The 57671-nt window shown below is 48.1% G+C and carries 60 protein-coding genes and 1 tRNA gene (2 of these 61 cut by a window edge); 15 read left to right on the forward strand and 46 right to left on the reverse strand.

Annotated elements, in window-relative coordinates; all coding sequences use genetic code 11:
• From OGX98_RS16340 to yejF, 5 genes are all read left to right on the forward strand, one after another.
• Positions 1–65, forward strand: partial view of a cyclic di-GMP phosphodiesterase gene (locus OGX98_RS16340; RefSeq protein ID WP_048221026.1) — the final stretch only. 1492 nt of this gene lie to the left of the window's left edge; the window shows 65 of its 1557 coding nt (coding positions 1493–1557); its start codon lies beyond the left edge, outside the window; it ends in the stop codon at positions 63–65.
• Positions 66–177: 112 nt separating this feature from the next.
• Positions 178–1992 carry an extracellular solute-binding protein gene (locus tag OGX98_RS16345; RefSeq protein ID WP_286595575.1) on the forward strand — a complete coding sequence of 605 codons (1815 nt, stop codon included), beginning with the start codon at positions 178–180 and terminating at the stop codon, positions 1990–1992.
• The gene (locus tag OGX98_RS16350) at positions 1993–3087 is read left to right on the forward strand and encodes a microcin C ABC transporter permease YejB (protein ID WP_045445111.1); all 1095 of its coding nucleotides are present in this window, start codon (positions 1993–1995) and stop codon (positions 3085–3087) included.
• Positions 3087–4112 carry an ABC transporter permease gene (locus tag OGX98_RS16355; RefSeq protein WP_045445114.1) on the forward strand — a complete coding sequence of 342 codons (1026 nt, stop codon included), beginning with the start codon at positions 3087–3089 and terminating at the stop codon, positions 4110–4112. The genes OGX98_RS16350 and OGX98_RS16355 overlap by 1 nt, the downstream gene beginning before the upstream one ends.
• 1 nt (position 4113) lies before the next feature.
• Positions 4114–5703: a microcin C ABC transporter ATP-binding protein YejF gene (yejF, locus tag OGX98_RS16360; protein WP_286595576.1), complete on the forward strand. Its 1590-nt coding sequence runs from the start codon at positions 4114–4116 to the stop codon at positions 5701–5703.
• A 3-nt stretch (positions 5704–5706) separates the two neighbouring features.
• On the opposite strand, the gene OGX98_RS16365 is transcribed toward yejF, so the two are convergent.
• The 3 genes from OGX98_RS16365 to rsuA all read right to left on the reverse strand — a co-directional run bounded on the left by OGX98_RS16365 (position 5707) and on the right by rsuA (position 8299).
• Positions 5707–6051 (reverse strand): YejG family protein, encoded by a 345-nt coding sequence (locus OGX98_RS16365; RefSeq protein ID WP_045445119.1) that lies wholly within the window; start codon positions 6049–6051, stop codon positions 5707–5709.
• Between the two features lie 328 nt (positions 6052–6379).
• Complete coding sequence (locus OGX98_RS16370; protein ID WP_045445122.1) at positions 6380–7576, reverse strand: Bcr/CflA family multidrug efflux MFS transporter; 1197 nt, start codon at positions 7574–7576, stop codon at positions 6380–6382.
• Positions 7577–7591: 15 nt separating this feature from the next.
• Positions 7592–8299, reverse strand: a complete 708-nt coding sequence (gene rsuA / locus OGX98_RS16375; protein ID WP_045445126.1) for a 16S rRNA pseudouridine(516) synthase RsuA — start codon at positions 8297–8299, stop codon at positions 7592–7594.
• 152 nt (positions 8300–8451) lie between these two features.
• On the opposite strand from rsuA, the gene radD reads away from it, so the two are divergent.
• Together radD and rplY are read left to right on the forward strand one after the other, a co-directional pair.
• Complete coding sequence (gene radD / locus OGX98_RS16380) at positions 8452–10212, forward strand: DNA repair helicase RadD (protein ID WP_286595577.1); 1761 nt, start codon at positions 8452–8454, stop codon at positions 10210–10212.
• 124 nt (positions 10213–10336) lie between these two features.
• Positions 10337–10621 carry a 50S ribosomal protein L25 gene (gene rplY / locus OGX98_RS16385; RefSeq protein WP_045445132.1) on the forward strand — a complete coding sequence of 95 codons (285 nt, stop codon included), beginning with the start codon at positions 10337–10339 and terminating at the stop codon, positions 10619–10621.
• A gap of 117 nt (positions 10622–10738) precedes the next feature.
• On the opposite strand, the gene OGX98_RS16390 is transcribed toward rplY, so the two are convergent.
• From OGX98_RS16390 to yejK, 5 genes are all read right to left on the reverse strand, one after another.
• Positions 10739–12478: a SmdA family multidrug ABC transporter permease/ATP-binding protein gene (locus OGX98_RS16390; protein WP_286595578.1), complete on the reverse strand. Its 1740-nt coding sequence runs from the start codon at positions 12476–12478 to the stop codon at positions 10739–10741.
• Positions 12479–12598: 120 nt separating this feature from the next.
• Positions 12599–13009 carry a cytochrome c3 family protein gene (locus OGX98_RS16395; RefSeq protein WP_286595580.1) on the reverse strand — a complete coding sequence of 137 codons (411 nt, stop codon included), beginning with the start codon at positions 13007–13009 and terminating at the stop codon, positions 12599–12601.
• Positions 13006–14646 carry an FAD-dependent oxidoreductase gene (locus OGX98_RS16400; RefSeq protein ID WP_286595581.1) on the reverse strand — a complete coding sequence of 547 codons (1641 nt, stop codon included), beginning with the start codon at positions 14644–14646 and terminating at the stop codon, positions 13006–13008. Before OGX98_RS16400 ends, OGX98_RS16395 begins: the two co-directional genes overlap by 4 nt.
• A 115-nt stretch (positions 14647–14761) precedes the next feature.
• Positions 14762–15343 carry a NapC/NirT family cytochrome c gene (locus OGX98_RS16405; protein ID WP_286595583.1) on the reverse strand — a complete coding sequence of 194 codons (582 nt, stop codon included), beginning with the start codon at positions 15341–15343 and terminating at the stop codon, positions 14762–14764.
• Positions 15344–15764: 421 nt separating this feature from the next.
• Positions 15765–16772 (reverse strand): nucleoid-associated protein YejK, encoded by a 1008-nt coding sequence (yejK, locus tag OGX98_RS16410; RefSeq protein ID WP_286595585.1) that lies wholly within the window; start codon positions 16770–16772, stop codon positions 15765–15767.
• A gap of 134 nt (positions 16773–16906) precedes the next feature.
• Between yejK and OGX98_RS16415 the strand changes: the two genes are divergently transcribed.
• The 3 genes from OGX98_RS16415 (at position 16907) to OGX98_RS16425 (ending at position 19077) form a co-directional block, all read left to right on the forward strand.
• Complete coding sequence (locus OGX98_RS16415) at positions 16907–17134, forward strand: YejL family protein (RefSeq protein WP_003027506.1); 228 nt, start codon at positions 16907–16909, stop codon at positions 17132–17134.
• Between the two features lie 31 nt (positions 17135–17165).
• Entirely contained in the window at positions 17166–18926 is a 1761-nt protein-coding gene (gene yejM, locus OGX98_RS16420; protein WP_045445137.1) for an LPS biosynthesis-modulating metalloenzyme YejM, read from the forward strand.
• Between the two features lie 74 nt (positions 18927–19000).
• Positions 19001–19077 (forward strand) — tRNA-Pro (locus tag OGX98_RS16425).
• A gap of 271 nt (positions 19078–19348) precedes the next feature.
• On the opposite strand, the gene OGX98_RS16430 is transcribed toward OGX98_RS16425, so the two are convergent.
• The 20 genes from OGX98_RS16430 to OGX98_RS16525 all read right to left on the reverse strand — a co-directional run bounded on the left by OGX98_RS16430 (position 19349) and on the right by OGX98_RS16525 (position 37037).
• The gene (locus tag OGX98_RS16430; protein WP_200010131.1) at positions 19349–19996 is read right to left on the reverse strand and encodes a helix-turn-helix domain-containing protein; all 648 of its coding nucleotides are present in this window, start codon (positions 19994–19996) and stop codon (positions 19349–19351) included.
• A gap of 489 nt (positions 19997–20485) precedes the next feature.
• Positions 20486–21118: an HAD family hydrolase gene (locus tag OGX98_RS16435; RefSeq protein ID WP_225761184.1), complete on the reverse strand. Its 633-nt coding sequence runs from the start codon at positions 21116–21118 to the stop codon at positions 20486–20488.
• The gene (locus tag OGX98_RS16440; protein ID WP_286595587.1) at positions 21115–21747 is read right to left on the reverse strand and encodes a PI-PLC domain-containing protein; all 633 of its coding nucleotides are present in this window, start codon (positions 21745–21747) and stop codon (positions 21115–21117) included. Before OGX98_RS16440 ends, OGX98_RS16435 begins: the two co-directional genes overlap by 4 nt.
• 19 nt (positions 21748–21766) lie before the next feature.
• Positions 21767–22480, reverse strand: a complete 714-nt coding sequence (locus OGX98_RS16445; RefSeq protein WP_200010136.1) for an ABC transporter ATP-binding protein — start codon at positions 22478–22480, stop codon at positions 21767–21769.
• Positions 22477–23304 carry an ABC transporter permease gene (locus OGX98_RS16450; protein WP_286595588.1) on the reverse strand — a complete coding sequence of 276 codons (828 nt, stop codon included), beginning with the start codon at positions 23302–23304 and terminating at the stop codon, positions 22477–22479. The genes OGX98_RS16445 and OGX98_RS16450 overlap by 4 nt, the downstream gene beginning before the upstream one ends.
• Entirely contained in the window at positions 23305–24321 is a 1017-nt protein-coding gene (locus OGX98_RS16455; RefSeq protein ID WP_286595590.1) for a WavE lipopolysaccharide synthesis family protein, read from the reverse strand. It abuts the gene before it with no gap.
• Positions 24321–24803: a hypothetical protein gene (locus tag OGX98_RS16460; RefSeq protein ID WP_045445312.1), complete on the reverse strand. Its 483-nt coding sequence runs from the start codon at positions 24801–24803 to the stop codon at positions 24321–24323. The genes OGX98_RS16455 and OGX98_RS16460 overlap by 1 nt, the downstream gene beginning before the upstream one ends.
• On the reverse strand, positions 24800–26509 hold the full coding sequence (locus OGX98_RS16465) for a hypothetical protein (RefSeq protein ID WP_286595591.1): 1710 nt from the start codon (positions 26507–26509) through the stop codon (positions 24800–24802). The genes OGX98_RS16460 and OGX98_RS16465 overlap by 4 nt, the downstream gene beginning before the upstream one ends.
• Positions 26506–27303: a glycosyltransferase family 2 protein gene (locus OGX98_RS16470; RefSeq protein WP_223307005.1), complete on the reverse strand. Its 798-nt coding sequence runs from the start codon at positions 27301–27303 to the stop codon at positions 26506–26508. The genes OGX98_RS16465 and OGX98_RS16470 overlap by 4 nt, the downstream gene beginning before the upstream one ends.
• Positions 27281–27640, reverse strand: coding sequence for a cupin domain-containing protein (locus tag OGX98_RS16475; RefSeq protein WP_286595592.1), 360 nt, complete (start codon positions 27638–27640; stop codon positions 27281–27283). The genes OGX98_RS16470 and OGX98_RS16475 overlap by 23 nt, the downstream gene beginning before the upstream one ends.
• Positions 27640–29301, reverse strand: a complete 1662-nt coding sequence (locus OGX98_RS16480; RefSeq protein ID WP_286595593.1) for an O-antigen ligase family protein — start codon at positions 29299–29301, stop codon at positions 27640–27642. The genes OGX98_RS16475 and OGX98_RS16480 overlap by 1 nt, the downstream gene beginning before the upstream one ends.
• Before the next feature lie 252 nt (positions 29302–29553).
• Positions 29554–30393: an MrpH family fimbial adhesin gene (locus OGX98_RS16485; protein WP_048221018.1), complete on the reverse strand. Its 840-nt coding sequence runs from the start codon at positions 30391–30393 to the stop codon at positions 29554–29556.
• A 20-nt stretch (positions 30394–30413) separates the two neighbouring features.
• Positions 30414–30938 (reverse strand): fimbrial protein, encoded by a 525-nt coding sequence (locus tag OGX98_RS16490; RefSeq protein ID WP_200010145.1) that lies wholly within the window; start codon positions 30936–30938, stop codon positions 30414–30416.
• Positions 30939–30945: 7 nt separating this feature from the next.
• Complete coding sequence (locus OGX98_RS16495; RefSeq protein WP_286595595.1) at positions 30946–31434, reverse strand: fimbrial protein; 489 nt, start codon at positions 31432–31434, stop codon at positions 30946–30948.
• The gene (locus OGX98_RS16500; RefSeq protein WP_231593074.1) at positions 31431–31862 is read right to left on the reverse strand and encodes a fimbrial protein; all 432 of its coding nucleotides are present in this window, start codon (positions 31860–31862) and stop codon (positions 31431–31433) included. Before OGX98_RS16500 ends, OGX98_RS16495 begins: the two co-directional genes overlap by 4 nt.
• A 155-nt stretch (positions 31863–32017) precedes the next feature.
• The gene (locus OGX98_RS16505; protein ID WP_048221015.1) at positions 32018–32512 is read right to left on the reverse strand and encodes a fimbrial protein; all 495 of its coding nucleotides are present in this window, start codon (positions 32510–32512) and stop codon (positions 32018–32020) included.
• Between the two features lie 18 nt (positions 32513–32530).
• Positions 32531–33265, reverse strand: coding sequence for a fimbria/pilus periplasmic chaperone (locus OGX98_RS16510; protein ID WP_136345343.1), 735 nt, complete (start codon positions 33263–33265; stop codon positions 32531–32533).
• Positions 33266–33325: 60 nt separating this feature from the next.
• Positions 33326–35830: an outer membrane usher protein gene (locus tag OGX98_RS16515; protein ID WP_286595597.1), complete on the reverse strand. Its 2505-nt coding sequence runs from the start codon at positions 35828–35830 to the stop codon at positions 33326–33328.
• Positions 35831–35877: 47 nt separating this feature from the next.
• On the reverse strand, positions 35878–36429 hold the full coding sequence (locus OGX98_RS16520; protein ID WP_286595598.1) for a fimbrial protein: 552 nt from the start codon (positions 36427–36429) through the stop codon (positions 35878–35880).
• Positions 36430–36506: 77 nt separating this feature from the next.
• Positions 36507–37037 carry a fimbrial protein gene (locus OGX98_RS16525; RefSeq protein WP_048221012.1) on the reverse strand — a complete coding sequence of 177 codons (531 nt, stop codon included), beginning with the start codon at positions 37035–37037 and terminating at the stop codon, positions 36507–36509.
• A 527-nt stretch (positions 37038–37564) separates the two neighbouring features.
• On the opposite strand from OGX98_RS16525, the gene OGX98_RS16530 reads away from it, so the two are divergent.
• On the forward strand, positions 37565–38461 hold the full coding sequence (locus tag OGX98_RS16530; RefSeq protein WP_071828996.1) for a helix-turn-helix domain-containing protein: 897 nt from the start codon (positions 37565–37567) through the stop codon (positions 38459–38461).
• A gap of 266 nt (positions 38462–38727) precedes the next feature.
• Positions 38728–39375 carry a nitrate/nitrite response regulator protein NarP gene (gene narP / locus OGX98_RS16535; RefSeq protein WP_045445346.1) on the forward strand — a complete coding sequence of 216 codons (648 nt, stop codon included), beginning with the start codon at positions 38728–38730 and terminating at the stop codon, positions 39373–39375.
• An 88-nt stretch (positions 39376–39463) separates the two neighbouring features.
• On the opposite strand, the gene OGX98_RS16540 is transcribed toward narP, so the two are convergent.
• From OGX98_RS16540 to napF, 15 genes are all read right to left on the reverse strand, one after another.
• Entirely contained in the window at positions 39464–40513 is a 1050-nt protein-coding gene (locus OGX98_RS16540) for a cytochrome c-type biogenesis protein CcmH (protein ID WP_045445349.1), read from the reverse strand.
• Positions 40510–41067 (reverse strand): thiol:disulfide interchange protein DsbE, encoded by a 558-nt coding sequence (gene dsbE / locus OGX98_RS16545; RefSeq protein ID WP_045445352.1) that lies wholly within the window; start codon positions 41065–41067, stop codon positions 40510–40512. The genes OGX98_RS16540 and dsbE overlap by 4 nt, the downstream gene beginning before the upstream one ends.
• Positions 41064–43019: a heme lyase CcmF/NrfE family subunit gene (locus OGX98_RS16550; protein ID WP_048221011.1), complete on the reverse strand. Its 1956-nt coding sequence runs from the start codon at positions 43017–43019 to the stop codon at positions 41064–41066. The genes dsbE and OGX98_RS16550 overlap by 4 nt, the downstream gene beginning before the upstream one ends.
• Positions 43016–43495, reverse strand: a complete 480-nt coding sequence (gene ccmE, locus OGX98_RS16555) for a cytochrome c maturation protein CcmE (protein WP_045445358.1) — start codon at positions 43493–43495, stop codon at positions 43016–43018. Before ccmE ends, OGX98_RS16550 begins: the two co-directional genes overlap by 4 nt.
• Entirely contained in the window at positions 43492–43704 is a 213-nt protein-coding gene (ccmD, locus tag OGX98_RS16560; protein WP_045445361.1) for a heme exporter protein CcmD, read from the reverse strand. Before ccmD ends, ccmE begins: the two co-directional genes overlap by 4 nt.
• Positions 43701–44438, reverse strand: coding sequence for a heme ABC transporter permease (locus OGX98_RS16565; protein ID WP_045445364.1), 738 nt, complete (start codon positions 44436–44438; stop codon positions 43701–43703). Before OGX98_RS16565 ends, ccmD begins: the two co-directional genes overlap by 4 nt.
• Positions 44439–44533: 95 nt before the next feature.
• On the reverse strand, positions 44534–45193 hold the full coding sequence (ccmB, locus tag OGX98_RS16570; protein WP_045445367.1) for a heme exporter protein CcmB: 660 nt from the start codon (positions 45191–45193) through the stop codon (positions 44534–44536).
• Entirely contained in the window at positions 45190–45816 is a 627-nt protein-coding gene (gene ccmA, locus OGX98_RS16575; protein WP_223307006.1) for a cytochrome c biogenesis heme-transporting ATPase CcmA, read from the reverse strand. Before ccmA ends, ccmB begins: the two co-directional genes overlap by 4 nt.
• A gap of 14 nt (positions 45817–45830) precedes the next feature.
• Positions 45831–46433 carry a cytochrome c-type protein NapC gene (napC, locus tag OGX98_RS16580; protein ID WP_045445373.1) on the reverse strand — a complete coding sequence of 201 codons (603 nt, stop codon included), beginning with the start codon at positions 46431–46433 and terminating at the stop codon, positions 45831–45833.
• A 9-nt stretch (positions 46434–46442) separates the two neighbouring features.
• Positions 46443–46892 (reverse strand): nitrate reductase cytochrome c-type subunit, encoded by a 450-nt coding sequence (gene napB / locus OGX98_RS16585; protein WP_045445376.1) that lies wholly within the window; start codon positions 46890–46892, stop codon positions 46443–46445.
• Positions 46889–47752 (reverse strand): quinol dehydrogenase ferredoxin subunit NapH, encoded by an 864-nt coding sequence (napH, locus tag OGX98_RS16590; protein ID WP_225761197.1) that lies wholly within the window; start codon positions 47750–47752, stop codon positions 46889–46891. Before napH ends, napB begins: the two co-directional genes overlap by 4 nt.
• On the reverse strand, positions 47739–48434 hold the full coding sequence (gene napG, locus OGX98_RS16595) for a ferredoxin-type protein NapG (protein ID WP_045445382.1): 696 nt from the start codon (positions 48432–48434) through the stop codon (positions 47739–47741). The genes napH and napG overlap by 14 nt, the downstream gene beginning before the upstream one ends.
• A 6-nt stretch (positions 48435–48440) precedes the next feature.
• Positions 48441–50927 carry a nitrate reductase catalytic subunit NapA gene (napA, locus tag OGX98_RS16600; protein WP_045445385.1) on the reverse strand — a complete coding sequence of 829 codons (2487 nt, stop codon included), beginning with the start codon at positions 50925–50927 and terminating at the stop codon, positions 48441–48443.
• A complete protein-coding gene (gene napD, locus OGX98_RS16605) occupies positions 50924–51187 on the reverse strand; it encodes a chaperone NapD (protein ID WP_045445389.1) in 264 nt (87 codons plus the stop codon). The genes napA and napD overlap by 4 nt, the downstream gene beginning before the upstream one ends.
• The gene (napF, locus tag OGX98_RS16610; RefSeq protein ID WP_045445392.1) at positions 51177–51668 is read right to left on the reverse strand and encodes a ferredoxin-type protein NapF; all 492 of its coding nucleotides are present in this window, start codon (positions 51666–51668) and stop codon (positions 51177–51179) included. The genes napD and napF overlap by 11 nt, the downstream gene beginning before the upstream one ends.
• Positions 51669–51780: 112 nt before the next feature.
• Here napF and yojO point away from each other — a divergent pair, with 112 nt between their 5' ends.
• Together yojO and eco are read left to right on the forward strand one after the other, a co-directional pair.
• On the forward strand, positions 51781–51927 hold the full coding sequence (yojO, locus tag OGX98_RS24100; protein ID WP_502873565.1) for a protein YojO: 147 nt from the start codon (positions 51781–51783) through the stop codon (positions 51925–51927).
• Between the two features lie 154 nt (positions 51928–52081).
• Complete coding sequence (eco, locus tag OGX98_RS16615; protein ID WP_200010369.1) at positions 52082–52579, forward strand: serine protease inhibitor ecotin; 498 nt, start codon at positions 52082–52084, stop codon at positions 52577–52579.
• Positions 52580–52671: 92 nt separating this feature from the next.
• Here eco and mqo read toward each other — a convergent pair whose 3' ends face one another.
• Complete coding sequence (gene mqo, locus OGX98_RS16620) at positions 52672–54333, reverse strand: malate dehydrogenase (quinone) (protein WP_048221009.1); 1662 nt, start codon at positions 54331–54333, stop codon at positions 52672–52674.
• A 278-nt stretch (positions 54334–54611) separates the two neighbouring features.
• Between mqo and OGX98_RS16625 the strand changes: the two genes are divergently transcribed.
• The gene (locus OGX98_RS16625; protein WP_200010157.1) at positions 54612–55859 is read left to right on the forward strand and encodes a SulP family inorganic anion transporter; all 1248 of its coding nucleotides are present in this window, start codon (positions 54612–54614) and stop codon (positions 55857–55859) included.
• Here the strand turns inward: OGX98_RS16625 and mgtE are convergent.
• Together mgtE and OGX98_RS16635 are read right to left on the reverse strand one after the other, a co-directional pair.
• A complete protein-coding gene (mgtE, locus tag OGX98_RS16630) occupies positions 55822–57258 on the reverse strand; it encodes a magnesium transporter (protein WP_045445397.1) in 1437 nt (478 codons plus the stop codon). The genes OGX98_RS16625 and mgtE overlap by 38 nt on opposite strands.
• A gap of 105 nt (positions 57259–57363) precedes the next feature.
• Positions 57364–57671, reverse strand: the 3' portion of a protein-coding gene (locus tag OGX98_RS16635; RefSeq protein ID WP_286595600.1) for a multidrug ABC transporter permease/ATP-binding protein. It continues 1375 nt past the right edge of the window; 308 of the gene's 1683 nt are visible here — the last part of the coding sequence; its start codon lies off the right edge, out of view; its stop codon occupies positions 57364–57366.

Below are 57671 nucleotides of genomic sequence, written 5' to 3' on the forward strand. Positions count from 1 at the left end.
GCCGTCCGCTGACTCTTGATAATTTCGTACGCTGGATGGCTAAACCCGATATGCCAAAATGGTGATGGCGTCATGTAATGTGTACAAACACGATACAATAGCCGACGAATCCCTTATTGTTCAGGCATGATATCTGTTGGATAGCGACAGGTGACTGGAAAAGGAAACCATCTTCATATGATCCGACGCGTATTATTACTTTTCATCGCCCTGATTGGTTTTAGCGTACAGGCCCAAACCATCAAAGAAAGCTATGCGTTTGCTGTGCTGGGCGAACCAAAATACGCGTTCAATTTTAATCACTTCGATTATGTTAATCCTGCAGCCCCCAAAGGGGGACAGATCACCCTCTCAGCCATTGGTACATTCGACAACTTTAACCGCTATTCAGTGCGTGGCAATCCCGGTGCGCGCACCGAAACGCTCTATGACACCTTATTTACCACGTCTGACGATGAACCAGGCAGTTACTACCCGCTCATCGCCGATAGCGCACGCTATGCTGACAACTACTCATGGGTAGAAATCACGATTAATCCACGCGCGCGATTTCACGATGGTTCACCCATCACCGCCGCAGACGTCGCATTCACCTTCCAGAAATTTATGACAGAAGGCGTGCCGCAGTTTCGTCTGGTCTACAAAGGCACGACCGTCAAAGCAATCGCCCCGTTAACCGTACGGATTGAATTAGCCAAGCCAGGCAAAGAAGACATGCTCAGCCTGTTTTCATTACCCGTTATGCCAGAGAAGTACTGGAAAGATCACAAGCTCAGCGACCCTTTGCCCTCCCCTCCACTCGCCAGCGGTCCTTACCGCATCACCCAGTGGAAAATGGGACAGTATATAGTCTATTCGCGCGTCAAAGATTATTGGGCCGCTGACCTGCCGGTCAATCGCGGGCGCTGGAACTTTAATACCATTCGATACGATTACTATCTTGATGACAACGTCGCCTTTGAGGCGTTTAAAGCCGGGGCTTTTGACCTGCGCCTTGAGAGCGATGCTAAAAACTGGGCAACACGCTATACCGGTAAAAATTTTGCTAATCACCACATCGTCAAAGATGAACAAAAAAACGAATCCGCACAGGATACTCGCTGGTTAGCCTTTAATATCAAACGTCCGGTATTCAATGACCGGCGTGTACGTGAAGCCATTACGCTGGCTTTTGATTTTGAATGGATGAATAAAGCTCTGTTTTATAATGCCTGGAGCCGAACAAACAGCTATTTTCAGAATACGGAGTATGCCGCGAGAAATTACCCTGACGCGGATGAACTGGTCATACTCGCACCAATGAAGAAAGATCTGCCAACCGAGGTTTTCAATCAAATCTATCAGCCCCCGGTATCTCAAGGCGATGGTTACGATCGTGAGAATTTGTTGAAAGCTAGTGCGTTACTGGATCAGGCTGGATGGGTGTTGAAGGGCCAGCGGAGGATTAACAGCACCAACGGCAAACCACTGGCATTCGAACTGTTACTCCCGGCAGGCAGTAACAGTCAGTGGGTATTACCGTTTCAACACAACCTGCAACGGCTAGGCATTACCATGAATATCCGCCAGGTTGATAACTCGCAAATCACTAACCGTTTGCGCAGTCGCGACTATGACATGATGCCGAGGTTATATCGCGCGACGCCATGGCCAAGTTCTGATCTGCAAATCCTTTGGGCCTCAGAATATATCGATTCCAGCTATAACGCCCCTGGCGTGCAAAGCCCGGTCATTGATAAGTTGATTAACCAAATCATTGCGGCACAGGGTGATAAAGCAAAGCTGATCCCTTTGGGACGCGCGCTGGACAGGGTATTAACCTGGAACTATTACATGCTGCCGATGTGGTTTATGGCAGAGGATCGCCTGGCCTGGTGGGACAAATTTTCACATCCGGCCATCCGCCCCATTTATACCATTGGTCTGGATACCTGGTGGTATGACGTTAACAAAGCGGCAAAACTTCCCGCAGCCAGACGACAGGGAGAATAAATGGGCGCTTATCTGATACGACGTCTGCTGCTGGTGATCCCGACACTTTGGGCCATCATTACTATCAACTTTTTTATCGTGCAGATTGCACCTGGCGGCCCAGTCGAGCAGGCAGTTGCCGCCATTGAATTCGGTCAGTCCGGGGCATTGCCAGGCGCGGGTAGTGAAGGAGTTCGCGCCAGTCATGCGCAAACTGGCGTCGGGAATATCAGTGACAGTAATTATCGAGGCGGACGCGGCCTTGATCCGGAAGTGATCGCCGAAATTACCCGCCGTTACGGATTCGATAAGCCCATTCACGAGCGTTATTTCAAAATGCTCTGGGACTATGTTCGTTTCGACTTTGGCGATAGCCTGTTTCGTAGTGCCTCGGTAATCACGTTGATTAAAGACAGCCTGCCAGTTTCAGTTACTCTGGGGTTATGGAGTACGCTCATCATCTACCTGGTGTCGATTCCACTCGGGATCCGTAAAGCGGTGTATAACGGTAGCCGCTTTGACGTGTGGAGCAGCGCATTCATTATTATCGGCTATGCGATCCCCGCCTTCCTGTTTGCTATTGTATTGATCGTTTTCTTTGCTGGCGGCAGTTACTACGACCTCTTTCCCTTACGGGGCCTGGTTTCCGCTAATTTTGACACACTGCCCTGGTATCAGAAGGTAACCGACTATCTCTGGCACATCACCTTACCGGTGCTGGCAACGGTGGTTGGCGGATTTGCCGCGCTGACCATGCTGACCAAAAACTCATTTCTGGATGAGGTTCGTAAGCAGTATGTTGTCACCGCACGAGCCAAAGGCGTTAGCGAAAAGAATATTCTGTGGAAACACGTTTTCCGTAACGCCATGCTGTTAGTGATAGCAGGCTTCCCAGCTACCTTTATCAGCATGTTTTTCACCGGTTCGCTGCTTATTGAAGTGATGTTTTCGCTTAATGGCCTGGGATTACTGGGTTATGAATCTACCGTGTCACGCGACTACCCGGTGATGTTTGGCACACTCTACATCTTCACCCTGATCGGCCTGCTGCTCAATATCCTGAGTGATATCAGCTATACACTGGTCGATCCTCGTATAGATTTTGAGGGACGCTAATGCCGCGATTAAGCCCCGTCAATCAGGCCCGCTGGGCACGTTTTCGCCATAATCGTCGCGGTTACTGGTCGCTATGGATTTTTCTGGTGCTGTTTGGGCTCAGCTTGTGCTCCGAACTGATTGCGAACGATAAGCCATTGCTGGTGCGCTATGAAGGCGGCTGGTATTTCCCTCTCGTCAAAAACTACAGCGAAAGCGACTTCGGCGGACCGTTGGCAACCAAAGCCGATTATCAGGATCCGTGGCTACAGCAGCGTCTGGAAAGTCAGGGATGGATCCTGTGGGCTCCCGTACGCTTTGGAGCCACCAGCATTAACTTTGCCACCGACAAGCCCTTCCCTTCTCCACCGTCGGTACAAAACTGGCTGGGTACGGATGCAAATGGTGGCGATGTGCTGGCACGGATCCTCTATGGCACACGTATTTCGATTCTTTTTGGTTTGATGTTAACCCTGTGCTCCAGCGTTATGGGCGTTATGGCGGGTGCGCTACAGGGCTACTACGGCGGAAAAGTGGATCTGTGGGGGCAACGATTCATTGAAGTGTGGTCAGGTATGCCGACGCTGTTTCTGATTATTTTGCTATCAAGCGTCGTACAACCGAACTTCTGGTGGCTGCTGGCCATCACGGTACTGTTTGGCTGGATGAGTCTGGTTGGTGTGGTACGCGCCGAATTTTTACGCACGCGAAACTTTGATTACATTCGCGCCGCTCAGGCTCTAGGCGTGAGCGATCGCAACATTATCCTGCGCCATATGTTGCCGAATGCAATGGTCGCCGCCCTGACCTTTTTACCGTTTATATTATGCGCCTCAATCACTACGCTCACATCACTGGATTTTCTGGGATTCGGCTTACCGCTCGGCTCACCATCGCTGGGAGAACTCCTTTTACAGGGTAAAAACAATTTGCAGGCACCGTGGCTTGGGATCACAGCCTTTGTGTCCGTAGCCCTCTTACTCTCGCTACTGATTTTTATTGGTGAAGCGGTGCGTGACGCGTTTGACCCCAACAAGGCGATATAAGATGACACAACCTCTGTTAGCCATTGAGAATTTGTCGGTTGGTTTTCGCCAGCAGGAAACCGTGCGTACCGTGGTCAATAATGTCTCGTTGCGTGTTGAAGCAGGTCAAACCCTGGCACTGGTGGGTGAATCTGGCTCGGGTAAGAGCGTCACCGCGCTGTCGATTTTACGTTTATTGCCCTCCCCTCCGGCGGTATACCTCTCCGGCGATATCCGTTTTCACGGTGAACCATTACTCCACGCTAACGAGCAGACGCTACGCGGCGTACGGGGAAATAAAATCGCAATGATTTTTCAGGAGCCGATGGTGTCGCTGAACCCGCTCCATAGTCTGGAGAAACAACTCTATGAAGTGCTGTCACTTCACCGGGGAATGCGTCGGGAGGCTGCACGGGCAGAAATCCTGAATTGTCTGGATCGCGTAGGGATACGTCAGGCGGCAAAACGTCTGGGGGACTATCCGCACCAGCTTTCCGGCGGCGAACGCCAGCGCGTCATGATCGCGATGGCGCTACTAACACGTCCGGAGCTGTTAATTGCCGATGAACCCACTACCGCGCTGGATGTGTCCGTGCAGGCACAGATCCTGCAACTGCTACGGGAATTGCAGCGCGAATTGAACATGGGTCTGCTGTTTATCACCCATAATCTCAGCATTGTGAAAAAACTGGCAGATTCCGTTGCAGTTATGCAAAACGGTCAGTGTGTTGAACAAAATCAGGCCGGGATACTGCTTTCATCCCCTTCCCATCCCTACACGAAAAAATTATTAAACAGCGAACCTTCCGGCGAGCCGGTACCGTTACCGGCCGGACAATCTCCCTTGCTGGAAGTTGAGCGTCTCTGTGTCGGTTTTCCCGTTCGCAAAGGCATCCTCAAACGCGTAGTGGACCATAATGTGGTGGTTAATAACGTCAGCTTTTCTTTGAAAGCTGGGGAAACGTTAGGGCTGGTAGGTGAATCAGGCTCAGGCAAAAGCACCACTGGCCTGGCTCTACTGAGGCTAATCGCATCACAAGGGAGTATTGTATTTGATGGTCACGCGCTGCATACGTTAAATCGTCGTCAGCTGTTGCCGGTGCGCCATCGCATTCAGGTTGTCTTTCAGGACCCAAATTCTTCACTGAATCCGCGTTTGAGTGTGTTACAGATCATTGAAGAAGGATTGCGGGTTCACCAGCCAACCCTTTCGGCAGAACAACGCGAAGCACAAGTGAAAGCGGTCATGGCAGAAGTGGGGCTGGATTCTGAAACGCGACATCGCTATCCTGCGGAATTTTCCGGTGGTCAACGCCAACGCATCGCAATTGCCAGAGCCTTAATTTTAAAACCATCACTTATCATTCTGGATGAGCCAACATCCTCACTCGACAGAACCGTACAGGCGCAAATCCTGACGCTGCTGAAGTTATTACAGGAAAAGCATCGCCTGGCTTATATCTTCATCAGCCACGATTTGCATGTTGTACGTGCGTTGTGCCATCAGGTGATTGTGCTAAGGCAGGGAGATGTCGTGGAACAGGGGCAATGCGAGCACGTATTTAACGCACCACAACAGGAATATACGCGTCAGCTGCTCGCGCTAAGCTGACGCTCAAAACGGATTGTTGTTTGAAAAAGGTTCCGCTATCGCCACACCGAAATTTTTCAGCCTGCAGGTTGCGGCAAATTCATCCTGGCGATTTACAAACAGGCACGGTTCCCCTTCACATTCCAGAACGGAACAAGGAACCTCAATGTCGCTGAGCGCCTGACTGAGTTTATGCATTACCGACCACGCGCTGTCACCGTCGGGACTGAGCAATTTGAGCGCCACCAGGCTGTTCTCCGTGCTCTGACCGTTTTGCGGAATCGGTTCAACCTTTGAACCTGCGAAACCCACCGACCAACGATAGCACTGCGGCAGACGATGAACGATTGAGAGTTGTAATGTAGTCACTTTTATTCCCCGGAAGCACAATTACTTCACAATTATTTTACACTAATATTAACACATCATTGACATCACGTCTTTAGAGAGTTAGTAAACGTTTACATCCAGTCCGTATGCGGCTTACTTAGCCAGGTATTTAAATTTATTTATCAATTCGGACATCTTTGCGGGCTATATGTACTCGTTTCTGCGATCTAACTCAACCTTTTTAACTACAATGGTGTGACTTTTTACATAAATTGATTTTACATAAAATAAACATAAGCTGGGGAAATGATAGATTTGCTGTTGATGTACATCAACTCTGAAGGCCTTGTGGCCTCCAGGTTGTGTATTAGATCACCGTTTTTTTTGCACGGCTGGCATAGAGATAGAAAAGAATTGAACTGGTAGCACAAAATGCTATCGACCAGATCATCGGCCAGGCCGAATTAAAGGTCGCCAGTGACAACAGCGCACCAACAATAGCGCCAATGCCAAAGCGGAAAGTCCCGGCCAGCGATGACGCCGTACCTGCCATATGTGGGAACTCATCCAGAATGACTGCCATCGCGTTTGATGACACCATCGACACGCAACCGACAAACGCAGCAACACCAACCACCAGCGCCCAGAACCCTAGCCCGAACAACGCGCTGAATACCATCCAGCCTGCCATAACGAACTGGATCCATAGCCCGGTGCGGAACATATTTAATGCCCCAACCCGACGGACAAATCGGCTGTTGATAATTGTCATTACAAACAGGAAGACGATGTTCAGCGCAAAGTAATAGCCGAAATTCTGCGGCGAAACATGGTTGATCTCAATGTAGACAAAGGGTCCGGCGCTAAGGAATGAGAACATCCCAGCAAAACTAAACCCACTGGCCAGCATGTAGCTCAAGACCCGCTTGTGTCGAAACAACGAGGCGAAGTTCCCCATTGTCGTGCGCAGGCGAAACGGCTGACGGCGCTCGACGGGCAGAGTCTCTTTGATAAGGGTAAAAATCATCACCGAGGCCAGAATTGCTGCTACGGCCAGGATCCAAAAGATGTAGTGCCAGCTTAACCATACTAATACCCAGCCCCCCACGATCGGGGCCATCAACGGAGCAATTGTCGTGACCAGCATGACGAATGACATCATGCGCGAAAATTCTTCTTTCGGATAAATATCGCGCATCAGAGCATTGATAACCACGCTCGCTGCCGCAGCCGCCAGGCCGTGGAAGAAACGCATAATGATCAATTGATCGATAGTTTGCGCCAGCGCACAAGCAACGGCCGCCGCGGCGAAAACCAGCGTTCCCCCCAAAATCACCGGCTTGCGCCCAATGCTGTCTGCCATTGGGCCATAGAGCAGCTGCCCTACCGCGAATCCCAGAATATAGGTACTGAGAGTCATTTGCGCACTGCCCGCAGGCACGCCAAACTGAGCTGAAATCACCGGCAGAGCCGGAAGATACATATCGATCGACAACGGCATCAACATGGCCAACAAGCCAAGGATAAAAACAATGGCAATTGAAGAGTTCTGCCGGGTGGTCACATTTAGCTCCTGAAATTAACGAGGGGTTAAGTTAACGCTGGCAATTTCTTCTTCGGTCAATGGACGGTACTCACCAGGCGCAAGATCGTCATCAAGCTTGATGGCACCGATTCGCTCACGATGCAGCGCCACAACGTGGTTCCCCACGGCAGCAAACATACGTTTAACCTGATGATAGCGCCCTTCACTGATGGTCAAACGGACCTGCGTAGGCGTAATGACTTCCAGCACCGCCGGTTTAGTGAGATCTTTCTCATTATGCAGTTGAACACCCCGGGTAAACTGTTCGGCGGTATCTTCTGCCACCGGCGACTCCAGCGTCACCAGATAGGTTTTCTCACAATGGTGACGCGGAGAAGTGATGCGATGTGACCACTGTCCATCATCGGTCATCAGTACCAGCCCGGTGGTATCAATGTCCAGACGCCCTGCCGCATGCAGTTTGTAGGCAACAGGCTCATCAAGGAAATAGAGCACCGTCGGATGATCCGGGTCATCCGTTGAGCAAACATAGCCCTGAGGTTTATTAAGCATAAAATAGCGCGGGCCATTTTGTTGAACCAGGGAATTGCCGTCATATTCAACGTCATGTTCTGGCAGCAGTTTAAACGCGCTATTTCTGACGATTTCACCATCAACGGTAACACGGTTACCACGGATTTCACGCCCGGCAATAGCGCGGCTGACGCCGAGTTGCTGAGCGATAAATTTATCAAGTCGCATGAGTGTGATTTTGCCTGTAACAATACGGAAATCGAGCGTTATGCCCGAAAAGTGGAGCCGTTTTCCGCCCAGTATAACGAGCTAACAACTTCCCTCAAGGGAAAAAGATTCGTGGCATACTATTCATCGTTACCATTTATCACAGTGAGACCATGACTTTTACACTTCGTCCCTACCAAAAAGAAGCCGTGGATGCCACGCTCAACCACTTTCGCCACCACCGCACACCTGCGGTAATCGTCCTGCCAACCGGAGCCGGTAAAAGCCTGGTGATTGCCGAACTGGCTCGCGTGGCGCGTGGGCGCGTGTTAGTGCTGGCACATGTAAAAGAACTGGTCGCGCAAAACCACGCAAAGTACTGCGCACTAGGGCTGGAAGCTGATATTTTTGCCGCGGGTCTGAAGCGTAAAGAGAGTCATGGAAAAGTGGTTTTCGGTAGCGTGCAATCAGTCGCACGCAATCTTGAGGCGTTTCAGGCTGAGTTTTCCCTGTTAATCGTCGATGAGTGCCATCGCATCGGTGATGATGAAGAAAGTCAGTATCAGCAAATCCTTACTCACCTGACCAAAGTAAACCCTCACTTGCGCCTGCTCGGTCTTACCGCCACACCTTTTCGTCTCGGTAAAGGCTGGATTTACCATTTTCATTATCATGGCATGGTGCGCGGAGATGAAAAGGCGCTGTTTCGCGACTGCATTTACGAATTACCGCTGCGCTACATGATTAAACATGGCTATCTGACGCCACCAGAACGCCTTGATATGCCAGTAGTCCAGTATGACTTTAGTCGCCTGCAGGCGCAGAGTAATGGCTTGTTTAGCGAAGCTGACCTTAACCGGGAGCTGAAAAAGCAGCAGCGAATAACGCCGCATATCATCAGCCAGATTATTGAGTTTGCCCAGACGCGCAAAGGGGTAATGATTTTCGCCGCCACCGTTGAGCACGCTAAAGAGATTCTCGGGCTGTTACCTGCTGACGATGCTGCTCTCATTACTGGCGATACACCAGGAAGCGAGCGCGACGTACTTATTGAAAACTTTAAAGCACAACGCTTTCGCTACCTGGTCAACGTGGCGGTATTAACCACCGGATTTGATGCCCCGCACGTCGACCTCATTGCGATCCTGCGCCCTACCGAGTCAGTTAGTCTTTACCAACAGATTGTCGGGCGCGGGTTACGACTGGCACCAGGCAAGACCGATTGTCTGATCCTCGACTACGCAGGTAATCCACACGATTTGTACGCCCCGGAAGTCGGCGTGCCGAAAGGGAAAAGCGACAATGTCCCGGTACAGGTTTTCTGTCCAGCCTGCGGGTTTGCAAACACCTTCTGGGGAAAGATGACCGCCGATGGCACGCTAATTGAACATTTTGGCCGACGCTGTCAGGGCTGGTTTGAAGATGATGATGGCCATCGTGAACAGTGCGATTTTCGTTTCCGCTTTAAAAATTGTCCGCAATGCAATGCTGAAAATGACATCGCCGCCCGGCGCTGTCGTGAGTGCGATACCGTCCTGGTCGACCCGGATGATATGCTAAAGGCGGCGTTGAGGCTCAAAGATGCGCTGGTCCTGCGCTGTAGCGGAATGGTGCTACAGAATGGTCAGGATGACAAAGGCGAATGGCTGAAAATCACCTATTACGATGAAGATGGCGCAGATGTCAGCGAGCGCTTTCGCTTGCACACTCCCGCTCAACGCACTGCGTTTGAGCAGCTATTTATTCGCCCTCACACCCGAACACCGGGTATTCCATTACGCTGGATAACCGCCGCCGATATTCTTGCGCAACAGGCCCTGTTACGGTATCCCGATTTTGTGGTCGCACGCATGAAAGGTCAGTACTGGCAAGTCCGAGAAAAGGTCTTCGATTATGAAGGCCGCTTCCGGCGAGCACATGAATTACGTGGTTAATTGTACTTTTGATTGATGTACCAGCCGTTTGAGTATAGAATCTCGCCCGCTTTTGCATACGCAAAGCAGATCACTTACCTGTTGCTGGGTCGCCTGTAACAGGACTTAATTAAGAGAGATTTAAATGTTTACTATCAATGCAGAAGTACGTAAAGAGCAGGGTAAGGGTGCGAGCCGCCGCCTGCGTACCGCTAACAAGTTCCCGGCAATCATCTACGGTGGCGCAGAAGCCCCGATTGCTATCGAACTGGATCACGATTCAATCATGAACATGCAAGCTAAAGCTGAATTTTACAGCGAAGTTCTGACCATCGTTGTTGACGGTAAAGAAGTTAAAGTTAAAGCTCAGGCAGTACAGCGTCATCCGTTCAAGCCAAAACTGGCTCACATCGACTTCGTTCGCGCGTAATCGCCAACAAGTTGAAGAAAACCTGCCCTAACTTCATTCCCTTTGCTTGTCTGCAACAGGTTTGAAATCGGTAGCAGATTTTCGAAACAAAAACGGCCCTTCTGGGCCGTTTTTATATTAACTATCCAACATTGTTTCCAGTTGTTGATAGCGGAACATATTCTGATACCATCCGCTTTTTGCAACCAGTTCATCATGTTTCCCCCGCTGCGCAATATATCCTTCCTGCAAAACCAATATTTCACTAGCATCAAGCAATCCACTAAGGCGATGAGTACAAATAATCAACGAGCGTTCTTTCCCCCACAGTCTTATATTTTGTAATATTTGAGACTCGGTCTGAATATCGACAGAAGAAAGCGCGGAGTCCAGAATCAATATCTCACTATTCATTAATAACGCTCTGGCAATTGCGATCCGCTGCTTTTGTCCACCCGATAACCTCACTCCCCGCTCACCTACTTGAGTCTGATACCCCTGCGCAAGATCGAGAATATCCTGGTGTATACAAGCGAGGTTGGCTGCGTACTCAATCTCCTTTTGTGTCGCTTGTGGATTACCCAGGGCAATGTTTTCCGCGATCGTGGCAGAAAACAGGAATGCTGTTTGATTAACGACAGATAAACGGGCACGCCATTCATTCAGGTTAATCTGATCAACAGGTATGGAGTGATAACGAATATTGCCCTCAGAAATATCAAAATGCCGCTGAATCAACGCCAACAACGTACTTTTACCCGCCCCTGTTGGCCCACATACCCCTAATTTCTTACCTGGTTCCAGGCAACAAAAAATATTATTCAGTGAAAATCCTTTTCCCACTGGATAATTAAAATAGCGTATATTAACCTCAAGAACGCCACGACCAGCAGGTAACTCCAAAGGACCATCCAAAACAGCCGGAGCTTCTTTCAGCAATACTGAAATTCGCTCATAAGCGACATTTCCCCTCTCAATAATATTAGACATCCATGACAAAGCCAGCATTGGCCAAATCATTAATCCCAGATACATAATGAAACTGGTTAACTTACCGGGCGTCAGCAAATCATGACTAATCATCCAACAGCCAGCCCCTACAGCCAGTAAGTTGGAGCATGCAACAGCCAGGTATATGGTCGGTGCAAACAATGCATTTATCCTGGCAACACGCATGTTCTGTTTACCAGCACGGGCCGCCGTTTCAGCAAATAAAGCCGACTGGTGATTCTCCAGCCCAAATGCTTTAATCAACCGGATACCGGTCAGACAATCTAGCGTATCATCGTTTAGTGAGGAAAAGGCTGTCTGTGCGGAGCTAAAACTCTGATGTAAAGCTTTACGATAATGTTTAATACAAAAAGCCATAACAGGTAGCGGAATCAACGAAAACAAGGTTAACTGCCAGCCACATTGAACAATCATAACCACCAGTACAGCCCCCCCGGTTACCATAGTATCCACCATAGAAAATATACCTTCACCAGCAGCAAAGGCGACTTTGTCCACATCACTGGTGGTCCTGGTAATTAAATCACCGGTACGATAACGTTGATAAAACCCAGCAGGCTGGTGACTAAATCTTTGATATAGCTGATTACGCAACACAGTAGCCAGATAATATGAAGCACCAAATAGTAATACCCGCCATATATAATGTAAGATATAAATTGCAAGAGCTAAACCAGCGATTAATGAAATCCATATTATTAAAGTAGTGCGATTAACCTGATGGTGAATTCCCTCATCAACAATCATCCCCACTATTGTAGGTGGCAATAATTGCAGAAAAGTTATGATAACAAGAATAATGACAGCACCTGAATAACGCTTCCAGTGCAAGACAAAGAACCAGCGTAATTGGGTAAGTATTTTCACGAGAGTAATCCAATCACCATAAAGTGATAAGAGGGGATGATTGCATAATGAATAAATGTCATCAGTAACAGAGTCTCTGTTACTGATGACTGCAACACTTTCTTTTAAAATAAGAGAATGTTATTTAATTTTCACATCAAATTGATGGCAATTATTACAATACAGTTTCGCAGGTTCTTTTTCATGTGACGTATGGCATACTGTACAACGGATTTCGCCTCCATGAGAGTCGTGAAATGAGGCCGTGCGGGTTTTACCTGATTCAGGATACTCTTTTAAGACCGTATCGCCAGAAGCATCTTTTTTACCATGATAATAACGCTCACCAGGTGCATGACAACTTACACAAGTTGGTGTCATATTTTTGTTCGCATTGGCATCATCGACATGGCAGTTATTACATTCGAGACCAATCGTCTTATGCATTTTCATGCCAACAATATCCTGAGCACTTGCTGAAAAAACACCGATAACACTGCAAAGCACACAGGTAACAAAGGCTATGACAATTTTATTCAGTAACGTATTCATTTATCACCACCTGCATTCTGCATTCTTGTGCTAATGATATGCTTAGCCGCCATACGACCAGACGTTAACGCAAAACCAGAAGCTGAGCCTTCCAATACCAAATCATAAGAACTGTCATATAAGCCGCCCATATCTTGCCCGACAACATATAAACCAGGGATGATTTTTTCGCTGGCATCATAAACCTGTAGATCGCTATTCATTTTCAGCCCACCTAACGTCAGGAAGTAGGCTCGAATACCTTTAACCGCGTAATAAGGTCCGGTATCCTGAAATTTAAAGAGATGTTCTTTCTTACGGCCCCAATCAGGATCAAACCCGTCATCAGTGTATTTGTTAACCTTGGCCACTGTTGCTTTTAAGGCATCAGCCGGTACATTAATCTGTTTAGCCAGATCGTCCAGAGTTTCCCCTTTAAATAACCAGCCTTCTTTCATACCAATTTCAATAGCCTGATCCAACGCTTTCATCGGTTGACCGGGTACAACAATCGCATTAAAAGCAGTGACGGGTCCCTCGTTAATCATTTTTTGACGCATCGCATCATCCCAAACGGAATACATTACTCCTCCGTTCATAGTGATTGCGTTATAAACGAGGGTAAAACTGGACCCCAGAGATTCATCAAAGAAACGTTCGCCTTGCCTGTTGATCCACAGAAACGGCTGGCTTAATGATGTTCTGGCCTGTTTTTGATAATCAGCGCCATTAAATTGCCTGATAGGAGGATCCTGATCGACGTAAGGACTATTACCGGCAATAGTTTGCATCCCTGCTATATCCGCGCCGATCTCCATACTCATTTTTATCCCGTCGCCTTCACGCCCATCAATCAAAGGACCACGAAGTTTTACAGGAACCATATTTTTCTGGTTTACATCTGTTATGTATTTTTCAATCATGTCACGGTTGTTAGCAAAACCCCCCGTTGCCACAATGACCCCTTTGCCATAGGCAATAATTTTTTCACCCGTGACACTGTTAACTGCTTCTACGCCGACCACCTCGCCACTCTTTTGGTCGCGTAAAATTTTTCTGACCGGCGTTTCCAGAAAAATTTGTCCTCCGCCGTCCAAAATTCTTTTATAAAAGCTCTTTGTGACCGAGGCTCCGTTATGTTTATACATGTGCCATGTCCACAACGAGTCACTCTCAGGGTAAATGGTGGTCTTTAACTTTGTATACTCCACACCATTGCTGGCGACCCAATCAATTGTCTCTCCAGAATTTGCCATTAACGCATGCAAAGCGCTGGCGTTTGCTCGCCAGTGGTGAAAATCAATAGCTTTACCAAAAGCCTGATTCAGCGTTGCGCCCTTACCCTCTTTCTTTTGCATCAGGGTACCAATACCTAGACTGCCTTCCGGGTAGACACCCGCGCCGCCTAAGCTCGGGAGCTTCTCAAATATTACGACTTTAGCTCCTCCCTGAACTGCAGTTAGTCCGGCAGACATTCCTGATAGTCCGCCCCCGATAACAACAATATCGGTTTGTATAATCTTCTCACTCACTGGTTCAATAGATGGATTTGACAAGTTTATATGTGGGATCTTATTCATATTCCTGTCTGCATTAACACTCACCGAGAACGACATTAATATCCCAGCTAATAAGAGACCTCTTTGTATTTTCCTCATAACACGGTCCTTTTCCATGAAGTTTTAAATCACGTTAAAACATTTATTGTATTTATGTAAAAGTTAGATAGAAGTAACAATCAGAAATGCCTAATTAATCCTCTTGACGTGTACTTTAATTTGCTAACTTGTGAGCAATTCCTTTATGACAATCGATACACGTTTGACCTTCTTTATGTGAAGCCTCATGAAAAGGAGCCATAAATCTCTTGGTCAATTTAGAAACATCATGGCAGTTCCTGCATTCCTGAGAGTCATTGGCTTTCATTCTCGCCCATTCCTTTTTTGCCATTTCATCACGATGCGCTGCAAATTTTTCTGGTGTATCGATTACTCCGCTTACATGCCCCCAGACTTCTTTAAGTGCATCTGCTTTTCTCACCATTCGGGGAAAAAATTCTTCTGGAATATGGCAATCTGTGCAAGCCACCTTGATACCGGTACGATTAGTTTTATGAATGGAATTGTTATAATTGTCGGTAAGTATATTGCCTTTCATTTCATGACAACTCAGGCAAAAAGCATCTGTACTCGTAATATGAATAACAGTATTAAACGCTGCAAACAGTCCTCCCCCAGCCAAAATAAAAAGAACCAGCACACATCCAATGAGTCGTTTCCTGGCTAAGGATGCCTGCAAGAATGCTATATTACCTGTAACACCATACGTTTTATCATCAGAGTTCCCTTTCTCCATACCATTACTCTCTCAATAAATTTTCAATATCAATACATGAATACCTCAAATCATGCAAAATAATATAATCTACAAAACTTATACAGTTACAATATGAATAGCAATACAACATACACACCTGTTCCGGGCATCAGGAGTATAAATTAATAACAATGGCTTTCTCGTGTCACAAATCACAAATAAGAAGCAAAACAATATCGATTAAATTATGAAAATGCAGAAACTATTTATACTGAATAATAATACAATTAAATACATTTATTAATGTGGATATCAAATATACAAAAACCATATATGAATAAACCTGTTTTGATTCTCTTGATTAATCGTATTCCTCATCATTACGTTTCAGGTCTGAGCCAGCACCTCTCCCCAGCCATGTTCATGGCTCCATAGCCAGGGAGATTCCGTATCAGGGCGATTAACTCCCGCCCGAAGTCCGACGCTGTAGCTGATCGCGCAGATTCGGTGGAGTACCTTTGATGGTTAAGGTATCCGTTGCCGGATCCCAGAAGATACGCTCACCCAACAGCATGGCATCAAAGTTAATCGTCAACCCACCGCCGCTCCCGGCAAACTTGGTTAACTGGCGCAGTGTACTGCGATCCGCCGGGAAGCTCTCTTCCAGCTCATACCCTTTATCAGCAGTAAACTCACTGAAACTGACTTCACTGACGCCGGAAAGCTCTTTCGATAGTGACTCCAGCTCAATCTCTTCACCCGCCTGGAGCTGCTCGTTACAGTAGCTGTAAACCTGCTGACGCACATTCTGGCGCTCGGCTTTGTCCAGTTGAGCTTCGGCGGTAAAGTCATCCACAGCTTGCAGTAAGCCTCGGTTTTGCGCTTTGGCGTTCAGCCCTTCGCTGGCACCAAGAAAATCCATAAAGAAATCAGCAACTTTACGCCCTACCCGACCTTTCAGGAAAGTCAGGTAGCGTGTGGACTCGGGATTAGTCTCCCACTCGGTTAAATCAATGCGTGCCACGATGTCTGCATGATTGATATCCAGATAGTGCGTCGGGTTGATATCCAGGTTTTCATTGACGCGCATGCTGCTCAAATTGTTCAGCACTGCGACCAGCAGGTACTCTACCGCCAGATAGCGATAATGGCAGAACAGTACGATCCCACCGTCGGCAAACGGATATTTCGCCAGTTCGTCACGCAAACGCCCCGTCGCAGCACGACTAAACGCCAGAAAATCCTCTTCTCCCTGGCGCTGCAAACGCAAGGTTTGCGCCAGTTCGCTCTCTTCGCTAAAGAGGCCATACGCTTTGTTCTTAGCGCTGTACACCCGATGCAGTTCAGCCATCATCTCGACAACGGTCGCTGTCGGTTCCAGTAATGAATCGCGCAAGACCAGCTCAAGGTTCTGCTCATCACGCTTGATAAGCTGGTGCAGGGCAATCTGGTTGATATCCAGACTCATGATAAACTCTCCTTTAAGACCGGGCGGTATTCAACCACCTGCCGGGCAGTGACGCAATAGAAGATAAAAAAGCAGAAAAAAAACTGTCGCTACGGTAATATGTTGCCCTTTCATGAACAGACTGATTTCGATTTATGCCACAAATTTCCCGCTATAGTGATGAACACGTTGAACAATTGTTGAATGAGATGCTCAACGTACTGGAAAAACATAAGGCGCCGACCGATCTTTCCCTGATGGTGCTGGGAAACATGGTCACTAACCTTATCAATACAAGCATCGCTCCGGCCCAGCGCCAGGCGATTGCAAACTCTTTTGCCCGCGCATTACAGTCTTCGGTAAACGACGACCAAGCGCATTGAGAGCCTGCTCCGGGGAAACGAACAACAGTTTATGCTAACTCATCGTCAGCGCTACCGTGAGAAAGTCTCCCAGATGGTTAGCTGGGGACACTGGTTTGCCCTGTTCAACATTCTGTTGGCCATGGTGCTCGGTAGTCGGTACCTGTTTGTCGCCGACTGGCCGACTACGCTTGCAGGTCGTGTCTATTCTTACCTGAGCATTGTCGGGCATTTTAGCTTCCTGGTGTTTGCCACCTACCTGCTGATACTGTTTCCCCTGACGTTTATCGTCATGTCCCAGAGGCTGATGCGATTCTTATCAGCCATCCTGGCAACGGTAGGTATGACGTTGCTGTTAATTGACAGCGAAGTTTTCACTCGTTTCCACCTGCACCTCAATCCCATTGTCTGGGAACTGGTCATTAACCCTGACCAGAACGAAGCTGCACGCGACTGGCAGCTGATGTTTATCAGCGTGCCGATAATTCTGCTAATAGAAATGCTGTTTGCGACCTGGAGCTGGCAGAAGCTGCGCAGTCTGACGCGTCGCCGTCATTTCGCTAAGCCGTTAGCAGCATTCTTTTTCGTTTCATTTATCGCCTCCCATGTGGTGTATATCTGGGCAGATGCTAACTTCTATCGCCCAATTACCATGCAGCGCGCTAACCTGCCACTTTCCTATCCGATGACAGCGCGTAAGTTTCTGGAAAAACATGGTCTGCTGGACGCGCAAGAGTATCAGCGCCGTCTGATCGAGCAAGGAAACCCGGAAGCTGTTTCTGTGCAGTATCCACTTAGCGAACTACGTTATCGTGATATGGGAACCGGCCAGAATGTCCTGCTGATCACTGTCGACGGCCTGAACTACTCACGCTTTGAAAAGCAGATGCCAGCACTGGCTGAATTCGCCGGACAGAATATCTCTTTCACGCGCCACATGAGTTCAGGAAACACCTCGGATAACGGTATCTTTGGCCTGTTTTATGGCGTTTCGCCAAGCTATATGGATGGCATTTTGGCGACCAGAACGCCTGCTGCGCTGATCTCCGCGCTGAATCAACAAGGTTATCAGTTGGGGTTATTCTCTTCTGATGGCTTCACCAGCCCGCTTTATCGTCAGGCGCTACTGTCGGATTTCTCCATGCCGAGCGTGCAAACACAATCTGACGAACAAACGGCAAACCAATGGATCAACTGGCTGGGCCGCTACGCGCAGGAAGATAACCGCTGGTTCTCATGGGTCTCCTTTAACGGTACCAACATTGACGACAGCAACCAGAAGAATTTTGTTAAACGGTACGCCAACGCGGCTCAGGACGTAGACGCGAACATTAACCGAATCCTTAGCGCCCTGCGTGAATCAGGTAAGCTGGACAATACGGTTGTCATCATTACCGCGGGTCGCGGTGTACCGCTGTCTCAGGAAGAGAACAACTTCGACTGGTCTCGTGGTCATCTACAGGTTCCGCTGGTGATTCACTGGCCTGGTACACCCGCACAGCGTATTAATAGCCTGACCGATCATACCGACCTGATGACCACGCTCATGCAACGCCTGCTGCACGTCAGTACGCCTGCGAACGAATATTCTCAGGGGCAGGATCTGTTCAATGCCACGCGCCGCCATTATTGGGTAACAGCAGCCGACGGCAATACGCTGGCGATTACCACACCGGAGATGACGCTGGTGCTCAACAGCAACGGTAATTACCAGACGTATAATTTGCACGGCGAGAAAATCAAAGATCAGAAACCGCAGCTAAGCCTGCTGCTGCAGGTATTGACGGATGAGAAACGATTTATTGCTAACTGATTAATTATAAATCAGTTAGCAAGGTCTCCCCTTGCATTCGTGGTGGAAAGCAGTAGTATTAGCAGCCATAGCGTCGGCACGTAGCGCAGCCTGGTAGCGCACCGTCATGGGGTGTCGGGGGTCGGAGGTTCAAATCCTCTCGTGCCGACCAATCAAATTTTATGAACAAGTCATCAAAACTCGTTCATAGCCCCCCTAAAGCAGCGAGTTGCAAAACTCGCTGCTTTTTGTTGCCTATAGCCATATCAAACGCTCATTATTTCCAGTTGATGTAAGAGCATCCCTCAACTGTTGGGGTGTACCTGAGAAAAATTTTGGAAGAGCCTTTCTTAAGAGAGTTCTTTGATGTCTGCATCATCGTCCCCCCTCGTGCATACGAGAAAAATGAAGGGTGATACTGCGTTACATACCTGACAAATAAATTAGTGTCTGCACTCCCTTAATTTCGCTAAACAAGAGTCAACATAAAGCAATCGTCCACGTTTTATCATAACGCGTCCCTCTTTAGCTAGTCTTGCTAAAATACTCATCACCAACGAACGAGATAATGTTGTTCGCGTAATAATATATTTGCTGAGCACGACTCTTTTTTTTATTTCTGAAGGTAATTTTTCATACTCTAAAATTGATAAGCAAACTCGCTGATAGGTGGTCTTATTGAGCGTCTTGCTATCACGATGAATCGCTAAAGCGAGCATGTGGACAAGATTAATGGCTACTGCTTTCCACAACTTTTTCTCCTCCACTTTTTCACGCACAACATCAACATCAACTAAAACTATTTCTGCATCCGTCTCAGCCTTCAGATAGATACTGTCAACATCCGTAACTAACCCCAACAAACCGAAAATGGACTGCGGGGACTGATAAGCTATAAACAGATTGTCCTGCATATGATAGATTGAAAAAAATCCAGATATTAATAATACAACGGAACGTCCCGGCTGAGAAAACCTGATAATCTCTTCTCGTTTAATCTTTTTTGTTACCCCAAACAAAGATAACTCACCGATAAGAGAACTGACTTGAGATGCATACAGCAAATGAAATTCATCAGTGAAATGTGGCATAACCACCTCCAGATAATGGAAATAATAACGCTAGTACATTAGTCATTTAGATAAAGAGTCGATATAACAGTGGCTATAAGTGATATTCTGTAGAGAGCAAAGCCTGATTCCAGCAATCCGTCAGAGTTATTATATTGCTGGTTGGGTCATAAGCCCGAATAGCATTCATAGCGCAATGACGAAAAAAATCGGCTCGATGAAAAAAAAGCCACCCGTCATCCCCTGCAACTAATCCAGACAATGATATCTCTGCAGGAAAGAAACCCGGAAGGCGTTCACTTGTTGTTATCAGTACAGGCACATGGTCTGGAATATCGGCTGCAGCATACAGCGCCTGACATAGCGGTGTCATATTATTTGATGGTAGATAACATATGTTATCTATATTCCTATGGTGTACTCCAGTTTGAAACACGCAGTTAATAATCGAAGAAAATATATCTTCACTATTCATAGCGACGGTGTTAATACATAATAAAATAGGCTTCATTATCTTATAGACTCACATTGATTAATAAAGTTACGTACCAGATCTCGAGTAACATCTTTTGGTTCTTTAACGCTTAAAACGTGCGCCCCCGAAGCTTTCGCAGCCATAATACCGTGTGGATTATCCTCGACAATGACACACTCCGCGGGTGTAATCCCTAAAATCTGAAAGGCTTTGTTGTAAATTTCCGGATCAGGCTTTCCGCAGGTAACATCTTCATTTGACAGAAAAAAATTCAGATAGGGTAAAAGCTGGGCTCTCCTCATCATTGTTTCAATACTGTCGCGAATAGAATTAGACGCAACAGCCACCTGATAACCCTGACGCCTAAGCCAGGCTAACGTGAGCTGGTGTTCAAACACTGGCCAGCAATGTTGATGAATCAATTGCATGGTATAACGCTGTTTCATCTCATTAATAAAAGGATGCAATGACTCAGGTAACCCATAACGTTTTGTCAGCAAAGTCAGTTTATCTTTAGTCGGTAAACCATCAAATTCAAGCAGATGATCCTGATGGTTAATCGCCACCCCAAACATCGCTAAAATCTGGTTCAATGCCTGGTAATGCCAATCCCTGGCATCAATTAGCACCCCATCCATGTCAAACACTACGGCGCGAATCTGTGTCATTTTAATAATGCCTCTGCTTGCTCAGGGAAATCGGTACACAACATCATGTTAGAGTGACTGAGCAATTCTTCAGGCAATGATCTCAGACTTTGCCAAAAATATTCATGATCACGTTGATGTAGTTCTGGTGAAACAAAACTCACGCTCTTTCCTGACGCCAGCCATCTTTTAATAAGAACAATTTCGACTTTATTAGAGCTAAAACCATCCACCCATAAAACCGACGCACGCTGGCTCAGTTCTCCTTCAGGTTCATATTCACTAAGACGCGCAGCGGTGATCATATTTGCTGAAAAATAGTCCATAGAGTCCGGCACAGACATATCAAAACAGAAATAACGTGTAATCTGATACCGGGCCAGCAAAACTTTCAATTCATTCGCCAGGCCATCAGACTTCATATTTAAAGCCAGTGTGCCTGAACAGCTATTATTCACATAATCTTTAAATAACGTTTCCAGAGGCAATACCCCTCGTCGGGGCATATCATGGCTAATCACCAGCTCTCCGTCTAAGTCACGAATATCTGTCTCAATTCCCCATCCTGACTTAAGCGCATACACTAACGCTCCGCGGGAGTTTTTTTCTGTGGATGTGAGCCAGGCCCCTCGATGAGCCAAAATTTGCATGTGAATATCCTTAATCTCTTTATAACGTTGAGTAATATTTCAAAGCGTCAGATAAGGAGCCATCATGTAGCAGATATCCCTTCTCAAGGACCAGACCCCGCTGACATACTGCACGTAATTGCTCAGCATCATGACTGACTAACACTAAGGTTCCCCCTTCCTGCTGGAAGCTTTTTACCTTCTCAAGACAACGTTTTTGGAACTGCATATCCCCTACGGCCAGCGCTTCATCAATAACCAGAATATCGCAGTCCAAATGGATACCAACCGAAAATGCTAGACGTAAAAACATCCCTGAAGAATATGTTCTCACTGGTTGGTAAAGTGCATCATTAATGTCTGCGAATTCGACAATCTCTTTGATTTTTTTTTGCGTTTCCGATTTACGCATACCTAAAATTGCCCCTGCCAAGAAAATGTTCTCCTGGCCACTCAGGTCATGATGAAATCCAGCACCAACCTCCAAAAGAGAGGCCAGACGTCCGCGAACAAAAATGCGTCCTGACGAAGGGCGAGTCACTCGCGTCAGGAGTTTTAACAAGGTTGATTTACCTGAACCATTTCGTCCCAGGACACCTAAAGACTCACCCTGCACTAGATTAAAGCTGACGCTGGTTAACGCATTAAAATACTCATGCTCGTTATTGCGCTGGAACGCCAGTGCCGTACGCAGCGAGTTTCCTTGTAGCTGATGTCGGAGATAACATTTACTGACATTTTCAAATCTGATCATTCTCTGTCCACAATTAATGCTTCATAGTGATTAAAACAAAAATAACCCACCAGAATGATTAATCCGCACCCCGAAAAACTGATAATCAAAAAGATAAAGGAAGGACAAGCCCCGCCAAGTAAGACATAACGAAAAAGAGAAATAATACCGCTCAGTGGGTTTAATACTGTCAGAAAGTAAAAACGTTCAGGCAGTAAACCAGGCGTCCAGACAACAGGTGTTGCGTAAAACAAACACTGAGTTAACAGGGGGATAATATGGCGAAAATCGCGAAAACGAGTTCTCAGTATCGCCATCAAACACCCTACTCCCCACCCGGTTAGCACCATCACCCCACTACAAATAAACAATAATGGCAATTGATAGACAGACCAGTCAGTCCCTAAAAAAGGGAGCATACAAATTAACCAGAACATAGTAATGAGAAAATCAATACTGTTAACACCTATGCAAGAAAATGTCAGTGCAACCCGCGGGAAATACACTTTTTTAACCAATTGTATATTATTAATAAGAGATTCGGATACGGCATTAAGCGTGGAGGCAAACAGCATCCATAAAATCAACCCACATAACAGCACCCAGCTATAAGATACTTGATATTCTGGTGGTGAAAACCGTACCATCACCCCAAAAATAGCGTAATACATTGCCATATTCATGGCTGGATTTAAAAAAGCCCATAACCATCCCAACAGAGTCTGGCTATAGCGAACGGATAAATCACGTATTATTAGTTGTACAATCAGGTGCCTCGACTGCCAGACCTCATATATCGTCGCTCTCCTGTTTACATCAGAAATAAAGCCATTAACTATACTCATCTATTCGCTCCGATGAATAAAGACAGATAAGACTACGCGACGTATTGCTTCGCAGCAAAGCAACCTTGCACGTATAATATATCCCCAACGCCATACCCGTGTTATAAGATAACTGACAAACGCTCGAGGAGTAAATGCCTTCACTCCATTATAACGTTTATATAAACGTAACCATCGTGAATAAGAATATACACTGAAGGCACCTCGCCATTTATATTTTCGCTGAAACTTAGGCCAACGCAACCCAAGGTGTTCAGGATTATAAGCGATAAAATTTGCCAGAAAATATTGTTCCGAAAGAGATATTAATTGTTCCGAGCGCTGGGAATTGCCATCAAAAACAGACTTACCCGTAACTTTTTTAATGGCATGAACCCACAGCCATTGCTCAGGTACATAACGCCATGCGCACCACAGGCCCCCAGGAAATATAGTGGGCATGAAGAGATCTTGAGTGGCTAGTGGTGAATTAAAAAATACTTTAATATCTTCCGTGCGTCCTGCAAGAAAAATATCACCCGGATGAAACAGAAAAGGTAGGCTCCCTCTGGCATCACGAGCGATCCAACTGGCAGTAATAACGCGCTGAGAAAATACACTAAACGTATTATCACGAATGAAGCCATCATCCGCAGCAACATGCTGTTCCAGTAACCTCACAATAGATCGATCGGTGAGATAACAGTCAGTACGTAGCTTAATTACCAGTTCCCGGGTTGCAGCATTCAACCCCGCGCGAGTAGAAACTAGCTGGCGATTAACATTTGTCAAATGCTTACCTGCTGACTCCCAGCCGATAATGGGACCAGGATCGTCACTGAGAACCAACGTAATATCCATATGTGATAACAAGTCGGCGAGAAACTCGTTCCCGGCATCAGCCATATCCCAGGATGAAACAATAATTTCAGCTAAAGGAAATGTATCCCGCACTCGTTGCAGCTGCCATAAAAACTGCTCAAGAGTTTGTTCTTTAGTTTGCACAGGCCCCTGAATGACGAGGCTTAGTTGTTTCATTACATTTTCCTGAATAAGCGGGATACAAATTGTACGGCTCTATTTTGAATAAAAAACCCATTGCCATAGGCTATTATTTTCAAAACGCTTAAGAGGAGCAGCCGACGCAATGGTAATGGTGTATCAGAAACAAAATTCAACCAGTTTACCCACGCAGCATACCGATGAGAGATCATTTCGCCTGTGAGAATGAGATCCACTTGCTGTGTATTGCGCGCGACCGCATTGATATAATGGAGACACATTGGCCAAATCTTTTCTGGTGCTTCCTGCATCCCATTCTGATAAATAATGAAAACCAGCGGATATGTAGGCCCGGCTTCCGTCATTTCTCTGGTTTCAACTATCCGGTCATCACACAGTGTAATCCAGACAGTACAAGTATCATTAATGCCAGATAATGATGACAGCGCTTCGCTATTTCCTTCTGCCCATGAATGTACGGTGGTAAGCGGTGCATTCAGTACATTAATTTGTGTCATACAACACCTCTGTGATTGCGTAAGATACGCCAGAGTTGCAGTAACGATATAGGGAAAGCCGTATGTCGACTAAAGAACTTCAACCAGACTGCGGCAATGAATGTTCCTATAAATTTATTGATCCCTGTTTTTTCTTGAGTTTTATCGGGCATAATGAAAGGTGAAGAGAAAAAATTATTAAATAACTGGCGCGTCAGGCTAATATGCTTAAGGAAAAAAAGCTTTTTATCCGCGACACTTGTTGCACTATTCAGTACAAACTGAAATGATTCTCTCGAGACCGGATCATAAGATTCACATAAAACCTCCTTGAACCAATCTTCTACCAGATGTTTGGTATTACCTTGCGTTTGCCACAATAATTTTGCTATCAGACAAAAGCGACGCACTCCAGTTAAGGGACGATGTTGTATCTGACGAACCAGAATATCGCTTCCCGTATAGCGTTGAGCAAAAGCCGCGAGACGCTTTATCCCTTCCTGATGAGTAATATCCAGTGCAGGTTTGCGTGTAAACCCCCACCATTCCATTGGAGATCGTTCTTGTCTGATACAACCATTTTTCACCACTCCAGATAGCACGCCATATCCATGCATTATGCTGCGATAGCGCTGCGATTCTGTCAGTGAATAAGGATTTACACGAGAAGGTATACCAGCTACTGCCGCTTGAATTCCCTGCTCTACGTCTTCAAACTCCCCCCAGAACAGGTTCTCATTCTGTGGCAAGCAATGCCAAACGCTTCGCTTACACAAATAGAGGCTGCCGGTCAGATAATCATGACCAAAATGAGAGCGAACGGGATGTTGCGCTGCCATTTTCATCGGGTTAAATTCTTTAATTTCTGTGCGACGTAAACGCTCAGCTTTTATTAAAGCCTCAGGTACTGACGATATCGTACCAAAGTCGGAATAACGACGCGGTGTAGCCTGCCACTGATCAGCAAACCAGAATGACTGAAAACCGACGAAGGGATAATTATCACCAAAACGCTTGATTGCGTCTTTGAAGTTAACGGGCAACAGAACACGATCGTGAAGAATACATAAATTAGGTAAAGTAGCCGCTTTTACCAGCATATTTTTCTTTTTGGTAATATGTATTGGATATTCGGGTAATGCTTTACCAATAATTTTCACTTCACTAAAATAGCTAAAGTCTTCAGGTACCTGACCACAAAGAATGATCTCTTGTTGCTCCACCCCCAAAGAGAGAATCCGTTCCACACAAGCATTTAACATGTCTGCATCAGTGCCACCAACCGGAATACAGAAACTCCAGGCATCCAGACCACGATCATTTTCGGCTGGTAATAGACTCTTTTTTTGGAAACAACGAATATCCGGGATTGCTGATGTGATCTCAACGAATCTATTTTTATAATAGGACCTGGAGAGTAATTCCCCTACGCCTTCCGATTCAAGTAAATAGAGACAACCACCCACAGGAATAAGATGTGCAGTATCCCATAGTAACTGAGCCGCCAATGGGGAAAAATCCCAGTGTGAACAAACAACATTAGCGGTAGTGATGTCTAAAAAGCGCTCTACTGCTGTCAGTTTATGTACTGGAGCACTCTTAACCCGCGCAAATGTAATGACGGTTGTATTCTCAGGAAGTCGGGAAAAACAGCGTTCAGGATCCTGCAATACCCGGCATACAGGCCAACGTAATCCTCTCCGGTGTACGCAGGCAATAAGTCTCATACCGTTGCCTCACATTTCTCCAGGGCATTTTTCAGGGCCTTACTCTTCATAAATTGCGCAAGATCTTCAGGTGTACCCAGACCATGCATCCCTTTCCCATTGCAGCCAATATTATAAGTACCGATACGAAATAACCCTTCACGATACATATGGGTATACACAGGGGCGACATAAAATTCCCCCTGGCTGCGTTCGTTGCGTGCAACCATCGATCGCGCCAGACGGCAGAAATCACGGCCAGAGCGAAAATTATAGATGCCAACAGTCGCCTCACTGGAAACAACTTCTTTTTCGACGACCTGAGATACCCACCCTTCTTCATCATAATTAACATACGACCAACGAGAATCAGTTGCCGACATTGTCATAATAAAGCCATCGAGGTCGCGGCGTTCGATTTCTGCTAAATAGTCGTCAATATTGATATTTACCCACTGATCGGAATTGGCAATCATCAGAGGGGAACTGTTATCAATTAACGCTGCGGCACTCAAAACAGAGCAAAGTGCGCCATCAGTAATATCAGCGACGCTGATAACCAGAGAGTCTGGAGCCAGACTTTCCAGACGCGCAGCAAAATCATAACGTTCCAGATGTGCTTGCTGACAAATGAAAATAAACCGGTGCGGGCAGCTCGGGCGTAAATTATTAATAACCAGTTCAATCATCGGCACACCGGCAATGGAGATGAAGGGTTTTGGATCGGTAAAACCCACCTGCGCAAACCGGCTACCACGACCAGCCATTGGAATCACAATATTCAGCATCACATTAACTCTCAAAATATTTGTCATTAAGCGCACCGGGATGTTTTATTACCACGGTAATACACGCTTCCAGAGCCTCGAATGCACTGGCGGTTCCAGGTGCCAGAGTGATAATATCGCCTGCCTTCAGTTCCCTGTCAGCCATCCGTGCTCGTCCCTGTAGCAGCAATGTTATTTCTGTAGCAATCCGGTGGACATGCGCCTTTTCAACCACTCCAGCAGGAAAATGTTTTACAGCAACTTCAACATCATTCGTCGAATAAGCAGCAGGCGTAAATGCACCAATAAACCAGCCGCCAACCATTTCATCCAGATGAGTAATTTTCACCGCTGATACTGGTTGTAGCGTTTTGGACTCATTCATTATTGTGGTTTCCCTTGCATTACAGCTGTTGTACATGAAAAGCGAGTATCTTGCGGAAAACTCAAACAACCACGATAATTCCAGTATTGCGCTTGTGGTGAATTATGAAAATACAAGGCAATTTTTCTCATTGAGTCCATCATGTTTGAATCGTTATGCCACTTCAGCCACTCTCCGGCCTGAGACTGAAACTGTATGAGTAACGAGACATCAGAATTAATATTGAAAAGCGCCAGGTCGCTAGCTGCCCGATCAAACAACAAATGGTCTGCCTGTGCATAATCATTACCAGAAACGGCCAATAATGAAGGATCGCTTAACCAAAAATCCTCTGCCTGACGCAGTTGTTTAGCAGACTGCAGTGCGGTCACCATAAATAGGGTGCCTGACAGACAGAGAACATAACTTGCTGCCTGTATTCCCAGGCGTAATGGAAATGAAGGTTGCCAGCGTTTCTCACTGTTTTTGATCGTCACTGGAAGTGCCAGCCACAGCAATATAACCAATAACACGCAATGTACAGCAGATAAATACAAGGGATACTCCGTCATAATATGTAGCAACAGAGGTAATAGTAATGCCCCACGCGAGCAGACATTACGTGCTTTAATTGCCCGAAACGGCGCAATCACAAGAGACAACCAAAGTAAGATCCCTGTTAATGCCAGTATTCCGCCTTCGCACCAGACATAAATTAATTCGTTATGTGGGTAACGAACCGTCACAGTAAAAGGATTGGTTATTCCCTCACTGGCCAAAGCCTTGGGGAATGCAGTTTCAAAAGAAGAAAGTCCGCTCCCCTTAAAAATATGCGAATAAATCAGCGCCATCCCGCCTTTGAGTAAAGTGAAACGTTCAGCATCAGAATGCTGGCGATTCCAGTCTGTTCTCAAGTCGATATCACGAGGACGCTCGTCGTGGTTTGTCCCCGTTAAATTCCCCATAGCGGTATCTAGTGTTTGCGGTAACAGCTTGACACGTTGATTGAGAGTTGCCTCACCCACGAATGACCCCAGCAAAATCACCACCAAAACCGCAAGGATAAAAGGCTTCTTGCGATTAAAAATGCACATCAAAACACCACCTGCTATGGCACTGAGCAGCGCTGAACGGGACTGCGTAATAATGACACCGGCACACAACAGCACAGAACACAGCATGGATGCTTTGCGCAAACCTGGCGTCAGTCCTGAAGACATTAGCCACAGTGCACACAGGAAAGCGGTTGCTAAAAAAGAACCTAACAGATTGATTTGCAGAAACGTGCCTGCAGGACGGCCATTTTGGCCGGCAAAGGAATACTCCGTCCAGGCAGCAGCATTTTCCGGTGCCAGAATTTGCCAACAGGAAATCCCTGTTTGAATAATCCCTGCTGCAATAATAATCATATAAATACACTGCCGTTCGCGTCCCCGCAGGGGAAACTGTAAAAGTAGCCCCATTAGCAGGGCCATTGCCCAGATCCCCCCCAAACGGGTAAGTGATTCTCCCCATGAACTCATTGGTGTCCATGCCAGTGGTACACTCATCAGGATCGCGCCCGCGAGCAGAAGTACCAAAGGCAGACTCCCCTTAATATTCTTACGCCATAGCAGAATTGAAAGAGCAGCTCCCCACAGAGCTACCCAGATCCAGACCAGAATATTGAGCGTGATATCCATTCCGTATCCAGAGAGCGTTTTCCATGGCCATGATAAAATTCCGACAAAAAGAATAAATAGCATCAGTAGGGAAAATTTTACAATCGTGCGAGAGTTCATACTGGCTCACAGTAATAAAAAACAATATTAATAAATAATAAAGATGCGATAGCCCTATATGCTACAGGATATCCGCACCCGCAAACAGAATCTATATAATCATCAGGCCATGATATAAAAAGATAATTATTAACACTTCAGAAACAAATAGAGTTAATATGGTTCCATTATCAACACACTGCTTCCATAATAAACGCCAGTGGCGTTAATATCAGATATTCGGCTAATTACTGGCAGGTCATTATTCCCAGCCTTTAGAGAAATAGGAATATTACGAGTGCTATTAAGCGCCTTATTATCAACAGAAATAAATGCTCTGCCAGATGGAGTTAAATTAATCGACTCAGATTCATAGCCACCAGTATCCGTATTCATCAGGTTAAAAGTCACCTGCATATCGGCAGTACAACTCACTCGAAGATTTGCCGTTTTATCAGCTATGTTGTTATCTTCAGCATCTTCCAACGTAGCTACCCCGTGATCGAATACCAGTTCTGGCGTTACTATCTTACACCACTCTTGTGCAGGCGGTACGCCCACACACCCTGCAGGCGCTTTAATCGCAGACGAGCCCATATTCGGGTCTAAAGACGGAGTAAAGAAATAGCCTATACAATCCTGGCCCGGTTTTAACGGTTCGGATACCGACGGTGAAATAAACGTAGTGATACCTTGTTGACTATTGTATGCTTCCAGCGCTGATTCGCTGTAACTTTTGCTACTCGATGTTCTTACATAACCCGGCATCACTAATGTCTGAGGGTTACCATCATAGATATATTTTGGATGTTTCATTGCCAAAGTTGCATACATATAGCCCGCAGGCGGTATCGCATCAATTGCAGGGTCCGGGTAATTAATTAAATGCTGAGTAATATGGTAAACTATATGCTCAGCGTCCTGTGTATCAGTAGTGATAGAACTTATCACCGGGTATTGGCTTGCCGTCGCTGAAGAGATAATTAACAACAGGCTGGATAGTAAATAGCGCATTTAAACCTCGACGATAATATTTATTGATAACCCAGAACAAAGGTGGCTGTCGCCGAAAATTCACCGACAACAAGGGCTTTATTAGCCATCGCTGTCGGCGTGGCCTGGACAAACGCCTGAAAATTTAAATCGTTATTTCCCGGTATCAGGTTAGCGTAGGGGCTCGCCGTACTCAAAGGCAGTAATGTCCCATCATCGCCTTCAATACCAATCGCAATACCCTTTGCCGTGCTGGCAGGATCTATCGCCAGTAAACCCGGTAACTCTGTTTCTTCTGTTCCCTGAAACGTTACGCTGACCGTCGACAATACAGACGGATCGCAATCTGCCAAATGAATCGTAAACGCACTGCTATCAGTACGCTCGTGCGCGTAGAGATCTTTATCCACCACGGTCCCGAAATTAAGCGGAATATTGTCACTACCGTCAGGCAGCGTACATGGTTCCGAAACCAGCGCCCCCGAAAGATGGACATTGCCATCAGCATAGAGCGGATTGTATTTCAACAGTAAAAGCACACTGAACAGAAGAATATTGAGCTTCATGGCTTACCTATATGTAATCCGTGCGTAGAGTCATGAAAGCTTCGAAGGCGCCCTCCTCCAGCGTAATAGCGGGATCTTTAACCGGAGCGACACTGATAACCGGCGGGGATGTGGGATCGTCGACAGCAATTGGTTGGGCAAAAGTAACTGGCTGCGTGCCGATCATCACCTTGATGCCAAGCCCGTTTTTGTCAGTTGCAACTGCCGACGGATCAAAAATGGTTGGACTCGTCGTCTCGATAACGATCGCCAACTGGTTAGCCACATAATCCTCGTCACAGTCCACCGTATAATCAACAGGCTTGGTATAATTCACGCCGTCAATTTTATTGACCCCTAGATCCTCACCAAAATCAACTTCTACCGGTGCGCCCTTACTGATGGTACAAGGGGGCATCACCAGGGTCCCGCTGAAAAACATATTAGGGCCATCGGCCTGAGCCATTCCCCAGGGTTGGAGAACAAAGAATAATAAGAGTAACAGAGAAGATTTCATGGGTAGTCTACCGTCATTGTTGCTGATGCGCTAAATTGGCCTGTAGGCAGGTGAGAACCAGGTTCCTGAATCAACAATGCTGACAGAACAGGCTGGCTACCTGCAGTAAAAGGCAGACTCTTGTTAAGCGGAAAATCTGCACCATCATGTTTTAGCTTAATCGCCAGTTCTGGAATTGATGTTTCGAGGCTTCCGCCATACTGATCGAAATCAACAATTGTCCCTGATATTTCCATGCTTAAATTGCTCGTGGAGCCAGCATTACTGCAGTCCAAGGTGTAAGTAATATCTTTCGTTACCAGACCAGCAGAGACATCTGTTGTAATAACATTATCACCGAAATCAACATTAATCTGCTGGTTGCCATTAATTTCACAAGGTTCTGATATTAATGCACCAGTAAAGTGTACATTATTATCAGCATTCACCACACCGCCCCTTGCACAAAGCGCTATACCGAACAGCCAAATATTTATTTTCACTTATCGCCTACATTTATTGGTGACACAAATAAAGGATTCTGATCCTCAGTTAAATATCAGAAACTGGTACCTGCTTTTACTTACCAACATGGTGAATCGTGTTATGGATAATATACTACCATCGTTGCTTCGGCAGTGAACGATCCCGTCGGCAACTCACGATTCGGTGCCTTAATTAAGGTGGCCGTCAACTTAGGATAAGGCCCACCCGAATTAATAACCAAATCTGTATTCAATGGAAAATCCACACCATCAGCTTTTATCCTTATAGCGAGAGAGTCCAATGATGTCTGCACGCTACCCTTATCAAATCCTTGCCCGTAACCATTAATATACATATTAACAGGCACCGACGACGGATTTGCATCATAACACTGCAGCGTGTACTCAATGTCTTCTACGGCCAAACCTGCCGCGACATCTGTCACAGCAACATGATCGCTAAAATCCACGTTGATCGGTTTGTTTTCATTCACCACACATGCCGGTTCTACAACTTTAACCGAAACCGTTATCATTGTGGTATATCGATCCGCATACGCCGAGTTCATTATTAAAAAGACAATAAAAATTACAACGAGTCGAATTTTCTCCATAACTCCCTTCTGTGGCATTTATTTCAATAATTTTGCCGGGCATGTATTGCCACTGCAGGTATACTGAATTTGCGGACGTCCACCGTAATCATTAATATAGGTCAATACCGGATGGTTTCCCAACTCACTGGCCGATGCTTCCAGCGTTGCCTGTCCATGTGGATCAATCATTGTTGGTTTAAATTTAACCGTTTTCCCTTTTACACTAGGTTGAGCAATAACCACTGTCAAAAAATAAGGACTGGGGTTATTCAAAATAAATTTGTCCCCCTGACGCTGCAGAGTTGTGCTCTCTACCCAATCACCATCCGCTGCCTGGGTTTTATCCATGGCGATCGCTTTTGGTCGGTAAAAAAGCTTAATTCTGGTTTGCAACGCAATTTGCAATGTATTCGGTGTTTTACTGCGCGGCGGTATTTCACGCAGATTAAAATAGAACAGCGATTCCCGATCCTGGGGTAATTGTGCCAATGCAGGAGAGGCTTGAATTTTTACCTGACTTTTCGCACCAGGTTCCACACGCTGAACAGGAGGTAACACAATTAAAGGAGAAGAAATCTTTTTCCCTTGCCGATCTTCAATCCATGCCTGAGCCAGGTAAGGTTGGTTTTTATTTTCATTGCTAATACTCAGGCTGATGGATTTATCATCACCATTAATAATCGCCCGGGTTCGATCCAGTGAAATAGCCGCATTGACATATGATGACAGCATTGAACAGGCGATACCCGTTAACGTAACGGCAAAATACATTCTACATCTTGATCTCTTCATCTTCTCAACCCAATTTAAATTAACGAAATTTATTTATCTCTAATGGATACACGGTAGAAGCAATGTATCGGTAAGATCCAATTGCCCCAGTTTTTCCGGAATCACTACTTTACAACTGTCGTCCTCACTCCATACTACCTGCAGGCTGGCTCCTGGGTTTAAACCACTCAGATAAACCTGACCATCTCCGCCAACAATACCAACTTCCTGATTCCCGTCATTGTGTACGCTGGCACCAAAGGGTGGAAAACTACCATCGACAAGGCGTATAACAGCCAATGCTTTCATACCCGATATCACGTTAAATTTGCGATACCCAATTGCCCCTTCAGTCAATGTTGCCGATGCAACAGAATACGTCGCTTCCGCATCATCCGGCATATTGTCGATATCGATACTTAAATTATTTTTGATATATTGTGTAACATCTGTAATAACCGCTTTCCCAAAATGGTTCGTTAATACCGTATCGCCATAACCATGGACGGGGACATTTGCAGCATCGACGGTATCGACCAGTACACGGGTAGCACCAAGTGAATTCACTCTGTGCAACGCAGCGCCTTTGGCTGTGGCAGTAATGCCTCCCCGCAACGTTAAGCCAGCCGAACGATACTGATTTTGCTCATAATCCAGGTTTGCAGTGACATCTGATAAATCTCCAGAATGATCATAATAGCCACTCACATTCATCCCTTCGTTACCACTCCCGGTAGCAATCTGGTAATTATCGCCATTTTCCAGACGGTCATAATAGCCAATACGATGCGAGTTACTCGAATCACTAAACGTTGAGTTATAACTTACGGTTGCGGTGTCGCCCCACGGTATTGACGCCGATATATAAGCGCCATCGTCGTTATTGCCTTCAAATTTATTCCGATATGCCGTCAATGAAATATTAATATTCTTCCACTTATCCATATCAAAAAAACGCGACAACGAGAGATTATAGCGATCTTCTTCCGGGCTATTCCAGTAAGTCTGGTGTGAGTAGTTCACATACAGACTCGTTCCTGAATCAACAAACTGCTGGCTAAACGTCACCGTATACATCTCTTTATCTTCCTGAAATGCATCCGTTGTTGATACATAATTAAGAAAATCGCTAAAACTCATGAAATCTTTTTCTGCAAAACGATATCCCGCAAAGGTGATCTCGCTCCCTGTGTCGTCAAATCGTTTCGAATAACTCAGGCGATAGGAACGCCCTATTTTATCTTCGCTTTGATAGTTATTTAGCCTGGCATCTGCACGTGTAACATCAAATGAGAGCGCCCCCAACATCATAAGATCTCGCCCGACGCCAACAGCCAGTGAACGATAGCTATCACTAACTGTGGATCCTCCATAAAGCGACCACCCGTTATTAATCCCCCATGACATTTCACCAGAACTGAAAGTTTCACCTGCTGCCTGGTGACTTTCATTGGTCGGTCGACCTGAAAAAACCTTGAAACGGATACTTCCAGGGCGTGTCAAATAGGGTATTGATGCGGTACTGACTTTATATTGCTGCACCGATCCATCCTGTTCCTGAACGCGCACATCCAGCGTTCCTGATACAGCGCTGTTTAAATCTTGTATTGAAAAAGGGCCGGCAGCGACCTGCGTTTCATAAATAATTCGCCCCTGTTGTGAAATAGTCACCTTGGCGTTCGTTTTTGCCACACCAGAGACTTCTGGCGCATAGCCACGTAAATTGGGTGGCAGCATATTGTCATCAGATATCATACTGGCGCCAACAAAGCGAAAACTGTCAAACAGATCAGAATTCATATAGTCCTCACCTAATGTCAGCTTAGCGCCTAATTTAGGCATAGCACGATAGACATAGCTGCGATCCCATGCCCATTTTTTTCTTCCGCTATTTCCGCTTGAACCGCTAGCGTAATTCGTCTGCCAGTCTGCGCGTGCTCGCCATGCCCCAATATTTAATCCACTCGTTCCGTTACCCGACAACGTACGATCAGTGCTACCTTCACTCTCCTGTGTATTGCTCTGAAAGTTGAGGTTGTAATCTGTTAGCAACCCAGGAATTCCTTCATCCCACATACTGATTGGCACCCAGTCGTTGGAAACATACTCCAGATAGACCTGGGGAATACTGATATTCAACACCGCAGCCCCCATATCAGGGCTGACAATTACGCCTTCCAGCGAAGTAATATCAGCACATTGACCCTGGTGCCACATGCTAATTTTTTGTAAGAACTCTTCTTTTAGCCCGAATTGCTTCACCAGCTCACTACTGAAACAAGCTTCTGTCTCTTTTTTATCATCATCTTTGTTATAAACAGATATAGGCTGTTCATCTATTTCATTCTGATTGATTTTTAACTTAAAGCTGTAATCTCCCGGCATAATATACCCGCTGCTTTCAAAACGACTGAAGTCGATGTTTTTTTTATCATTAACGTCCAGAATATCAGTATTGAAATCAACATAATCAGCCGCGTATACACCGCACTGTAAAAAAACAAAAGACAAGCACATGCCAAAAATTATGCGCCTGGTTAACGGCAACATTATAGAGCTATACATTCCAGTTCCATCGTTGTCAGTTATTCTTGCGAATGATTTATAAAAAACTAAAAGTAACTCACCTTATATTCAACGATAAATGAAGAAGGTATCAATGGCAGGTTATCCGCAGGGCCAAAGACATTTCTCTCTTTAAACGATAAGGCATAGTCAAGACGCATATCTGTATTGCTTACTTTTGTGTAATTACCAACCTTCTCACCCTTATTACTTGCTCGCATACCTTTATTTAATAATTGCAAGACAATGTTTCCCGCGTTGGCATCCGGTTCAGAAAAATTGTCTGCATCAACGCTATCTACCGTAACGCGGAAATACTGCCATGGCGTATCATTTTTTGAGTTAACATCAAATACGCAATGATCGAGATGAATAGAGAATCGCTCTGAAAGAGTTTTCTTATTATATTCCAGCTGTTTTTCAATTAACTCCCCCATATCAATCTGCTGTTCCCCCCCTGCCATAAAAATATTACATGCCCGTGCTTTAATAACCCCATAAAAATGCATTCTGTTATACCGGACGCTGCCCGCAGTAGCGATAGAGCAATATGCTAAAAGAAAAATAAAAATACAGGTATAACGTATTATTCGGATCATGAACTCACTTCAGCAAATTGACCACCATACGCCCGCACAGGCGGGCGTACAGTAACAGGCACTATATCAGGTAGTGATTAATTGTAATCCAGGGTGAAGTCTGCAATCGCAGTGAATTCCCCAGGGACTATAACGGCAGAGGCGCCATCACCCTGCAGGTATGCAGAAAACAACAGTGTATTGTTACCTTCCTGCAAATCTTGAGGAGCTGTCGCAGCACCTAAGGTAATAGGTTTGCCCGCACCGTCAGTTAATACAATACCCGCACCGGAACCTGTACCTGTAATACCCAGGTGAGTCTTGGTGGTATCGTTAGCATCAACAGCGCCACTAAATGTAGTTGATACGTGGCCTGCAGATGCATCACAGTTTTGCAGGTCAATGGTGAAATTCACTGGCGTTGAGTTCCCCGTATTGCTATTGGCAGCCAGAGCCGCATTGGAGATCTCCCCCAAGTAAACATCTTGCTTACCATTGGCAATAGAACACGCGGCATCAATGATGGAACCCGTAAAGGTGACAGAACCATGCCCCTGATCCTGCGCCTGCGCGAATGAAGACAGAGTGCCAGCCAGAATAACCACCGCTGCAATTTTTGTTAATTTCATTTATTCCGTTCCTAAAATAAAATGACTTAATATTGAATATATAAGCGCAACGGCAGGTGTCTTGAGAAACATCGACATATATAGAGAGTATCTACTCATGACATTTTTTATAGCACCAGCGCGTTACCGTAAGATTATCAGCTCAACGAACTTTAGAGCGCAATTCAAATAAACAATCATGAGAATAAATAAACAAAAACAACAAAAACATAACAAATAAAATTTAATTAAATTATTTATTTGTATAAAGCAATCAATAATCATTCATCAGCGTTATCATGGTGCCAGTAAACTCACGGCGAGTATAATACCAGACGTTATTATTTGCACAGCGTTTTCCAGTAATTTTACGCTCAGCAACGCCATCTGCGTTAATTAATTGTAACGAGTTATCTTTATTACTCTTTTTTTGGATTATTACCACCAAATAATATCACTCTGTGATTATGCTATTGATTATCTGAATGTAATATTCTAAAACAGGATCTTATACTTGATTCGCTATAACCAGATGTAAGTGAGGACCTTTGAGCGATGAATTTATAACGCAACTGCTCAGGCTTATCGATGAAGGCCAGGATGAGAATATCAGCATCCCCTCCATTATATCTCGCTCAGGCTACAGCAGTGCTCAACTCCACAGGATATTTAGATCCAGGATGGGGTGTTCTATCAAAAACTATATTATGGGGATCAAGATGTACCGGTGTTCACTCGCCCTAAAATTCTCCGGTCTCTCCGTGAAAAAAATATCAGAGCTTTGCTTTTACTCAAGCCAACAAGCTTTCACTCGATACTTCAAAGAGTGCTTTGGTACAACGCCTGTTGAATTCAGAAGCAACAGTGAAGTTATATTTGGAAAAATTCCGGCCTGGGGTCATAAAGTAAACGGCGCACTCATGGATTTGGACGTGAGTTATATTTACATTCCGCACCTTGAACTCTATGGCGTCTCTGGAAAGTATGAATGTGATTTTTATCACATCGGTAAAGCCCATACCATGCAGAGAGCAGAACTTGAAAAAACATTCTCCAGTTTGCTCCTCACTATTCCCGACAAGGTTTATACATTGTGCAAACCCGTAAATTTGAAATGTGATAAAATTAGTTTCGACTACCACATTGGTGTCACTGCGGAGTTTAGCAAGGAGAAAGAACTACCCGCTTTACCGGTTATCTCCGGGGATTATCTGCGTTTTACATTTACTAAAAAAGTGGGTTCGACATCAGACAGAATACTCTACGTCTACAAGCAATACATGGCCCAACACTGCATCACCCGACGCGACGGCCATGATATTGAGCTTTTTGAATACACACATCCTCCTGATGCTTTAGAATATACTCACACTGTCTATGTCCCTGTTCTGTTCGATGAAAAGTTGATTGATATGCTGTTAACTCGTACGTCGGAACCCTCCTAGCTCGATGAGGGATGTCCAGCAAGGGAGCTGCTTACATAGCCACTGGCCAGTGGTATGTTCATTTTGCCATGCAGTTGGTCTTTATAGCAGCGCCCTGGCAGTAGACCTCATCTCTCTCCCACCCCTGCCCGTTTTAAACTTTGACGGTTTTGCTACTTACCCATGCACAAATTAGGGTAAAATTTATTCTCTCATCAGCTCGATGAATCTGGACGATTTACGTGCTGAAAACAATAATGATACTAATAAATACTCAGGAGAATAGTATGCCTGAAGCAATGCCTTTTCAGGTGCTTATTGTCGATGACCACCCACTGATGCGACGAGGAATTAGTCAGTTGCTACAGTTGGATAGCGCATTTGAAGTCGTCGCCGAAGCGGGTGATGGTGCAAGTGCAATCGATCTGGCAAACCGTCTTGACCTTGATGTGATCCTGCTGGATCTCAATATGAAGGGAATGAGCGGACTTGATACCCTGAATGCGCTGCGCCGGGATGGCATCACTGCGCAAATCATCATTCTTACCGTGTCAGATTCCGCAAGCGATGTATACGCATTGATTGATGCCGGCGCTGATGGCTATTTGTTGAAAGACAGCGACCCAGAAGTTCTGCTTGAAGCCATTCGCAGTGGTGCTAAAGGCGGTAAAGCCTTCAGCGCACGCGTCAGCGAATACCTGCGAGAGCGTGAACTGTTTGGTGCGGAAGAAGATCCGTTCAGTATACTTACCGAACGCGAGCTGGATGTTTTACATGAACTGGCTCAGGGCTTGTCAAACAAGCAGATTGCGTCCGTACTGAATATTTCGGAACAAACGGTGAAGGTGCATATTCGCAACCTGCTGCGCAAGCTCAACGTGCGCTCTCGTGTTGCCGCCACCATCCTGTTTCTGCAAACGCGTGGAATACAGTAATACGCAGAATGCCCGGTAGCGCTATGCTATCGGGCTTATGTGCAGGCTGGATAAGACTCTTAGGGTCGCTATCCGGCATCTTCCGCTCTTATTTCTCCTGCGGCGACAACTGCTCCATCGCCTGTTTAATGCTGCGTTCAATCACCGCCCGGCGAGTGTCGTTGGCGGGTAATAACTTCAGCATCATCTCCCAGGCCGCAACCGCCTCGCCGAAGCGCTGCTGCTCAAAGGCGTTAAAAGCATACATGCTCAGTACACGCACGTTAGCATGATCGCCCCTGACCAACTGACTCAATAACTCCCCTCCCCGACGGTTATCATTTGGATCGGAGGAACGGGTCAACGCTTCCGCATAACCCAGCGCCGCATCGCTATTTTTAGGATCCAGTCGGTAGGCGTTGGCATAGGCTTCTGTCGCCGTGCTGGCATTACCTAATACCATTCCAATGCGTCCGAGCATAATCCAGCCTTCAACGTTTCCAGGATCGGCCTGCAGTCGCGTACGCAGTCCCAGCGCAAGGCGTGTCATATCCTCTTCATTCAGTGGTTCAGCCTTCGGATCCAGTGCCCGTTCCAGCAACGCCGGAGCTTGTGCTGTAGCCTGTTGCCAGATTTTAACCTGCTTGTAATTACCCGTTTGATAATAGCTCACCGCGCCAACCACCAATGCGACTACAACGCCTGGCACATACAGCCACCATCCACCACGTTTTCCATCCGGAGTGATGTCGTCTGGAAATTCTTCCTGTTTCAATCGTATACGACGGCGTGAGCGGGCAAAAATAATCCAGCCCCCCAAGCCGATCGCCACGACGGGCATCACCCATAACAGAACCGTCAGCGGCGTCAGCGGCGGATCGTAAGTGACGAAGTTGCCGTAGCGCGCCACCATATAATCGACGATCTCTTTCTGGCTTTTCCCTTCCTGCATCAGCTCATAGACTTTCTGACGCAGGTCGGTAGCAATCATCGAGTTAGAGTCGGCAATGCTGTTGTTCTGACACTTAGGGCAGCGCAATTGCTCGGTAAGCTGGCGGAACTGTTGCTCCTGCGCTTCGTCTTTGAACTGCATTACGTCGATGGTGGCAAGCGCCGAACCAGAGATCACCAGCATCAATACGCCCAGTAAAAATCTCATTGCGCAGCCTCCTTACTGTACTTATCCCACAACGGTTTGATCTCGCTTGCCCACACTCTGGCATTCAAATCGCCAGCGTGGCGGTAGCGAATAATTCCCTTACCGTCGATCAGGAAAGTTTCCGGCGCGCCATATACGCCCAGATCCAATCCAAGCATGCCATCGCCATCAAACAGGCTAAGCGCATATGGATTACCCAGTTCTTTCAGCCAGACAATCGCTTTCTGACGATCGTCTTTATAGTTCAGACCGACCACCCGCACGCCCTCTGCAGACAGCTGATTCAGATACTGGTGTTCAGCACGGCAGGTCGGACACCATGTCGCCCATACGTTGAGCAACACCGGTTTACCCTGCGTTAGTACATCGGCCTGATAATGCTGCCCCGGATTCTCCAGCGACTCAAGGCGGAACGTCGGTACCGGTTTACCGATCAATGCCGATTCAAGATTGGTGGGATCATCTCCCTGGGCGTTACGCGCCAGTTGCCACAGCAGCGCTGCCGCAATAACGAGAAAAATAATAAAAGGGATTAAGAGTGCGTTGCGCTTCATACAGCCTCCGGCGCGTTTTTTTGCTCAGCTGTGCGTGGACGCACGCGCTGGCGATAGCGTGGATCAAACAGGCAGAACAATCCGCCCAGCGCCATCAGCAACCCTCCGGCCCAAATCCAGCGAATAAACGGTTTGTAATACAGACGCACGGCCCATGCGCCATTGTCCAGCTCTTCGCCTAACGCAGCATACAGGTCACGCGTAAAACCACCGTCAATTGCCGCTTCGGTCATCATGGAACTGGTGCTGTTATAAAAACGTTTCTCCGCATGCAGCGTCGCTTCCGGTTTACCGTCACGTGTTACACCAATAATCGCCACGCCACCACGGTAGTTAGGCCCGGTGATATCTTTAACTTCACGGAATGTAAACTGATAATTATGTATGCTCACGCTATCGCCAGCCTTCATACGCACATCACGCTCAACGCTGTAGTTCTGACTAAAGGCAATCCCCACGATAGTAATCGCCAGCCCCACGTGGCCTGACACCATCCCCCAGTAACTTGGCGTCAACTTCGTTCCGCGTGAAATACGCAAGAATGCTTCAGACATCGCCAGCACAAATATCCAGCATGCCATTGCCAGACCTACTACCGTCATCGCGGCAATGCGGTCTTCAAGCAGCCACGGCAGCAGCAGCGACAGTACAAATGTGGTGACAAACGCGATAATCAGCAATGTTTTTAGTTTACGCGGTCTGTCACGACCCCAGCGAACCAACGGTCCAATCCCCAACAGCAGTGCGAACGGTGCCATCAGCCACGTGAACATGGTATTGAAGAACGGTTCACCAATCGAAATACTGCCTAGCCCCAGCTGTTTATGCACCAGCGGCAACAATGTGCCCAGCAGCACCACCAGCATGGCGGCAATCAACAGAACGTTGTTCCCCAATAGCAGCGATTCACGTGACCAGAGGGCGTTATTCACCCTGGAGCGAACTTTATGACCACGCACGGCAAAGAGCAGCAGAGATCCACCGATCACCATGACCATAAAGGCAAGAATGAACATCCCGCGCGACGGATCGGAGGCGAATGCATGTACCGACACCAGTACGCCTGAACGCACGAGGAAAGTGCCCAACAGGCATAGCGAGAAAGCGCAGATCGAGAGCAGCAGCGTCCAGGCTTTGAAACTGGCGCGTTGTTCGGTAACCGACAGGGAGTGCATCAGCGCTGTGCCTACCAGCCACGGCATAAACGAAGCATTCTCGACCGGATCCCAGAACCACCAGCCGCCCCAGCCAAGCTCGTAGTACGCCCAGGCGGAGCCGAGCACAATCCCCAACGTCAAAAACACCCACGCCGCCAGCGTCCAGGGGCGCGAAAAACGGGCAAACGTGCTGTCCAGACGCCCGCTCATCAACGCGGCAATCGCGAATGCAAAAGCGACTGAGAAACCGACATAGCCCATATACAACAACGGTGGATGGAAAATAAGCCCCGGATCCTGCAACAGCGGGTTCAGGTCGCGCCCTTCGACAGGGAAATCAGGCAAGGTGCGAGAAAACGGGTTAGAGGTAAACAAGATAAACAACAGGAAGCCAACACTGACCATGCCCATCACAGCCAGTACACGAGCGACGATATCCAGCGGCATCCGCTGACTGAACAGCGCCACGGCAAACGTCCAGCCGCTCATCAGCAGCACCCACAGCAACAGTGAGCCTTCATGCGCGCCCCACGTTGCCGCTACCCGATACCAAACCGGGAGCTGAGTATTAGAGTTACTGGCCACATAGGTCACGGTAAAGTCATTGACCACGAATGCGTTTACCAACACCAGAAACGCACCCATCACGCAGATAAACAACACCCAGGCAAATGGCCGTGCAGAGGCCATCATCCGTACATCACCGCGCGCTACGCCCCACAGAGGATAGACCGAGAGCAGCAATGCAACGCCAAGTGCAAGACACAGAAGCCCATTGCCAATTTCAGGCATCATGACGTTTTATCCTTATAAACACTTTCCGGGCGACGGTGATTTTCCTGCATCGCTTTTTCGACTTCCGGTGGGGTGTAATTCTCATCATGTTTGGCGAGGACCTCTTTTGCCTGCACATGATTCCCCTCTTCCAGTTCACCCTGCACAACGACCCCCTGCCCTTCACGGAACAGATCCGGCAGGATACCTTCATACGTCACATCGACTACGCCCTCGGCGTCATAGATGCTGAAATTCACCTTCAGGGATTGCGGGTCGCGTTTAACGCTGCCAGGCATAACCATGCCCCCCACACGCAGACGTTGACCGACTTCAGGCATCTTCTGGGTTTCACGCTTACCGTAGAGTATTTCGCCCGGCGTATAGAACAGGTCGATATTGGAACGCAGCGCGTAGAGCACCAGCGTGATGGTTAATGCCAGACCCGCAAGCACCGCACAGGCAATCCAGAGTCGATTTTTACGTCGAATATTCACGCCGCCTCCCGTTGCGTTTGTGCCGCGCGCATACGGGCTTCTCTTGCCCGTTGCTGTGCTACACCGCGTAATATCGTCCGATGCTGTAACGCAGAGTGCAGCACCAGTACAATCATAGGGACAACGCTCATAGCCACAGCCAACCAGACATACAAGGCGTAACCGCCCATCGCGAAAAAATCACTCCATGATGCAAATGCAGGGGTCATTGGCGGCCTCTTTTTAAGATCAGTTCGCTCACCCACGGGCGGCGTTTTTCCATCAACAAAATCAGATTACGCATGCGCATCAGCGTCAGCGTGATAAACAGCAACAGATAGCCGACGATTGCCAGACGCAACGGCGTGCGCATCGCCGGATCAATACTTTGCTGCATACGGGTCGATCCCTGATGCAACGTATTCCACCACTCTACCGAGTAGTGAATAATCGGTAAGTTAACAACGCCAATCAGCACCAGAATACCGGCAGCACGCCCCGCCACGCGACGGTCATCAAATGCGTGCCACAGTGCGATAGCGCCTACGTAGAGAAACAGCAACACCAGTTCAGAAGTGAGTCGGGCATCCCATACCCACCAGGTTCCCCACATTGGTTTACCCCATGCCGACCCGGTCACCAGTGCGATAAAGGTAAACACTGCGCCAACAGGGGCCATCGCGGCTAAAGCCAGATTGGCCATTTTCATCTGCCAGACCAGGCCGATAAACGCCGCAACCGCCATCGAGGCATAAATCCCCATCGACCAGATTGCCGCCGGGACGTGCAGATAAATAATGCGATAGCTCTGCCCCTGCTGATAATCCGAAGGTGCAAAACCAAATCCCCAGATCCAACCCGTTGCCAGTATCACTACACTGGCAATCGCCAGCCACGGGATAAACCAGCCACAGATCTGATAGAGCCGTGGGGGCATCGCCAGTTGATGAAGTATTTTCCACATAGTTCAGTCACCAGACTCAAGCAAAACAAATGAAACTGCCGTTGTCCCTGATGGCGGAAAATCGCCTGATCAGGCACGCTAAAATAAAAATCGTGCTACTGCACACTGATGCGTAACGCAGCCGCCGTCGCAAAAGGACTTAACGTCGCGCTCCCCACCAACAGTGCGCCCAGAATCGCCATGTACCCTTCAACGGGTAAGTGCATAGAGGCCGCATCCATCGCAGCGGTCGCAAAAATCAGCAGCGGGATGGTTAGCGGCAGTACCAACACGCTTAACAACACACCGCCACGCTTCAGACCAACCGTTAATCCAACGCCTGGCGCACCGAGAAAACCCAGCGTCGGCGTACCGAGCAACAGCGTCAGTGCCATAATCTGCCAACCGTACATATCCATTCCCAACAGCAACGCCACCAGCGGCGAGAGGATAAGCAACGGCAGGCCGGTCACGACCCAGTGTGCCATTACCTTCGCCAGCACCACCGCCGGTAGCGGCAATGGCAGTAACATCAGCTGTTCGAGGCTGCCGTCCTGAAGGTCATCGCGAAACAGGCGCTCCAGCGCCAGTAATGATGCCAGCAGTGCTGCAACCCAGATAATACCCGGCGCAATTCGCGCCAGCAGTTGTGGTTCCGGGCCAATGCTTAGCGGGAATAACGTAATCACAATCAGGAAGAACCATAACGGATTGGCAATCTCCGCACTATGACGGAACGCAACCCGCAGTTCTAAACGGAAAATTCGCCACATCATTGCGCAGCCCTCTCGCTGGTCAGCGCAATACGCCGCACTTTATTGGTCTCTACATTCAGAGGCTGATGAGTCGTGAGAATAACAATACCGCCCTGCTCCGTATGTTGTGCCATACGCTGAGTCAGGCGTTCAACGCCATTGACATCAATCGCAGTGAACGGTTCGTCCAGGATCCAGAGCCGGGCGCGGGTCAGCCACAGACGAGCCAATGCCACACGGCGTTGTTGTCCGGCAGAGAGTTGATTAACTGGAATGTCTTCATATCCGGCGAGCCCGGCCTGTGCCAGAGCGGCCAGGCACTGAGCAGTATCGCCATCATGGTGGAAGAAACGCAGATTCTCCAACGCCGAAAGCCGGGTTTTAATTCCCGGCTGATGTCCGATCCAAAGCAGTTCCTGATGGTAACTGTCCCGCACTTGATGCAGTGGTTGCCCTTGCCAGCAAACCTCTCCGGCATCAGGGCGAGCCAGACCAGTAAGTAAGCGCAGCAAAGTGGTTTTTCCTGCGCCGTTACTCCCGGTAATTTGCACCCATTCACCCGCGGTTACGCGAAATGACAGCTCACTAAACAGTATTCTGTCATCCCGCTCACAGAGCAGCTCCCTGGCTTCAAGCATTTGCACGCATCAACATCCTGTTAGAATCCCGGTTTAACTTCACGCATATCGGGGAGTTTGTGTGCTATCCCTTTATGGCAGTCGATACAGGTTTGTCCTTCTTTCACGGCCTGGTCATGCATTTTAGCCGCAACACCTTTCTGGGCGGTTAAATCCATAAACTCGAAGTTATGACAGTTACGACACTCCTGCGAGTTATTGTCTTTCATACGCCGCCACTCATTTTGCGCCATTATCAGACGGTGGTCTTCAAATTTTTGCGGTGTGTCTATCAACCCCAACGCTTTCGCATACAGCTCTTTGCTGGCTTTAATCTTACGAATCATTTTCGGGCCCCACTCATGCGGGACGTGGCAATCAGGGCAGGTCGCACGTACACCACTACGGTTGTTGTAGTGTACGGTTTCCATGTATTCCTGATAGACAGTGTTGCGCATTTCGTGACAGCTGATACAGAATTCTTCAGTGTTGGCCTTTTCCATACCGGTGTTAAAACCGCCCCAGAAAATAATGCCGCCCACAAAGCCGATTAACAACAGCGTGCCGAGCGCCAGACGGCTGGGGCGACGCCACCATTGCCAGACGCGCTTAATCCAGCCTGGTTTACGGTTAGAATTTTCCATAATGACCTCTTATTTCCCGTAACCTTTCGAGGGGGTGAAGGTATTTTCGACAATCGGAGCAGCATCAGCCTGCGGGACATGACACTGCAGGCAGAAATAGCGACGCGGCGCCACTTCCGCCAGCACTTTGCCATTGCTGTCCATAAAGTGCGTCGGGCTGATGCGCGGCGCGCCGGTTGTCCGATAGCTTTCCACGCCATGGCACTGCAGGCAGCGGTTGGTGTTAGTTGTAACCTGGTAACCATCAACGCTGTGCGGAACCATCGGTGGTTGGTTAACGTAGTTCAGCGGCATACGCTCCTGCTCTTTCGGCATGCGAATCGCCCCTTCCTGCGTCCCCGAGACTTCCGGTGACTGGCTCAGATCCACTCCGTTTGCAGCCCAAACTGCCCCACTGACTACCAGGGCCAGCGCTGCCGTCATTTGACTCAGCGCTTTAATCAGGTCATGGCTTTTCATGATTTCGCTCCCGAACTCCATCGTGTTGTTATTGTAAAAACATCCTCAGAACAGACATCCACACAGCGACCGCAGGCCATGCAATCGCGACTGGTCACCTGCACCGGGCTTTGCTCATCCAGCACCGGGGCACGTAGCACATGCGGTTCCGGGCAAACATGAAAACAATCCATACAGCGGTTACATCTCTCGCGTTCTTTCGCCGAAACGGTTAACGCCCCTTTACTTCCCAGCACGCTATACAGTGCGCCAAGTGGGCAAAGGTGCCCGCACCAGCCATGTTCAACGACCAGTAAATCAAATAAAAACAGTGCAATAATCAGCAGTATGCCGCTTCCGAACCCCATCACCAGGCTACGTCCCAGCAGAGAAACCGGGTTTATCCATTCCCACAGCAACGTGCCTGTTACAGCAGAGCCCAGCAAAATGACAACCAGCAGGACGTAGCGTATATAGCGCGGAATTGTCGCTGACTGATTCAACTCAAACCTTCTGCGTAACCAGCTCGCAAAGTCGGTTACAGGATTCATCGGACAGACCCAACTACAAAACAATCGCTTGCCCGCAAGGGCATACAGCACCGTAATGATGGCCGCGCCCGTTAACGCCACCGTCGCAGGCAAATGCCCACTGGCCAGACTTTGCAGCGTAATGAGTGGATCGGTTAACGGAATGGTATCCAGCAACAGGCTGCTGCTGTAATTACCATGCAGGATCCACACACCGAGCCACGGGCCGCTGAGAAACATCGCCAACACCAGAAACTGGCTTAAACGACGCAACACCAGCCAACGATGACTCTGCCACCAGCCTTTTTTCGCCCGCGCTTCACGGCCTGCATCACGTTTACGATTTGCCATTTTGCCCCTCCAGCCAACCGAAGCGGTAATGGTGTCCCAACTCCCCTTTTGCCAGCGACAAAGGCAGCACTTTTATGGCTGGTTGCTCCAGCACACAGACCTTTTCGCATTTACCGCATCCGGTACAGGCATCGCTATGAACGGTAGGAATAAACCGCGCATGTTTACCGGTACGCATATTGCGATCGAGCTCCAGGGTGATGGCCTCGTCAATTTTCGGGCACTCGCGATAGCAGACGTCGCAGCGCAATCCCTGATAATTGAGGCAGTTCTCGTGATCCAGCAGCACCGCCAACCCCATGCGTGAATCGTCGATCGATTCAATTTCCCGATCCAACGCTCCGCTTGGACAAACTTTGGCGCACGGGATGTCCTCACACATTTCGCAGGGAATATCGCGGGCAATAAAATACGGCGTCCCCGCCGCCAGCCCGGAGGCCAGAGTCGCCAGTTTCAGCGTGTCATAAGGGCAAGCCTGAACGCACTGCCCGCAGCGTACGCAAGCGCTGGCAAATGCGTCCTCACTCAATGCCCCAGGCGGGCGTAACCGCACGCCGGTTGCACGTGCGGTTTGTTGTTGCAACCCCAGCGCCACGCCAACAACTGCCAGTCCGCCAGCTGCGCGAACCATATCGCGCAGAAAGCGGCGGCGGCCATTTTGGGGTTTTGCTGACCGGGACATAGCGACTTACACCTTCGCCAGTTTCACAGCGCACTTCTTGAAATCCGTTTCTTTAGAAAGCGGATCCGTCGCATCCAGCGTCAGGTTGTTCACCAGCTGTGCGGCGTCGAAGAACGGCATATACACCAGCCCCTGCGGTGGACGGTTACGCCCACGTGTTTCCACAATCGAAATGACTTCACCACGGCGGGAGACCACTTTGACTTTATCGCCACGACGCAAATCGCGTGCTTTCGCGTCCAGCGGATGGATAAACAGCACGGCTTCCGGGAAGGCACGGTGCAGTTCAGGCACGCGACGCGTCATACTGCCGGTGTGCCAGTGCTCCAGTACACGTCCGGTGGAGAGCCACAGGTCATACTCTTTATCCGGCGCTTCTGCCGCCGGTTCAAATGGCAGTGCGAAAATCACCGCTTTACCGTCCGGCTTGCCGTAGAACTTGTAACTCTCTCCAGCCTTCACGTACGGATCGTTACCTTCGCTGTAGCGCCACTGGGTCTCTTTACCTTCAACTACCGGCCAGCGTAACCCGCGCGCTTTGTGGTAATCATCGAACGGTGCAAGATCGTGTCCATGACCGCGACCAAACCATGCATACTCTTCGAACAGCCCTTTTTGCAGGTAGAAACCCAGCTCGCGGGACTCATCGTTAAGCTGATCTTCAGCCAGTTCGCTAACCGGGTATTTCGTCACCGCAGGCGTTGCAAACAGCACGTCATACAGAGTTTTGCCACGCAGTTCTGGTTTCTGCGCCAACAGTTCTTCCGGCCAGACCTCTTCTGTTTTGAAACGACGGGCAAACTGCACCAGTTGCCACAAATCCGATTTTGCTTCGCCCGGCGCTTTAATCTGCTGACGCCAGAATTGAGTACGACGCTCAGCGTTACCGTAGGCCCCTTCTTTTTCCACCCACATCGCTGTCGGCAGGATCAGGTCGGCCGCCAGGGCGCTGACCGTCGGGTACGGATCGGAAACGATGATAAAGTTGCGCGGATCGCGCCAGCCAGGCATACGCTCTTCGTTAATATTCGGTCCGGCCTGCATGTTGTTGTTACACATCACCCAGTAAACATTGAGCTTGCCATCCTTCAGCGCACGATCCTGCGCTACCGCATGTAAACCCACTTTCGCCGGAATAGTACCGGTTGGGATCTGCCAGTGTTTTTCGCAGATATCACGGTGTTTTTCGTTAGTCACCACCATGTCCGCAGGCAGGCGATGGGAGAACGTCCCTACTTCACGCGCGGTACCACAAGCGGAAGGCTGGCCAGTCAGAGAGAACGGACCACAGCCAGGCTGGGAGATCTTGCCGGTCAACAGGTGCAGGTTGTAGACCAGGTTGTTGGCCCACACGCCGCGCGTGTGTTGGTTAAAGCCCATCGTCCAGTAGGAGATGACTTTCTTATTCGGATCGGCATACAGCTGCGCCAGTTGTTCCAGTTGATCTTTCGGAACGCCGGTCATTTCTGCGGTTTTATCCAGCGTATATTCCGCAACAAACGCTTTGTATTCTTCAAAGCTGATCGGTTCGGATGCATCAGAACCTGGGTTTTTCGCCGCTTTCTCCAACGGATGCGTCGGACGTAAACCGTAGCCGATATCCGTCGCACCTTTGCGCAGGTTAACGTGCTTGCTGAAGAAATCCTGGTTTATCGCATTGTTTTGAATGATGTAATTTGCGATGTAGTTGAGGATCACCAGGTCGCTTTGCGGCGTAAAGACGATGCCGTTATCGGCCAGTTCAAAGCTACGATGCTGGAAGGTAGAGAGAACCGCCACATTGACATTAGGATCGGACAGGCGACGGTTGGTGATGCGTGACCACAGAATTGGGTGCATCTCCGCCATATTGGCGCCCCACAGAACAAAAGCATCCGCATGCTCAATATCGTCATAGCAACCCATCGGTTCATCCATACCAAAGGTACGCATAAAACCGACTACCGCTGATGCCATGCAGTGACGTGCGTTCGGGTCAATGTTGTTTGAACGGAAACCCGCTTTGAACAGCTTCGCCGCCGCATAACCTTCCCAGATGGTCCACTGACCGGAGCCAAACATGCCGATGGCATCTGGCCCTTTTTCTTTCAGGGACGTTTTGAATTTCTCTTCCATCACGTCGAAGGCCTGGTCCCAGCTAATTGGGGTGAATTCGCCTTCTTTGTGATATTTGCCATCCTTCATGCGTAGCATCGGCTGCGTTAAACGGTCTTTGCCGTACATGATTTTAGGCAGGAAGTAACCTTTAATGCAGTTAAGTCCACGGTTAACCGGCGCATCCGGATCGCCCTGGCATGCCACAACACGCCCTTGCTGAGTCCCTACCAATACGCCACAACCTGTACCGCAAAATCGGCACGGGGCTTTGTCCCATTTGATAGCTTCTTGCTGACCGACTACCGCGCGGGCTACGCCCGGCACGCTTAACCCGGCAGCCGCCGCAGCGGCCGCAACGGCGTTAGCTTTCATAAAGCTACGACGACTGAGTTTCATGGTGTTTCCTCACCTTGCTCATCCTGCTGGTGATAAACCAGCGACACCGCCAGTACGCCTGCAACGTTGCGTACCGACTCAATTGTTTTCATTAGCGTTTCACTTTGTTCAGCTTCTACCACCGCGATCAGTTGGCCGCTTTCCACATCACTGAGTGCAACTTCACAACCTGGAAATGTACTCAACTGCGTGGCGATATCGCTGATATGCTGACTTTTGGCCTGAACGACCAGGCTGCAGACCTGCCAGTTAGTGTCCATGGTTGTACTCCGCGTTAATGGCTGAAACCGGACAGGTAGCGACGCACGCGCCACATCCGTTACAGCCCTGATTGTCGAGCTGTGGCTGGTAAATACCAGACAGCGTGGGGCGAAAGGTAATGGCCATGGGTTCACAACTATCCTGACAGCGATGGCACTCAACAGACTGATTTGCGAGGCAGTTTTCACCGATCGTAAAGTTCAGTTCCCATGCCCTGGTGTGGCGCGGAAGAAAAAGTGATTCGGGACAGGCTTGTGCGCAGGCGTAACAAAAGCTGCATTCGCCGTGTTTGAAATTTACGCTCGGATACCCACCCTGGCCTCGCTGCAGGATGTCGGTTTCACACGCCTGGATGCAGGCGTCACAACGGAGGCAATGGGCCAGAAAGTGAGATTCTTCCTTGCTCCACGGCGGACGGATCCCAATGCCAGCGTTACGCCAGTTGCCTGTCAACATGCCTCGACGGGATAAATCAACCATGACATTGTCCTTCCATAATGACGCTCTCCCTGAGCGGGTTGAACGACAATAAAAACCGCACTATTTATGAGTAGTTATTTTTAACAGTAAGATATTTCAGGATGTGTTAGAGGTGCATACCCCAATCGGGGTAAATGCTGTTGCCGGATCAAAAGAGTGTGGGGTTGGTGGAAAAAAACGCGCTTTTGCTCACATTTCAATTAGTTATATACTAAATTATATAACGAACACCGCAAAAAGAGAATTATCTTATTTATGAGATAATTCTTAGGATATATCACCATATTAATAACAAACACTCAGCCAATACACTTAAAATATAAGTAAATTTAGATTAATAGATGATGTGAATATGCTAACCTGCCATAGATACGTTCAGAAGACAGAAGAAAGGAAAAACTGTGAACAATAAGATGAAGACTATTGTCCCTGCCGTCCTGTTAGCTGCCGTTGCCAGCACCTCTGTGTGGGCTGCAAACAACGATGCCAACACTCAACCACTGGAAAAAACAGCGCCTTATCCTAAAGCCGACAAAGGTATGAAGCGCCAGGTTATCCAGCTCGCTCCTGAGAAAGATGAATCTACTCTAAAAGTGGAACTGCTGATCGGACAAACGCTGGAAGTTGACTGCAACAGGCATCGCCTTGGTGGAGAGCTGGAAAGCAAAACTCTGGAAGGTTGGGGATACGACTACTATGTTTTTGACAAAGTCAGCTCCCCGGTCTCGACCATGATGGCCTGCCCGGACGGCAAAAAAGAGAAAAAATTCATCACAGCTTATCTGGGTGATGACGGTATGGTGCGTTACAACAGCAAATTGCCGATTGTGGTCTACACTCCGGAAAACGTAGAAGTGAAATACCGAATCTGGAAAGCGGAAGAGAAGATTCAGGACGCAGTCGCGCGATAAGTGAGAATGTGCCGGATAGCGGCGTACCGCCTTATCCGGCCTACAAACGCACGAAGTAGGCCGGATAAGCGCAGTGCCATCCGGCATTTTCTTTACAGTGCGATATCTGCGACAGCTTTCTGCTCAGGTTGCGGTTGTGCCTGAGGTTTAAGCTGCGGTTTCGGTGCTTCATCAGCGACCTGCGGTTTATCGTACTTCAGACCCAAAACTTCACTGGTATATTGCAGCTCTTGTTCTGTGGCCTCAACGTTACCGTTCAGCTTCGTGCCATAGGACGGGATAATTGTTTTCAGTTTCGCCTGCCATTCCGGGCTGGCAACTTTATCTTTAAACACTTTTTCCATCAGATGCAGCATGATCGGTGCAGCGGTTGACGCCCCTGGCGATGCGCCCAGCAGTGCAGCAATTGTTCCTTCTTTGTCACTGACCACTTCAGTTCCCAGACGCAGAACGCCGCCCTTTTCTTCATCACTTTTGATGATCTGCACACGCTGACCTGCCTGCCACAAACGCCAGTCTTCTTTTTTCGCCTGCGGATAGTACTCCTGCAGTGCAGCAAAACGGTCGTCGTCGCTGAGCATGACCTGGCTTACCAGATATTTCACCAGATCGAAGTTATCCAGCCCTACATTCACCATCGGCATAAAGTTTGACGTGGTGGTAGAGCTGAGCAGATCCCATAAGGAACCATTTTTCAGGAACTTGGTAGAGAACGTCGCAAATGGTCCAAACAGTACCACGCGCTTGCCATCCAGAATGCGGGTATCAATATGCGGTACGGACATCGGCGGTGCACCAACGGACGCCTGACCGTAGACTTTCGCCAGGTGACGATTGACCACGTCCGGGTTTTCCGCCACCAGGAACTGACCACCAACCGGGAATCCGGCATAGCCTTTCGCTTCCGGGATATCGGTTTCCTGCAGCAGTTTCAACGCAGCGCCACCAGCACCAATAAAGACAAACTTCGCCTTGATGTCGTGTTCCGCTTCGCTGTTTTTCAGATCGGCAACCGTGACGGTCCAGCTATTATCCGCGTTACGCTTAAACCCACGCACTTCGGTGCTCAGCTGCAAAGCAAAATTAGGTTTTTTCTGCAACGATGCAATCAGCTGGCGCGTAATTTCGCCGTAGTTTACGTCAGTACCAATCTCAGTACGCGTTGCCGCAACTTTCTGTTTTGGATCGCGACCTTCCATGACCAGCGGCGCCCACTCTTTAATTTGCGCGTGATCTTCGGAGTAACGCATGCCACGGAACAACGTACTCTGCTGCAGTGCGGTATAACGGGCACGCAGGAAATTCACGTTCTCGTCGCCCCAGACAAAGCTCATATGTGGCACGGTGGTGATAAACGAGCGGGGTTCATGCATCACGCCATTGTTGACCTGATACGCCCAGAACTGGCGGGAAATCTGGAAGGCTTCGTTAATTTCGACTGCCTTTTCAATGCTGACACTACCGTCGGCTTTTTTAGGCGTGTAATTCAGTTCCATGAGTGCAGAGTGTCCCGTTCCGGCATTGTTCCAGCCGTTCGAACTCTCCTGAGCAACGCCATCCAGTCGCTCAACCATGGTCATTGACCATTGTGGCTCCAGTTCCTGTAAATAGGTTCCCAGTGTGGCGCTCATAATGCCGCCGCCAATCAACAGCACATCCGTTTCCTGCTCTTCAGTCGCTTTCGCTTTTGCCGCCATAGAGACAACGTTCAGTCCTACGGCCAGGGTGAAGAGCATGGCAGTCACTTTTTTCATAATGTTAATGCCTTACTTTTAGTATCGCTTTTTAGCTTTTATTGCAGGTGAAAATCGAGCGGTACCAACGGTAACACTTAAGTAAAAATAATTAAATATTGTTTATAAATTATATTTAAATTTTAAAAATGTTATTAATAAGTTGATTCTTTATAGGGTTATTGACAATCATTTCTGGAAACCCGCCCACCAGACGGGTACTATGCTGCGCTTTGCTATTCACCGCACGGATGCTTGTCGGTCTGCTGTATCAGGCCATTTCCGACCTGAGAGTAAATATGTCTGCGCTCCATCCCTCCCCTGCCGCGACGGCAGATCATTCCGTTGGAACCGTATTGCGTAAGCCCCATTTACTGGTGCGCGAAATGTTGGCGGGCGTGGTTACCGCCCTTGCACTGATCCCGGAAGTAATCTCCTTTTCCGTTATCGCTGGCGTTGATCCGAAAGTCAGTCTTATTGCCTCCGTTGTACTGTGCCTGGCAATGTCCTTTCTGGGGGGGCGCCCGGCAATGGTTACCGCCGCTGCGGGGTCTGTAGCTCTGGTTATTGGCCCAATGGTGCACCTACACGGCGTGCAGTACATTCTGCCAGCGGTCGTGCTGGCCGGACTTATCCAGATCCTGTTTGGCGTATTAGGCATGGCACGCCTGATGCGTTTTATCCCCGCGGCCGTCATGACGGGCTTTGTCAACGCGCTGGGCATTTTGATTTTCTTTGCTCAGGTCCCGCACTTCTGGGGAAAAAGCCCGTTAATCTGGGGATTGTTTATCCTGACGCTGCTGATCGTACTGTGGCTACCGCGATTCATTAAAAATATTCCCGCACCATTGGTTGCGATTGTCTTGTTGACGGTATTCACCGTGACCAGTGGACAACTGTTGCCTACCGTCGGTGACGAAGGTTCAATGCGCGGTGGACTACCTGGTTTAACCCAATTGCTGGTACCACTTAACGGGCAAACTTTTGCCATTATCTGGCCCTGCGCGCTAAGCATCGCCTTTGTCGGTTTGATGGAGTCGTTGTTAACCGCAAGACTGGTTGACGATCTGACGGTCACGCCATCGAATAAAAACCGTGAAAGTGCGGGACTGGGGATCGCTAATATTCTGGCCGGGTTTTATGGCGGCATTGCCGGATGCGCGATGATTGGCCAAACGATCGTCAACGTTGAGATGGGCAAAGGACGCAGTCGACTCTCAACGTTGGCCGCCGGATTAGTATTACTGCTGCTGGTCACCGCATTAAGTGAAGTAATGGCGAAAATACCCATGTCGGTACTGGCCGGCATTATGGTGATTGTGGCGGTAAAAACGTTCAGTTGGCACAGTATCACTCCCGCCGCGCTGGTGAAAATGCCAGTCACCGAAACGCTGGTAATGTTGATTACCGTTGCCGCGACGGTTTCTACCGGCAACCTGGCGATTGGCGTGGTTGCCGGAGTGATGATGATGCTGGTTCTGCCGCGTATCGTAAGATGCAAACAAGTGGTTACATCAGAAACAGCGTCGCCAGACCAAGAAAAATAAAGAATCCGCCGGTGTCGGTAATAGCGGTGATCATAACGCTTGAGCCGACAGCCGGGTCGCGCCCGAGTTTCACCATCGTCATCGGAATGATTACCCCCATCAATGCCGCCATCAGCAGGTTAAGCATCATCGCCAGGGTCATAACGCCACCAAGCGCCATATCATCATACAGCCACCAGGTAATCCCCCCCATAATCCCGCCCCAGACGAGGCCGTTGATCAACGCCACGCCCATCTCACGCAGGATCAGGAACGTCAGGTTACCGGGCTGAATATTTTGCAGCGCCAGCGCGCGGACGATCATGGTGATGGTTTGATTGCCGGTATTACCGCCGATTCCCGCCACGATAGGCATCAACGAAGCCAGCGCCACCAGTTGTGAAATCGTGTGTTCAAAACCGTCGATGACTCGTGAGGCGATAAATGCCGTGCAGAGGTTAATCGCCAGCCATGCCCAACGGGTTTTTACTGCTTTAGTGACCGGGGCGAACACATCCTCTTCGGCGCTTAACCCCCCCATCCGGCGCAGATCGGTGTCGGTTTCTTCATATACCACATCGACGATCTCATCGATGGTCAAACGGCCCATCAGCTTACCTGATGGATCCACCACCGCCGCACTGACCAGGTTGTCACGTTCAAACGTTCGTGCCGCGTTTTCTGCAATATCCTCCGGAGCGAAGGTGAGCGGATCGTCTTCCATCACCTCGCTGACTTTGCGCTGCACATCATTAAGCAAAATACAGGTCAACGTCAGTTCGCCTACGAGGACTTTATTGCGATCGGTCACGAAGAGTTTATCGGTGTTTTCCGGCATTTTCCCCAACCGTCGCAGATAGCGCTGTACCACTTCCAGCGTCACGTCCGGGCGCACGGTGATGACTTCGAACTCCATAATCGCGCCGACGCGATTCTTCTCGTAGTGCATCACCTGGCGCACACGCGCCCGCTCCTCTGCCGGCAGCGATGCCAGCAGTCGGCCTGTCAGGTTGCGTGGCAAATGCTGCACCAGATAAATCTGTTCATCGATATCGAGATATTGCAACGCGTCCAGCAACTCGCGGTCGGTCATCTCATCGATCAGATCGTCCCAGACGTTTTCTGACGCCTCAAGCAGCACATTTCCGCGTTTTTCACTTTCGACCAGTCGCCACAGGGCATGACGTTCTTCAGAGGGTAACGCTTCGAGGGTATCGGCCAAATCGGGCGGTGGCAGGTGGGCCACCAGTGCCCCTACCTCAGCAATATCGTCGGCTAATGTACCGACGTCATATTGCTCAGCCAGGGTAAGCTTGCCCAACAGTGTAGAAATAATGGCTTTATCAGTGGTCAGCAGCCAGATCAGACGCGCACGTTCTTCATCACGCAGCCTGGCGCTGTTTTTATTTATTACAGACATTAATCATAAATCCATGATTTGAAATATCGTTAATCATGATGCTGAATTATGTAAATAACAATAAACTGAGCCGCCGGTTGGATAAAAAAACGGCGGATGAGAGTGTTAACCGTAGGCCGGTAGCTCCTTATCCGGCCTATGGGAGCAGGCTGTACGGGCTACTGCATCACGCGATGCGGCGTCGCGTTCATCACCCATTAACTCGGTAAGCTGCCCGTTGCGCATCTCCAGCAGACGATCGGCATGAATAAAGTAATGATCGTCATGGCTGATGGCGAAAATGGTTTTGCCCATTTCCTGCATTAATGGCAACAGCACCTGATAAAATTCACGGCGGAAGTGCGGATCCTGATCGGCAGCCCATTCATCCAGCAGAATAATGTCGCGCTCCTCCGCTAATGCCAGTAGCAGCG

Source organism: Citrobacter sp. Cm046 (genome assembly GCF_030333065.1).
Taxonomy (GTDB): Bacteria; Pseudomonadota; Gammaproteobacteria; order Enterobacterales; family Enterobacteriaceae; genus Citrobacter; species Citrobacter murliniae.

Bases quoted from the DNA above. Each gene is read 5' to 3' on its own strand.
- OGX98_RS16345 (WP_286595575.1), top strand. From the start codon at position 178: ATGATCCGACGCGTATTATTACTTTTCATCGCCCTGATTGGTTTTAGC.
- OGX98_RS16350 (WP_045445111.1), top strand. From the start codon at position 1,993: ATGGGCGCTTATCTGATACGACGTCTGCTGCTGGTGATCCCGACACTT.
- OGX98_RS16355 (WP_045445114.1), top strand. From the start codon at position 3,087: ATGCCGCGATTAAGCCCCGTCAATCAGGCCCGCTGGGCACGTTTTCGC.
- yejF (WP_286595576.1), top strand. From the start codon at position 4,114: ATGACACAACCTCTGTTAGCCATTGAGAATTTGTCGGTTGGTTTTCGC.
- rsuA (WP_045445126.1), bottom strand. From the start codon at position 8,299: ATGCGACTTGATAAATTTATCGCTCAGCAACTCGGCGTCAGCCGCGCT.
- radD (WP_286595577.1), top strand. From the start codon at position 8,452: ATGACTTTTACACTTCGTCCCTACCAAAAAGAAGCCGTGGATGCCACG.
- rplY (WP_045445132.1), top strand. From the start codon at position 10,337: ATGTTTACTATCAATGCAGAAGTACGTAAAGAGCAGGGTAAGGGTGCG.
- OGX98_RS16395 (WP_286595580.1), bottom strand. From the start codon at position 13,009: ATGAATACGTTACTGAATAAAATTGTCATAGCCTTTGTTACCTGTGTG.
- OGX98_RS16400 (WP_286595581.1), bottom strand. From the start codon at position 14,646: ATGAGGAAAATACAAAGAGGTCTCTTATTAGCTGGGATATTAATGTCG.
- OGX98_RS16405 (WP_286595583.1), bottom strand. From the start codon at position 15,343: ATGGAGAAAGGGAACTCTGATGATAAAACGTATGGTGTTACAGGTAAT.
- yejK (WP_286595585.1), bottom strand. From the start codon at position 16,772: ATGAGTCTGGATATCAACCAGATTGCCCTGCACCAGCTTATCAAGCGT.
- OGX98_RS16415 (WP_003027506.1), top strand. From the start codon at position 16,907: ATGCCACAAATTTCCCGCTATAGTGATGAACACGTTGAACAATTGTTG.
- yejM (WP_045445137.1), top strand. From the start codon at position 17,166: ATGCTAACTCATCGTCAGCGCTACCGTGAGAAAGTCTCCCAGATGGTT.
- OGX98_RS16430 (WP_200010131.1), bottom strand. From the start codon at position 19,996: ATGCCACATTTCACTGATGAATTTCATTTGCTGTATGCATCTCAAGTC.
- OGX98_RS16435 (WP_225761184.1), bottom strand. From the start codon at position 21,118: ATGACACAGATTCGCGCCGTAGTGTTTGACATGGATGGGGTGCTAATT.
- OGX98_RS16440 (WP_286595587.1), bottom strand. From the start codon at position 21,747: ATGCAAATTTTGGCTCATCGAGGGGCCTGGCTCACATCCACAGAAAAA.
- OGX98_RS16445 (WP_200010136.1), bottom strand. From the start codon at position 22,480: ATGATCAGATTTGAAAATGTCAGTAAATGTTATCTCCGACATCAGCTA.
- OGX98_RS16450 (WP_286595588.1), bottom strand. From the start codon at position 23,304: ATGAGTATAGTTAATGGCTTTATTTCTGATGTAAACAGGAGAGCGACG.
- OGX98_RS16455 (WP_286595590.1), bottom strand. From the start codon at position 24,321: ATGAAACAACTAAGCCTCGTCATTCAGGGGCCTGTGCAAACTAAAGAA.
- OGX98_RS16460 (WP_045445312.1), bottom strand. From the start codon at position 24,803: ATGACACAAATTAATGTACTGAATGCACCGCTTACCACCGTACATTCA.
- OGX98_RS16465 (WP_286595591.1), bottom strand. From the start codon at position 26,509: ATGAGACTTATTGCCTGCGTACACCGGAGAGGATTACGTTGGCCTGTA.
- OGX98_RS16470 (WP_223307005.1), bottom strand. From the start codon at position 27,303: ATGACAAATATTTTGAGAGTTAATGTGATGCTGAATATTGTGATTCCA.
- OGX98_RS16475 (WP_286595592.1), bottom strand. From the start codon at position 27,640: ATGAATGAGTCCAAAACGCTACAACCAGTATCAGCGGTGAAAATTACT.
- OGX98_RS16480 (WP_286595593.1), bottom strand. From the start codon at position 29,301: ATGGATATCACGCTCAATATTCTGGTCTGGATCTGGGTAGCTCTGTGG.
- OGX98_RS16485 (WP_048221018.1), bottom strand. From the start codon at position 30,393: ATGCGCTATTTACTATCCAGCCTGTTGTTAATTATCTCTTCAGCGACG.
- OGX98_RS16490 (WP_200010145.1), bottom strand. From the start codon at position 30,938: ATGAAGCTCAATATTCTTCTGTTCAGTGTGCTTTTACTGTTGAAATAC.
- OGX98_RS16495 (WP_286595595.1), bottom strand. From the start codon at position 31,434: ATGAAATCTTCTCTGTTACTCTTATTATTCTTTGTTCTCCAACCCTGG.
- OGX98_RS16505 (WP_048221015.1), bottom strand. From the start codon at position 32,512: ATGGAGAAAATTCGACTCGTTGTAATTTTTATTGTCTTTTTAATAATG.
- OGX98_RS16510 (WP_136345343.1), bottom strand. From the start codon at position 33,265: ATGTATTTTGCCGTTACGTTAACGGGTATCGCCTGTTCAATGCTGTCA.
- OGX98_RS16515 (WP_286595597.1), bottom strand. From the start codon at position 35,830: ATGTATAGCTCTATAATGTTGCCGTTAACCAGGCGCATAATTTTTGGC.
- OGX98_RS16520 (WP_286595598.1), bottom strand. From the start codon at position 36,429: ATGATCCGAATAATACGTTATACCTGTATTTTTATTTTTCTTTTAGCA.
- OGX98_RS16525 (WP_048221012.1), bottom strand. From the start codon at position 37,037: ATGAAATTAACAAAAATTGCAGCGGTGGTTATTCTGGCTGGCACTCTG.
- narP (WP_045445346.1), top strand. From the start codon at position 38,728: ATGCCTGAAGCAATGCCTTTTCAGGTGCTTATTGTCGATGACCACCCA.
- OGX98_RS16540 (WP_045445349.1), bottom strand. From the start codon at position 40,513: ATGAGATTTTTACTGGGCGTATTGATGCTGGTGATCTCTGGTTCGGCG.
- dsbE (WP_045445352.1), bottom strand. From the start codon at position 41,067: ATGAAGCGCAACGCACTCTTAATCCCTTTTATTATTTTTCTCGTTATT.
- OGX98_RS16550 (WP_048221011.1), bottom strand. From the start codon at position 43,019: ATGATGCCTGAAATTGGCAATGGGCTTCTGTGTCTTGCACTTGGCGTT.
- ccmD (WP_045445361.1), bottom strand. From the start codon at position 43,704: ATGACCCCTGCATTTGCATCATGGAGTGATTTTTTCGCGATGGGCGGT.
- OGX98_RS16565 (WP_045445364.1), bottom strand. From the start codon at position 44,438: ATGTGGAAAATACTTCATCAACTGGCGATGCCCCCACGGCTCTATCAG.
- ccmB (WP_045445367.1), bottom strand. From the start codon at position 45,193: ATGATGTGGCGAATTTTCCGTTTAGAACTGCGGGTTGCGTTCCGTCAT.
- napC (WP_045445373.1), bottom strand. From the start codon at position 46,433: ATGGAAAATTCTAACCGTAAACCAGGCTGGATTAAGCGCGTCTGGCAA.
- napB (WP_045445376.1), bottom strand. From the start codon at position 46,892: ATGAAAAGCCATGACCTGATTAAAGCGCTGAGTCAAATGACGGCAGCG.
- napH (WP_225761197.1), bottom strand. From the start codon at position 47,752: ATGGCAAATCGTAAACGTGATGCAGGCCGTGAAGCGCGGGCGAAAAAA.
- napG (WP_045445382.1), bottom strand. From the start codon at position 48,434: ATGTCCCGGTCAGCAAAACCCCAAAATGGCCGCCGCCGCTTTCTGCGC.
- napA (WP_045445385.1), bottom strand. From the start codon at position 50,927: ATGAAACTCAGTCGTCGTAGCTTTATGAAAGCTAACGCCGTTGCGGCC.
- napD (WP_045445389.1), bottom strand. From the start codon at position 51,187: ATGGACACTAACTGGCAGGTCTGCAGCCTGGTCGTTCAGGCCAAAAGT.
- napF (WP_045445392.1), bottom strand. From the start codon at position 51,668: ATGGTTGATTTATCCCGTCGAGGCATGTTGACAGGCAACTGGCGTAAC.
- eco (WP_200010369.1), top strand. From the start codon at position 52,082: ATGAAGACTATTGTCCCTGCCGTCCTGTTAGCTGCCGTTGCCAGCACC.
- mqo (WP_048221009.1), bottom strand. From the start codon at position 54,333: ATGAAAAAAGTGACTGCCATGCTCTTCACCCTGGCCGTAGGACTGAAC.
- OGX98_RS16625 (WP_200010157.1), top strand. From the start codon at position 54,612: ATGTCTGCGCTCCATCCCTCCCCTGCCGCGACGGCAGATCATTCCGTT.
- mgtE (WP_045445397.1), bottom strand. From the start codon at position 57,258: ATGTCTGTAATAAATAAAAACAGCGCCAGGCTGCGTGATGAAGAACGT.